Source organism: Candidatus Kosakonia sp. 282A-S69 (assembly GCF_029433855.1).
Classification (GTDB): Bacteria; Pseudomonadota; Gammaproteobacteria; order Enterobacterales; family Enterobacteriaceae; genus Kosakonia; species Kosakonia cowanii_A.
Genome location: NZ_JAROAU010000001.1, coordinates 1,022,239 through 1,078,679 on the forward strand (window position 1 = coordinate 1,022,239; position 56,441 = coordinate 1,078,679).

55 protein-coding genes (1 of these 55 running past the window's edge) are annotated in these 56,441 nt (G+C 56.4%); 25 read left to right on the top strand and 30 right to left on the bottom strand.

All coding sequences use genetic code 11. The features are described from left to right. Nucleotides 1-195 precede the first annotated feature (195 nt). Nucleotides 196-624 (bottom strand): hypothetical protein, encoded by a 429-nt coding sequence (locus tag PU683_RS04480; protein WP_277170333.1) that lies wholly within the window; start codon nt 622-624, stop codon nt 196-198. 205 nt (nt 625-829) lie between these two features. Here PU683_RS04480 and PU683_RS04485 point away from each other — a divergent pair, with 205 nt between their 5' ends. From PU683_RS04485 to PU683_RS04495, 3 genes are read left to right on the top strand one after another with little or no spacing between them, the layout of a single operon-like run. Beyond that, complete coding sequence (locus PU683_RS04485; RefSeq protein WP_277170334.1) at nt 830-1,948, top strand: ABC transporter substrate-binding protein; 1,119 nt, start codon at nt 830-832, stop codon at nt 1,946-1,948. A gap of 32 nt (nt 1,949-1,980) precedes the next feature. Continuing rightward, a complete protein-coding gene (locus PU683_RS04490; protein WP_277170492.1) occupies nt 1,981-3,009 on the top strand; it encodes a FecCD family ABC transporter permease in 1,029 nt (342 codons plus the stop codon). Continuing rightward, nucleotides 3,006-3,785, top strand: a complete 780-nt coding sequence (locus tag PU683_RS04495) for an ABC transporter ATP-binding protein (protein ID WP_277170337.1) — start codon at nt 3,006-3,008, stop codon at nt 3,783-3,785. The genes PU683_RS04490 and PU683_RS04495 overlap by 4 nt, the downstream gene beginning before the upstream one ends. 23 nt (nt 3,786-3,808) lie before the next feature. Here PU683_RS04495 and PU683_RS04500 read toward each other — a convergent pair whose 3' ends face one another. From PU683_RS04500 to PU683_RS04510, 3 genes are read right to left on the bottom strand one after another with little or no spacing between them, the layout of a single operon-like run. Further along, the gene (locus tag PU683_RS04500) at nt 3,809-4,288 is read right to left on the bottom strand and encodes a tetratricopeptide repeat protein (RefSeq protein WP_277170339.1); all 480 of its coding nucleotides are present in this window, start codon (nt 4,286-4,288) and stop codon (nt 3,809-3,811) included. 60 nt (nt 4,289-4,348) lie between these two features. After that, entirely contained in the window at nt 4,349-5,647 is a 1,299-nt protein-coding gene (locus tag PU683_RS04505) for a PQQ-dependent sugar dehydrogenase (protein WP_277170340.1), read from the bottom strand. Continuing rightward, nucleotides 5,644-6,072, bottom strand: a complete 429-nt coding sequence (locus PU683_RS04510) for a DUF2231 domain-containing protein (RefSeq protein ID WP_277170341.1) — start codon at nt 6,070-6,072, stop codon at nt 5,644-5,646. The genes PU683_RS04505 and PU683_RS04510 overlap by 4 nt, the downstream gene beginning before the upstream one ends. A 283-nt stretch (nt 6,073-6,355) precedes the next feature. Here PU683_RS04510 and PU683_RS04515 point away from each other — a divergent pair, with 283 nt between their 5' ends. The 7 genes from PU683_RS04515 (at nt 6,356) to PU683_RS04545 (ending at nt 13,760) form a co-directional block, all read left to right on the top strand. Next, nucleotides 6,356-8,452 carry a TonB-dependent receptor gene (locus PU683_RS04515; protein ID WP_277170342.1) on the top strand — a complete coding sequence of 699 codons (2,097 nt, stop codon included), beginning with the start codon at nt 6,356-6,358 and terminating at the stop codon, nt 8,450-8,452. A gap of 38 nt (nt 8,453-8,490) precedes the next feature. Further along, on the top strand, nt 8,491-9,390 hold the full coding sequence (locus PU683_RS04520) for an ABC transporter substrate-binding protein (RefSeq protein WP_277170343.1): 900 nt from the start codon (nt 8,491-8,493) through the stop codon (nt 9,388-9,390). Continuing rightward, nucleotides 9,387-10,373 carry a FecCD family ABC transporter permease gene (locus tag PU683_RS04525; protein ID WP_277170344.1) on the top strand — a complete coding sequence of 329 codons (987 nt, stop codon included), beginning with the start codon at nt 9,387-9,389 and terminating at the stop codon, nt 10,371-10,373. Before PU683_RS04520 ends, PU683_RS04525 begins: the two co-directional genes overlap by 4 nt. Further along, the gene (locus PU683_RS04530) at nt 10,363-11,394 is read left to right on the top strand and encodes a FecCD family ABC transporter permease (RefSeq protein WP_277170346.1); all 1,032 of its coding nucleotides are present in this window, start codon (nt 10,363-10,365) and stop codon (nt 11,392-11,394) included. The genes PU683_RS04525 and PU683_RS04530 overlap by 11 nt, the downstream gene beginning before the upstream one ends. Before the next feature lie 11 nt (nt 11,395-11,405). Continuing rightward, complete coding sequence (locus tag PU683_RS04535) at nt 11,406-12,203, top strand: ABC transporter ATP-binding protein (RefSeq protein WP_277170493.1); 798 nt, start codon at nt 11,406-11,408, stop codon at nt 12,201-12,203. Then, the gene (locus PU683_RS04540) at nt 12,190-12,936 is read left to right on the top strand and encodes an IucA/IucC family C-terminal-domain containing protein (RefSeq protein ID WP_277170347.1); all 747 of its coding nucleotides are present in this window, start codon (nt 12,190-12,192) and stop codon (nt 12,934-12,936) included. Before PU683_RS04535 ends, PU683_RS04540 begins: the two co-directional genes overlap by 14 nt. A gap of 62 nt (nt 12,937-12,998) precedes the next feature. Then, nucleotides 12,999-13,760, top strand: a complete 762-nt coding sequence (locus PU683_RS04545; RefSeq protein ID WP_277170348.1) for an AraC family transcriptional regulator — start codon at nt 12,999-13,001, stop codon at nt 13,758-13,760. Here PU683_RS04545 and leuA read toward each other — a convergent pair. From leuA to melA, 3 genes are all read right to left on the bottom strand, one after another. Further along, the gene (gene leuA, locus PU683_RS04550) at nt 13,750-15,420 is read right to left on the bottom strand and encodes a 2-isopropylmalate synthase (protein WP_277170349.1); all 1,671 of its coding nucleotides are present in this window, start codon (nt 15,418-15,420) and stop codon (nt 13,750-13,752) included. The genes PU683_RS04545 and leuA overlap by 11 nt on opposite strands. A gap of 411 nt (nt 15,421-15,831) precedes the next feature. Further along, nucleotides 15,832-17,250, bottom strand: coding sequence for a melibiose:sodium transporter MelB (gene melB / locus PU683_RS04555; RefSeq protein WP_277170350.1), 1,419 nt, complete (start codon nt 17,248-17,250; stop codon nt 15,832-15,834). A 70-nt stretch (nt 17,251-17,320) separates the two neighbouring features. After that, nucleotides 17,321-18,673 carry an alpha-glucosidase/alpha-galactosidase gene (gene melA / locus PU683_RS04560; protein WP_277170351.1) on the bottom strand — a complete coding sequence of 451 codons (1,353 nt, stop codon included), beginning with the start codon at nt 18,671-18,673 and terminating at the stop codon, nt 17,321-17,323. Between the two features lie 234 nt (nt 18,674-18,907). Between melA and melR the strand changes: the two genes are divergently transcribed. Next, nucleotides 18,908-19,825 carry a transcriptional regulator MelR gene (melR, locus tag PU683_RS04565; RefSeq protein WP_277170354.1) on the top strand — a complete coding sequence of 306 codons (918 nt, stop codon included), beginning with the start codon at nt 18,908-18,910 and terminating at the stop codon, nt 19,823-19,825. A 316-nt stretch (nt 19,826-20,141) separates the two neighbouring features. On the opposite strand, the gene PU683_RS04570 is transcribed toward melR, so the two are convergent. Continuing rightward, nucleotides 20,142-21,680, bottom strand: a complete 1,539-nt coding sequence (locus PU683_RS04570; RefSeq protein ID WP_277170356.1) for a methyl-accepting chemotaxis protein — start codon at nt 21,678-21,680, stop codon at nt 20,142-20,144. A 391-nt stretch (nt 21,681-22,071) separates the two neighbouring features. Beyond that, nucleotides 22,072-22,326 carry a helix-turn-helix domain-containing protein gene (locus tag PU683_RS04575; protein WP_277170358.1) on the bottom strand — a complete coding sequence of 85 codons (255 nt, stop codon included), beginning with the start codon at nt 22,324-22,326 and terminating at the stop codon, nt 22,072-22,074. Nucleotides 22,327-22,433: 107 nt separating this feature from the next. On the opposite strand from PU683_RS04575, the gene PU683_RS04580 reads away from it, so the two are divergent. After that, nucleotides 22,434-22,661: a helix-turn-helix domain-containing protein gene (locus tag PU683_RS04580; protein ID WP_277170360.1), complete on the top strand. Its 228-nt coding sequence runs from the start codon at nt 22,434-22,436 to the stop codon at nt 22,659-22,661. Between the two features lie 183 nt (nt 22,662-22,844). After that, nucleotides 22,845-24,941, top strand: a complete 2,097-nt coding sequence (locus tag PU683_RS04585; protein WP_277170362.1) for a P-loop ATPase, Sll1717 family — start codon at nt 22,845-22,847, stop codon at nt 24,939-24,941. Nucleotides 24,942-25,031: 90 nt separating this feature from the next. Here the strand turns inward: PU683_RS04585 and PU683_RS04590 are convergent, their stop codons facing one another. The 3 genes from PU683_RS04590 to PU683_RS04600 are packed head-to-tail and all read right to left on the bottom strand — an operon-like array spanning nt 25,032 to nt 26,871. Beyond that, a complete protein-coding gene (locus tag PU683_RS04590; RefSeq protein ID WP_277170363.1) occupies nt 25,032-25,574 on the bottom strand; it encodes a 1,2-dihydroxy-3-keto-5-methylthiopentene dioxygenase in 543 nt (180 codons plus the stop codon). After that, nucleotides 25,571-26,260, bottom strand: a complete 690-nt coding sequence (gene mtnC, locus PU683_RS04595; protein WP_277170364.1) for an acireductone synthase — start codon at nt 26,258-26,260, stop codon at nt 25,571-25,573. Before mtnC ends, PU683_RS04590 begins: the two co-directional genes overlap by 4 nt. Next, nucleotides 26,257-26,871 carry a methylthioribulose 1-phosphate dehydratase gene (locus PU683_RS04600; protein WP_277170366.1) on the bottom strand — a complete coding sequence of 205 codons (615 nt, stop codon included), beginning with the start codon at nt 26,869-26,871 and terminating at the stop codon, nt 26,257-26,259. Before PU683_RS04600 ends, mtnC begins: the two co-directional genes overlap by 4 nt. Before the next feature lie 116 nt (nt 26,872-26,987). Between PU683_RS04600 and PU683_RS04605 the strand changes: the two genes are divergently transcribed. Beyond that, entirely contained in the window at nt 26,988-28,148 is a 1,161-nt protein-coding gene (locus PU683_RS04605; protein ID WP_277170368.1) for a pyridoxal phosphate-dependent aminotransferase, read from the top strand. Between the two features lie 4 nt (nt 28,149-28,152). Here PU683_RS04605 and dsbG read toward each other — a convergent pair whose 3' ends face one another. Then, complete coding sequence (dsbG, locus tag PU683_RS04610; protein WP_277170370.1) at nt 28,153-28,899, bottom strand: thiol:disulfide interchange protein DsbG; 747 nt, start codon at nt 28,897-28,899, stop codon at nt 28,153-28,155. Nucleotides 28,900-29,263: 364 nt separating this feature from the next. On the opposite strand from dsbG, the gene ahpC reads away from it, so the two are divergent. Next, on the top strand, nt 29,264-29,827 hold the full coding sequence (gene ahpC, locus PU683_RS04615) for an alkyl hydroperoxide reductase subunit C (RefSeq protein WP_023479935.1): 564 nt from the start codon (nt 29,264-29,266) through the stop codon (nt 29,825-29,827). Between the two features lie 242 nt (nt 29,828-30,069). Then, on the top strand, nt 30,070-31,632 hold the full coding sequence (gene ahpF / locus PU683_RS04620) for an alkyl hydroperoxide reductase subunit F (RefSeq protein ID WP_277170374.1): 1,563 nt from the start codon (nt 30,070-30,072) through the stop codon (nt 31,630-31,632). A gap of 204 nt (nt 31,633-31,836) precedes the next feature. On the opposite strand, the gene uspG is transcribed toward ahpF, so the two are convergent. From uspG to dcuC, 4 genes are all read right to left on the bottom strand, one after another. Beyond that, entirely contained in the window at nt 31,837-32,265 is a 429-nt protein-coding gene (uspG, locus tag PU683_RS04625) for a universal stress protein UspG (protein WP_277170375.1), read from the bottom strand. A 145-nt stretch (nt 32,266-32,410) separates the two neighbouring features. Then, a complete protein-coding gene (gene rnk / locus PU683_RS04630; protein ID WP_277170377.1) occupies nt 32,411-32,821 on the bottom strand; it encodes a nucleoside diphosphate kinase regulator in 411 nt (136 codons plus the stop codon). 147 nt (nt 32,822-32,968) lie between these two features. Beyond that, nucleotides 32,969-33,772: a ribonuclease I gene (gene rna, locus PU683_RS04635; RefSeq protein ID WP_277170378.1), complete on the bottom strand. Its 804-nt coding sequence runs from the start codon at nt 33,770-33,772 to the stop codon at nt 32,969-32,971. 100 nt (nt 33,773-33,872) lie between these two features. Then, a complete protein-coding gene (gene dcuC / locus PU683_RS04640; RefSeq protein WP_277170494.1) occupies nt 33,873-35,246 on the bottom strand; it encodes an anaerobic C4-dicarboxylate transporter DcuC in 1,374 nt (457 codons plus the stop codon). A 346-nt stretch (nt 35,247-35,592) separates the two neighbouring features. On the opposite strand from dcuC, the gene PU683_RS04645 reads away from it, so the two are divergent. The 7 genes from PU683_RS04645 (at nt 35,593) to cspE (ending at nt 43,320) form a co-directional block, all read left to right on the top strand. After that, on the top strand, nt 35,593-35,997 hold the full coding sequence (locus PU683_RS04645) for a DUF2946 domain-containing protein (RefSeq protein WP_277170380.1): 405 nt from the start codon (nt 35,593-35,595) through the stop codon (nt 35,995-35,997). 55 nt (nt 35,998-36,052) lie between these two features. After that, nucleotides 36,053-36,379, top strand: coding sequence for a copper-binding protein (locus PU683_RS04650; protein ID WP_277170381.1), 327 nt, complete (start codon nt 36,053-36,055; stop codon nt 36,377-36,379). A gap of 12 nt (nt 36,380-36,391) precedes the next feature. Further along, the gene (locus tag PU683_RS04655; protein WP_277170383.1) at nt 36,392-37,645 is read left to right on the top strand and encodes a TolC family protein; all 1,254 of its coding nucleotides are present in this window, start codon (nt 36,392-36,394) and stop codon (nt 37,643-37,645) included. Then, nucleotides 37,645-39,090: an efflux RND transporter periplasmic adaptor subunit gene (locus PU683_RS04660; RefSeq protein ID WP_277170385.1), complete on the top strand. Its 1,446-nt coding sequence runs from the start codon at nt 37,645-37,647 to the stop codon at nt 39,088-39,090. The genes PU683_RS04655 and PU683_RS04660 overlap by 1 nt, the downstream gene beginning before the upstream one ends. Beyond that, nucleotides 39,087-42,206 (top strand): efflux RND transporter permease subunit, encoded by a 3,120-nt coding sequence (locus tag PU683_RS04665; protein ID WP_277170387.1) that lies wholly within the window; start codon nt 39,087-39,089, stop codon nt 42,204-42,206. The genes PU683_RS04660 and PU683_RS04665 overlap by 4 nt, the downstream gene beginning before the upstream one ends. Nucleotides 42,207-42,356: 150 nt before the next feature. Next, the gene (gene pagP / locus PU683_RS04670) at nt 42,357-42,920 is read left to right on the top strand and encodes a lipid IV(A) palmitoyltransferase PagP (RefSeq protein ID WP_277170389.1); all 564 of its coding nucleotides are present in this window, start codon (nt 42,357-42,359) and stop codon (nt 42,918-42,920) included. Nucleotides 42,921-43,110: 190 nt separating this feature from the next. Beyond that, the gene (cspE, locus tag PU683_RS04675) at nt 43,111-43,320 is read left to right on the top strand and encodes a transcription antiterminator/RNA stability regulator CspE (protein ID WP_007373839.1); all 210 of its coding nucleotides are present in this window, start codon (nt 43,111-43,113) and stop codon (nt 43,318-43,320) included. 56 nt (nt 43,321-43,376) lie between these two features. Here the strand turns inward: cspE and crcB are convergent, their stop codons facing one another. Further along, nucleotides 43,377-43,760, bottom strand: a complete 384-nt coding sequence (crcB, locus tag PU683_RS04680; RefSeq protein ID WP_277170393.1) for a fluoride efflux transporter CrcB — start codon at nt 43,758-43,760, stop codon at nt 43,377-43,379. 89 nt (nt 43,761-43,849) lie between these two features. Between crcB and PU683_RS04685 the strand changes: the two genes are divergently transcribed. Further along, nucleotides 43,850-44,638, top strand: coding sequence for a deaminated glutathione amidase (locus PU683_RS04685; protein ID WP_277170495.1), 789 nt, complete (start codon nt 43,850-43,852; stop codon nt 44,636-44,638). 128 nt (nt 44,639-44,766) lie between these two features. Continuing rightward, nucleotides 44,767-44,964, top strand: coding sequence for a twin-arginine translocase subunit TatE (gene tatE, locus PU683_RS04690; protein ID WP_023479962.1), 198 nt, complete (start codon nt 44,767-44,769; stop codon nt 44,962-44,964). 68 nt (nt 44,965-45,032) lie between these two features. Here tatE and lipA read toward each other — a convergent pair whose 3' ends face one another. From lipA to nadD, 12 genes are all read right to left on the bottom strand, one after another. Further along, complete coding sequence (gene lipA / locus PU683_RS04695; RefSeq protein WP_277170397.1) at nt 45,033-45,998, bottom strand: lipoyl synthase; 966 nt, start codon at nt 45,996-45,998, stop codon at nt 45,033-45,035. A gap of 210 nt (nt 45,999-46,208) precedes the next feature. Beyond that, a complete protein-coding gene (locus PU683_RS04700) occupies nt 46,209-47,162 on the bottom strand; it encodes a YbeF family transcriptional regulator (RefSeq protein WP_277170399.1) in 954 nt (317 codons plus the stop codon). Nucleotides 47,163-47,468: 306 nt separating this feature from the next. Continuing rightward, nucleotides 47,469-48,110, bottom strand: a complete 642-nt coding sequence (gene lipB / locus PU683_RS04705; protein WP_277170401.1) for a lipoyl(octanoyl) transferase LipB — start codon at nt 48,108-48,110, stop codon at nt 47,469-47,471. An 87-nt stretch (nt 48,111-48,197) separates the two neighbouring features. Continuing rightward, nucleotides 48,198-48,461 carry a DUF493 family protein YbeD gene (gene ybeD, locus PU683_RS04710; protein WP_017455881.1) on the bottom strand — a complete coding sequence of 88 codons (264 nt, stop codon included), beginning with the start codon at nt 48,459-48,461 and terminating at the stop codon, nt 48,198-48,200. A 103-nt stretch (nt 48,462-48,564) separates the two neighbouring features. Then, nucleotides 48,565-49,776 carry a D-alanyl-D-alanine carboxypeptidase DacA gene (gene dacA, locus PU683_RS04715; protein ID WP_277170404.1) on the bottom strand — a complete coding sequence of 404 codons (1,212 nt, stop codon included), beginning with the start codon at nt 49,774-49,776 and terminating at the stop codon, nt 48,565-48,567. A 138-nt stretch (nt 49,777-49,914) separates the two neighbouring features. Then, nucleotides 49,915-51,156 (bottom strand): endolytic peptidoglycan transglycosylase RlpA, encoded by a 1,242-nt coding sequence (rlpA, locus tag PU683_RS04720; RefSeq protein ID WP_277170405.1) that lies wholly within the window; start codon nt 51,154-51,156, stop codon nt 49,915-49,917. Between the two features lie 10 nt (nt 51,157-51,166). Beyond that, the gene (gene mrdB, locus PU683_RS04725) at nt 51,167-52,279 is read right to left on the bottom strand and encodes a peptidoglycan glycosyltransferase MrdB (protein ID WP_124969163.1); all 1,113 of its coding nucleotides are present in this window, start codon (nt 52,277-52,279) and stop codon (nt 51,167-51,169) included. Nucleotides 52,280-52,281: 2 nt separating this feature from the next. Continuing rightward, entirely contained in the window at nt 52,282-54,183 is a 1,902-nt protein-coding gene (gene mrdA, locus PU683_RS04730; protein ID WP_277170406.1) for a peptidoglycan DD-transpeptidase MrdA, read from the bottom strand. Nucleotides 54,184-54,209: 26 nt separating this feature from the next. Then, nucleotides 54,210-54,677 (bottom strand): 23S rRNA (pseudouridine(1915)-N(3))-methyltransferase RlmH, encoded by a 468-nt coding sequence (rlmH, locus tag PU683_RS04735; protein ID WP_003858701.1) that lies wholly within the window; start codon nt 54,675-54,677, stop codon nt 54,210-54,212. Nucleotides 54,678-54,680: 3 nt separating this feature from the next. Beyond that, on the bottom strand, nt 54,681-54,998 hold the full coding sequence (gene rsfS, locus PU683_RS04740) for a ribosome silencing factor (RefSeq protein WP_023479923.1): 318 nt from the start codon (nt 54,996-54,998) through the stop codon (nt 54,681-54,683). A gap of 244 nt (nt 54,999-55,242) precedes the next feature. After that, a complete protein-coding gene (locus PU683_RS04745; RefSeq protein WP_277170407.1) occupies nt 55,243-55,860 on the bottom strand; it encodes an adenosylcobalamin/alpha-ribazole phosphatase in 618 nt (205 codons plus the stop codon). Nucleotides 55,861-55,885: 25 nt separating this feature from the next. Continuing rightward, nucleotides 55,886-56,441, bottom strand: partial view of a nicotinate-nucleotide adenylyltransferase gene (nadD, locus tag PU683_RS04750; protein ID WP_277170408.1) — the 3' portion only. The gene runs 95 nt beyond the window's last position; 556 of the gene's 651 nt are visible here — the last part of the coding sequence; its start codon lies beyond the right edge, outside the window; it ends in the stop codon at nt 55,886-55,888.

Sequence of the window (56,441 nt, forward strand, 5' to 3'; positions counted from 1 at the left end):
ATCCGGCCTACGGGCGGGGAGCCGCTGAAACCCCATTGCCGGATGGCGGCTACGCCTAATCCGGCCTACGGGCGGGGAGCCGCTGAAACCCCATTGCCGGATGGCGGCTACGCCTTATCCGGCCTACGGGTGAGAAGCCGCTGAAACAGCGTAGGCCGGATAAGCGTTTACGCGCCATCCGGCAAAACCCTCATATCACGCGAACGGGTGCTGCAAAATCACTTCACTCTCTCCTCTGTTAGCCTGCACCTGCGTGGCGACATCATCGTGCCCTTTTTCATACCGCGGCGGGGTGATCGCCGGGTAAACAAAGCTCCCTACCTCGCTGCACTGCTCCGGGTCTTCATCGCCGGCATAAAAGAGGTAGTACTGGTTTGAATCCGGGAAGTAGGCGAGGCTGTCGCCGTTGCGAAAGGTGGTGCTCCAGAAGGGCACGCCCGCTTTGGTATGCGCCCTCTCTTTGCCCGCGGCGATTTGGAAGTGGTCGCCCCACTTCATGGTCGTCAGGCTGTAGGCGAAAAAGGAGACGGTCAGCGCGCCGCGCGTCGGGCAGTTCAGCCTCACCGCATCGTCGGCGCGGGCGGTGGCAATAAACATCAATAGCAGGAAGAGGGTGTATTTCATGGCAGCAGATCCGGCATAACGCAAAGTATGAGGGTAAAGCATCGCCGCGTATAAACCCGTAAGAAAACATTTCAGAAAAAGATAAAGAGAATCAGAATGTTAAGAAAAGGATGTATTTGTTGAAACCGTATAGGTTTTGTTGAGCTAAACATGATAATAATTATCAAAAGTATAAAATTCTCATTACCATCAGGACACCTCTTTCATGCATGGAAAAATCCGCAGTACGCTTCTTCTCGGTGCGCTTCTCGCGCTGCCCGTTCTCGCCCAGGCCACGCAGTATCCCCTGACGGTGACCGATTTTAGCGGCCGCAAAGTGACGCTCGAACATGAACCGCAGCGCGTCATTTTGCAGGATGGTCGCGATATCATGACCCTCGCGTTGCTGGATCGCGACAACCCGTTTAAGCGGCTGGTAGCGTGGAACAATCTGGCGAAAAAGCAGGATATTGAAAGCTGGAAGATGCTGAAAACCCGCTGGCCGGAAGCGGCAACCATTCTCGATATGGGCTTTAGCGACAAAGGGAATGTCGAACTCGAAAGCGTGCTGGCAAAGCAGCCGGATCTGATGATTGCCCAGCTGCGCGCAAAACCGTCGCTGACGGACAGTGGCGTGCTCGACAAGCTGACGGCGCTGAAAATCCCGGTCGTGTTTGTCGATTACAATGTGAACCCGGCTAAAGATACCGCGCCGAGCATCGACCTGCTGGGCAAAGTGCTTAACCGCGAAAGCAACGCTGAAGCCTATACCACCTACTATCGCCAGCATCAGCAGGCGATTACGCAGAAAACTGCCGCCATCACGCCGAAGCCGAAAGTGTTTGTCGAAGCGCTGGCGGGCAGAGCCGACAGCTGCTGCTTTACCCACGGCCACAGCGGCTGGGGCGGCCTGGTGGAAGCGGTTGGCGCAACCAACCTCGGCTCCGAGCTGCTGCCGGGCGCAACCGGTTTTATCTCCCTTGAGAAGCTCATCAGCGCCAACCCGGATGTCTATATCATGACCGGCTCAAAACGCGGCAACGGCCAGGTATTGCCGCTCGGCCTCAATGCCTCGCAGGAGGAGGTGAACAAGCAGGCGCAACTGCTGCTGAGCCGCACCGGCGTCAGCCAGATCCCGGCGGTGGCGCAGAAGCACGTGTATGGTATCTATCACCACTTCTATAACCACCCCTACAACATCGTTGGCATGGAGTATCTGGCGAAGGATATCTATCCGCAGGCGTTTGCCGATCTCGATCCCGATGCAACTTACCACCACATCATCAAAAACTTCACCAAATTGCCGGATGACGGCTTTGTTTATAGCTGGCAACAGGGCAAATAAACAGCATGAGTATCACTCTTGATGCGGGCGCGTTGATGGACAACTACCGCGCGATAGTCCGCCGTCGCGTTGGCCTGCTGGCACTGCTGGCGGGGTTGATTATCGCCTCAATGCTGCTCGATTTTACCCTCGGCCCCTCCGGGCTGTCGCTCAATGTGCTGTGGCAGACTTTGCTTCATCCGCAGAGTATGGATGCCGGGACGCGGGTGATTGTCTGGGATATCCGCATGCCCTACGCGCTGATGGCGATTGTCGTCGGCTTAACGCTGGGGCTTGCGGGTGCCGAGATGCAGACCATCCTCAATAACCCGCTCGCCAGCCCGTTTACACTCGGTGTCTCCTCGGCGGCGGCCTTTGGCGCGGCGCTGGCGATTGTGCTCGGCATCGGCATTCCCGGTATACCCGCCCAGTGGTTTATCTCGGCTAACGCCTTTATCTTCGCGCTGCTGGCGGCGCTGATGCTGGATGGCATTACCCGCTGGACGCAGGTGGCGACCTCCGGCGTGGTGCTGTTTGGTATTGCGCTGGTCTTCACCTTTAATGCGCTGGTGTCGATGCTGCAATTTATCGCCAATGAGGATACGTTGCAGGGGCTGGTGTTCTGGACGATGGGCAGCATTGCCCGCGCCTCGTGGGATAAGCTCGGCATTCTGCTGCTCGCACTGTTGGTGATCATGCCGCTGTCGCTGCTCAGCTCGTGGAAGCTCACCTCGTTGCGTCTGGGTGAAGATCGCGCCATCAGCTTCGGTATCAACGTGCGCCGCCTGCGGCTGACGACGCTGCTGCGCATCAGTATTTTATCGGCGCTGTCGGTGGCGTTTGTCGGGCCGATTGGCTTTATCGGCCTTGTCGCCCCGCACATTGCGCGCATGCTGTTTGGCGAAGATCACCGCTTCTATCTTCCTGGCAGTGCGTTGACTGGCGCGCTGGTGCTGTCGCTGGCGTCGATTGTCTCCAAGAACCTGATTGATGGCGTCATCATCCCGGTTGGCATCGTCACCTCGCTGGTCGGTGTGCCGTTCTTTATCACCATTATTGTGCGTCACCGGGGGAGTGTATGAGCCCGCAGTCCGGCCTATCCCTGCGCGGGTTTAGCGCGGGCTACCATAAACAGCCGATTATTGAGGATCTGGCGATCGACACTCTGCCGCGTGGCAAAGTGACGATTCTGCTCGGGCCTAACGGCAGCGGGAAATCGACGCTGCTGCGCGCAATGGCCGGGCTGAATAAAGCCCAGGGGGAACTGTGCCTGGATGGTGAGGATCTGCTCACGCAGCCCTTCGCCAGACGCGCCGAACAGGTGGTTTACCTGCCACAGTCGCTGCCGGCGGGCGTGCATCTGCATGTGCTGGAGTCGATCATCGTGGCGCAGCGCGCGTCGGGCGGGCTGCACAGCGCCGAGCAGCAGGCGCAGGTGATGGCACTGTTGCGCCAGCTGGGTATTGAGCACCTGGCGCTGCACTATCTCGATCAGCTCTCCGGCGGGCAGAAACAGCTGGTCGGTCTGGCGCAGTCGCTGATCCGCCAGCCCTCACTGCTGCTGCTTGATGAGCCGCTCAGCGCGCTGGATCTTAACTATCAATTTCATGTGATGGATCTGGTGAAGCGCGAAACCGAACGCCGCAATATCGTCACCGTCGTGGTCGTGCACGATATCAATATCGCGCTGCGCCACGGTGACCATGTGCTGATCCTGAAAAAGGGCCAGCTGGTGGCCGAGGGCGATCCGGGCGAGGTGATCACCCCGCACACCCTGGCTGAGGTGTACGGTGTGCGCGGGAGGGTTGAACCCTGCTCGCAGGGGATGAAACAGGTAATTATTGACGGTTTAAGCTGAGCGTAAGCCGCCGCATCGCCAGCTCACCAGCGCTGATGCGGGTTCTGCGCGTAGCGGCGCAGAACGTCAGCGTAGGGGGCTGTGCGGGCGTCGGGATTTTGCACAATGGACTCCAGCAGCAGGGCGAGCGCGGCGTCGTGTTCGCCCAGATTGTGCAGGCAGAGCGCATAAAAGGGCGGCACTTCGGTCGCCTGTGGCCAGCGGGCGATAATCTCCTCAAACTGCGCTTTTGCCTGCGGGTATCTCCCGAGGCAGCGCCAGGTTGAGGCGAGACCAAAGCGCGCTTCAAACTCATCTTCATCATCAAGCCCGGCCTCAATGGCCGCCAGATAATACCCTTCGGCATCGCGTTCGCGGCCTTCGTTATCAAACGACCAGGCGATATTAAGTAACGCCTGCGCGCGCAGCGCCGGTTCATCGGCAAGCGCCTTTAAGGTCTCGCGACTCTTCTCATGCTCGCCCGCTTTACGCAGCGCAATGGCTGCCTGCAACCTGCTTTCCATCGGCCTCTCCTTAAACATGTAGAGGCTATGTTATAAGCGAGGCGGCAGGCAGCCACAAGGTTAGCGCGCGCTGACCCGCCAGATGGTGTTACCGGCATCGTCGGCAATCAGGACGCCGCCCTGCTTATCCATCGCCAGGCCAACCGGAAGGCCACGCACCTGCTTCTCATCGTCGGTAAGAAAACCGCTTACCACCGGCTGCGGTTGCCCGACCGGCTTGCCGTTTTCAAACTTCACCCATACCACCTGATAACCGTTAAGTGGCTTACGGTTCCAGCTGCCGTGCTCGCTGACAAACGCGCCGCCGCGGTATTGCGGCATATTGTCGCCGGTGTAGAAGAGCAGGCCAAGCGGGGCGACGTGGGAGCTGAGCGCGTAATCAGGCTTGATCGCCTGCTTCACCAGATCCGGGCGCGGCGGCTGAACGCGCTCGTCCACATGCTGCCCGAAGTAGCTGTAGGGCCAGCCGTAGAAACCTTTCTCCTGCACCGAGGTCATGTAATCGGGCACCAGATCGGAGCCAATTTCGTCACGTTCGTTGACGATAGCCCACAATGCGCCGCTCTCTGGCTCCCACTGCAACCCTGTCGGGTTACGCAGGCCGCTGGCGAAGATGCGGCTCGCCCCGGTTGCGGCATCCACCTCCAGCACCGCCGCACGGCGGTATTCGGCGCCGATGCCGTTCTCGGTGATGTTGCTGTTGGAGCCAACGCCGACATAGAGTTTGCTGCCATCGGGGCTGGCGAGCAGGGATTTGGTCCAGTGGTGGTTAATCGGCCCGCCCGGCAGTTCCGTTACCACTTCGCCCGGCGCGGTGATGGTCGTTTGTCCTTTCTGATAGGGGAATTTCACCAGGCTGTCGGCATTAGCCACCCACAGGGTTTTGCCGATCAGCTGAATACCGAACGGCGAGTGCAGGTTTTCAATAAAGGTGTGCTTATGCCATTTGCCGTCGACATTACGCAGCAGGGTGATGCGATTCCCACCGGGGCCGCCTTTGCCGGAGGCTTTCTGCACTACGCCCATGATGAGCTGTTTCGGGCGCGTGGTCGGCTTCGCCGGGCCGTTGGCTTCCGCCACCAGCACATCGTTATTCGGCAGAACATAGACCTGACGCGGGTGTTGCAGGCCATCGGCGACTTTCTCTATCTTCAGCCCCTGGGCCACTTTTGGCATCTCTCCCTCTTTCCACGCTACCCCTTCCGGCACCTGCATCGGCGGCATCAGGAAGTTTTGCGCTTTCGGCAGCTCAGGGTTTGGCCCCACTTGCTTCGCGGGATCGAGGCTGGCGCCCTGATCGCAGCCGGCCAGCAGCGCGGTGAGCGTAAAGGCGAGGAGTGTTTTGCGGTGAATTCTCATGCGATCACTCCTTTTCGGGTGCGAAGGGCAAGCTGAACGTTAGCAATCAGTAGTAGTGCCACCACGGCGGTGGAGAGGATCACCCCCAGCGGCACCACGGCGTAGGCGTCCCGGCTGTGAACAAAGGCGTTGAAAATCGCCAGCACAATGGCAACCAGCCAGAGCCAGAAGTGGATCTTCACCGCCGCCGTTGCCAGCGGGCGTTGAGTGATCCACACCTGCATCAGATTGATCAGCCGCGGCACAATTGCCAGCACCAGCCCGATGGCGATAAGCCAGCTTGCCGCGTCGGTCCACATAATCTGAAAGGATTTGAGATAGAGAATATCGAAGATCCACGCGGCGGTGAAAAAGCCGAGCGGCAGGGGGTTTAACAGTTCATAGAGCGCAATGGCGACCCGCGATGGTCCGGAGGTAGTTTGCATTGGTCTTCCTTAGTGAACGGGGGATCGGGACGTGACCCTGACTCAAGCCACAGAACGTGCCTGATAAAGGGTAGACAAAATAATGTGAAACGGCGGTTTGTTAGCAGCCTTGTGCGCCATAACGCATTCTGCACAGTTATAAGTTTCGTCGCGGAAATATTCACTTTACATTGAGTTATTGATAATGATAATCGGTCTCAAATTGTTTCTTATTATTCTTATTTGATGTTGTTACGGATGATCTTCGCCCGTGCGGCGGGATATTACATTGAGGGTTGTTTGCATGCGATTTTCCCCTTTATACGGCGCGCTTACTCTGGTCATCGCGTCGCCGCTTTATGCGCAGGATGCGACAAGCAGTGAAGAAGATGTGGTTGTAACGGCTACGCGCACCGACGGCTCGCGCAATGACTCCCCGCAGGTGATCAAAGTGATCACTGAAAAGGAGATTGCCCAGCAGCGCCAGCTCACCTCTGATACTTCGCAGATCTTAAGCAACCTGCTGCCGTCGTTTTCGCCGTCGCGGCAGAAGATGTCCGGCAGCGGCGAGACGCTGCGCGGGCGCACGCCGCTGGTGATGATTGACGGTATTCCGCAATCCAACCCGCTGCGCCCGACCGGGCGTGAAATGCACACCGTCGATGCCTCAATGATTGAGCGCATTGAGGTGATCAAAGGGGCCAATACCAGTAACGGCGTGGGCGCGACCGGCGGGGTGATTAACATCATCACCAAACGCGCAAAACCGGGCACGGCCAACCAGCACTTCAGCATCGAAACCACCACGCCGACCTCTGAGCTTAATCACGACACGCTGGCCTACAAAACCAACTACAGCATCAATGGCAGCGAGGAGTATCTCGACTACCTCTTCGCCCTCAGCTATGAAGATCAGGGGCTGTTCAAAGATGCGAATAATCACGCCATTGGCGTCGATAACACGCAGGGCGATTTGATGGATTCCCGCGCATGGGATCTGCTGGCGAAAGTGGGGTACTGGCTCGATAACGACCAGCGCGTGCAGTTAAGCCTCAACCGCTACCGGCTGAAAAATAAGGATAACTATCTCAGCGTCACCGGCGATCGCGACGCGGGCAGATTAACCACCTCACGTAAAGGCACGCCGGAAGGCACTGCGCCGCATAACGATGTCTGGACCGTAGGCACCACCTACGATAACTACAACCTCGCCGGCATGAAGCTGACTGCGCTGGCCTACTATCAGCGCTACGAAGCGCTGTTTGGCGCCACCAACTCCGCTTCCTTCCAGGACCCGGCGATTGCGCCGATCGGCACGCTCTACGATCAGAGCCGCGCCTATACCGATAAGTACGGCAGCAAAATCGCCCTGACGAAAGATGATATCTGGGACGATCGCATTAAGGCGACGGTGGGCTTCGACACGCTGTTTGATAACTCGAAACAGGATCTCTGGGGCACCGGGCGCACCTATGTGCCGGAGATCAACTACACCGATCTCTCGCCCTTCCTGCAACTGGAGTACGCGCCGATTGAATCGGTCAAACTGAGCGGCGGGATGCGCTACGAATATGCGCGCCTGAAGATCGACAGTTACCAGACGGTGTGGGCCAACGATCGCGTCACGGTTGAAGGCGGTACGCCGTCGTTTGATGAAACCCTCTACAACGCCGGGATTGTCTGGACGCCGGTGACGCCGCTGAGCCTGTTTGCCAGCTACAGCGAAGGCTTTACCGTGCCGGATGTGGGCCGCGTTCTGCGCGGTATCGACACGCCGGGCGTGAAGCTGAGCGACTACACCAGCCTGCAACCGATCATTACTAAAAACAGCGAAGTGGGTTTCCGCATCCAGCAGGCACCGTTCGATTTTGAGGCCAGCTACTACAAGTCGACCTCCAAACTGGGCAGCCGCGTTGAGTTGCAAAACGACGCTTTTGTCGCGCGGCGTGAAAAGACCGAGATCGATGGCGTTGAAGTGAGCGCGGGCTACGCGCCGAATGCTGACCACAAGCTGAACCTGGCGTGGTCGCACATGCGCGGTCGCTACGACAGTGACGGTAACGGCAGCCTCGATGCCAAACTCGACGGCCTCAATATCGCCCCGGATCGCATCATCGCCAGCTGGTCAGCGAACTGGAACGCTGAACTGAGCACTTTCTTGCAGGCTAACTGGGCGCTGAGTAAAAAATTTGACGACGAGGAGAAGGATTTCTCCGGCTATGCGATTGTCGATGCGGCGGTCGGCTACAAGCTGCCTTACGGTCAGCTAAGTCTTGGCATCTCCAACCTGCTCAACAAGCAGTATGTCACCTACTATTCGCAAAGCGCCTCGGTCGATCCGGATCGCTACTTCGCCGGGCGGGGCCGCACGGCCACACTCGGATACAGCCTCAACTTCTGATGGTCACCGCTCCCCTTGCGGGAGCGGCAGCGTAACGGATGAATAGCCTGAATATCTCACTTTCACGACGGCGCGGCCTGCAAGCGATGCTGCTTTATGGCATCGCCCCCGGCCTGTTTGCCGCACCGTCAGCTTTGCCGCGCGCCGTTTCACTCTTTCAGGGGGCGACGGACAGCCTGGCCGCCCTCGGCGTAACGCCCTGCGGCATGGTTGAATCCTGGGCGGAAAAACCGGTCTACCGCTACCTGCGCCCGCGCTTCTTGCATGTGCCGCAGCTCGGGCTGGAGACGCAGCCGCAACTGGAAAAGATGGTGCTACTGAAGCCCGATATCATCTTCGCCTCGCGTTTTCGCCACCAGGATGTCGCACCGCTGATGATGAAAATCGCCCCGGTGGCGCTGCTCGACGATGTCTTTGAGTTCAAAAAAACCCTCAGCGTGGTTGGCGCCAGGCTCGGCCTTGAACAGCGCGCCAGCGCGCTGCTGCGCCAGTGGCAGAGCCGTGTAACGGCCCTGCGCGTGCGCATTGAGCACCATTTTGCCGTGCCGCCGACGGTGTCGGTTATCGAGGTGCGTCCGGATCATATACGCAGCTACGTCGCCGCCAGTTTTCCCGGCTCGGTAATGAGCGAACTGGGTTTTGGCTGGAACAGCGCGGCGCAACAGGCGCGCAGCTCCTCGCTGCGCTTCTCAGGCTTTGAGAATATTCCGCTGCTCGATGCCGATCTCTTCTTCATTTTACTGCGCACCGAGAGCGCGGCCATCATGCGCCAGTACCAGGCGCTGACCACGCACCCGCTCTGGCAGCAGCTGCGGGCGGTGAAGGCGCAGCGGCTCTGGACGGTGGACAGCGTGCCGTGGAGTTTGTCCGGCGGCATTCTTGGCGCTAATCACATGCTTGATGATGTCGACGCCGCGCTGCGCGAGGAGGGGGCATGAAGGGGCGCTTTCTGCTCTGCTTTTTGCTGCTGCTGGTGATGGCGGCGCTCAGCGTAATGGTCGGCACGCAGTTCTACTCGCCTGGCGAGATTGCCCGCGCGCTGTGGCAGCCGGATGCCACCCACGCACGTGATGTGATTATTCACACCTCGCGCTTACCGCGCACGCTGCTGGCGGCGGGGGTGGGTGCCTTCCTCGCCGTCGCGGGGGCGTTGATGCAGGCGCTGACGCGCAACCCGCTCGCCTCGCCGGGGCTGTTTGGCGTCAATGCGGGCGCGGCGCTACTGATTGTGCTGGCGGGCGCGTTGTTCAGCGTTGGCAACGCGTGGGTAACTCTGCTGCTGGCGTTTACCGGCGCGTGCCTCACCGGTTCACTGGTGTGGTTTGCCAGCCAGAGAAGCAGCGGTCAGCTTAACCCGCTGCGGCTGGTGCTGGCGGGGGTGGCGATCACCGCGCTGTGTAACGCCTTTACCCAGGCGATTCTGGTGATGGATCAGGAGAGCCTCGACACCATGCTCTTCTGGCTGGCGGGAAGCCTGGCGGGCAACGATCTCGCGCATCTCTACCCGATGCTGCTGCCGGGCGGGCTGCTGCTGATTATCGCCATGCTCTGCGGCGGGCAGATGGGGGTACTCAACGCGGGGGAAGAGATTGCCCGCGGGCTGGGGCAGAACATTATGCGCGTGCGCCTGCTGGCCAGCGTGCTGGTGGTCGGGCTGGCGGGCTGCGCGGTGGCGCTGGCGGGCAATATCGGCTTTGTCGGGCTGATTGTGCCGCACATCGCCCGGCAACTTTTCGGCAGTGATGTACGCACCCTGCTTCCTGCCTGCGCGCTGCTGGGCGCGTTGCTGCTGCTGGCGGCGGATCTCGCCGCGCGGGTGGTGATCCTGCCGCAGGAGGTACCGGTCGGGGTGATGACCGCGCTGCTCGGTGCACCCTTTTTTATCCTGCTGGCGCAGCGCCGGGGGCAGCATGCCGGATAGCGCACTCTTTCGCTGCGGCGCGTTTGCCCGGCTCTACTCGCGCCGCCAGGTGCTGATCATGGCGAGTTGCTCGCTGCTTACCGCGTTGCTTGCGCTGGTGGCGCTGAGCGTCGGCGATGTACCGATCCCGCTGCTGCACACCCTTCGCTTACTGGTGCTAACAGATAACAGCGCCGGGCATTTTATTCTGCATGAGTTGCGTCTGCCGCGCGTGGCGCTGGCACTACTGGCGGGCGGCGGGCTGGGGCTTGCCGGGTTGATTTTACAAACCCTCGTGCGCAATCCGCTCGCCTCGCCGGACACCCTTGGCGTCACCTCGGGCGCCAGCGCCGGTGCGCTACTGTGGCTCACCCTCTTTAGCCTGCGTCACGGCAGCGCGGGCATGCCGTATGCCGCGATGGGCGGCGCAGCCTGCGCCGTTGGGCTGATCTTTCTCTTAAGCGCGCGCCGTGGGTTAACGCCGCTGCGCATGATCCTCACCGGTGTCGGCGTTTCGGCACTGGCGGGCGCGGTGGTGACGCTGATCCTCGTCTTCAGCCCGCTGACCACCACCTTTTCCGCGTGGGTGTGGCTGAGCGGCAGCGTCTATGCCGCCAGCTGGCCGAAGGTGCTGCACTTGCTCGCTTTCTATCTGTGGGCGCTGCCGCTGCTGGTCGTTTTGCTGCGCTACCTGAAGGCGCTGCAGCTTGAGGATGCGCTGGCAACCGGGCTGGGCGTCCGGGTAAATGCCATTCGCCTCCTGCTGTTGCTGGCCTGCGTGGCGCTCTCTGGCAGCGCGGTGGCGCAGGTCGGGGCGATGGCCTTTGTCGGGCTGGTGGCCCCCCATCTTGCCCGGCTGGTGGTGGCGCAGGGCATCTTCAGCCAGGCGTATGTCGCGACGTGCAGCGGCGGCAGCATGGTGGTGGTGGCCGATCTGCTGGCGCGCACGCTGTTTCGCCCCGCCGATCTGCCTGCCGGGATCTTTGTCGCGCTGGCCGGCGCGCCGCTCTTTCTTTGGCTGTTAATAAGGCAGCGTTCGTAAGCAATGGGGAAATTGTGTCTCTGATAACGGAAAAACTGAGCGTCAGCTATGCGCAGCGGCAGGTAATCGACGCACTCGATTTAACCCTGCCGGCGGGCAAAGTCTCGGTGCTGATTGGCAGCAACGGCTGCGGGAAAAGCTCGCTACTGAAAGCGATGGCGCGCCTGCTGACGCCGCAATCTGGCGCGGTCACGCTCGACGGGATGGATATTCATGCCAGTTCCAGCACAAAAGTGGCGCGCAAGCTGGCGATTCTGCCGCAAACGCCGGTGGCACCCGAAGGCATCACCGTACGCCAGCTGGTGAGCCTTGGGCGTTTTCCCTATCAAAACTGGCTGCGACAGTGGTCAACTGAGGATGATTTCCATGTTGATGAGGCGCTGCGCTTAACCGCGACGACAACCTTGCAGCATCGCCCGGTCGACGCTCTCTCCGGCGGCCAGCGTCAGCGGGTATGGATTGCGATGACATTAGCGCAGGCCACCGACACCCTGCTGCTCGATGAGCCGACCACCTGGCTCGATCTGGCTCACCAGATCGAGATCCTTGAGCTGCTGCGCGATCTCAACCGGCGGCAGGGCAAAACCATCATTATGGTGCTGCACGATCTCAATCTCGCCTGCCGCTACGCCGATCATCTGGTCGCCATCCGCGCAGGGCAGGTAGTTGCCGAGGGCGCGCCGCAGCAGATCATGACCGAAGCGCTGGTCAGCCACGTCTTTAACCTGCGCTGTCGCATCATTGACAATCCCTTTTTCCATACGCCGATGTGCATTCCCTTTCCCGGTGATCGCCATGCTGAACCCTGATGAACTTGCTTACCTGCGTAAGGCGTTTCGCCTGCGCGCGCTGGAAGAGGCCGATGCGCGCAGCGTGGTGAGTAGCGAGATGCTGGAACCCCGCATCTGCGCCGACCTGCTCGATACGATTATGCCGCTGATGGGTGCGCCGGATCGCGCCATCGCCGCGTCGCTGCTGGCCAAGCGGCTGTCGTTTCTGCTGACCGGAAATGTGCTCTATGCCATGAGCGTGTTTGATAAAGGGCTGCATCTCTCCCTCGACGCCAGCCGTCTGGAGTATGCCCATGACAACGGCCTGTGGACCTCGTCATTGCCTGCGGCGCTCACCATTACCGGCTATGCGCCCGGCGCACGGGAGGCGTGGCGCGAAAAGGTGGTTGGCGGGCTGTTTCGCGACGTTATCGCGCCGCTCTGGCACTCTCTTTCAGCGGTAAGCGGAGTGCCAGCCCACATCCTCTGGGAGAACTGCGCGGTGCGCGTCTACTCGCTCTATGAAGGGCGCATGGAGGGGCTTAACAAAGCGCAGGCCGCGCGTCAGCAGGCGGATTTCGCCTGGCTGATTGCTGAGGCCGACCCGGCGCTGTTCGGCCTGAACGCGAACCCGCTTAAGCGTTTTCGCCGCCCGGCACAGCGCAATGGCGCAGGCGAGGCCGTGCGCTTTCGCCGCACCTGCTGTTTCTATTACAAAGCATCTCAGCCGGTGGAGTATTGCCGCAACTGCCCGCTCTGCCGGGTTAAGTAGGTGACAGCATGTGCATCGGTGATTATGGTAGGGCTTCCTGATACATCGCCGACGGTTATGCCGTGAAACAGACATTCGTACTCGATTTTTCCCACCGCGCATTGATCCCTTACGCCCATGACTACCGGCACGGGGAGCATGAACCGTGGCATACGCATCCCTGCGACCAGTTGATCCACACGCTGAGCGGCGTCATCCGCGTCGAGACGGCGCAGGGGATCTGGATTGTGCCGCCCGGGCGCGGCGTGTGGATCCCGGCGCAGGTCGTGCACACGCTGTTTATTGAGGGCGATGTGCAGGCGCGCGGGGTGTTTGTCGAGCCGCTGGCGAGAGCCGATCTGCCGGTGGTGTGCCAGGTGGTGCGCGTCAACGATCTGCTGCGCGCCCTGATGGTCGAGGCGCTGCGGCTGGATGCGAGCTACCAGCCCGGCAGCCGCGCGGAGCGCATCTATGAGCTGATTCTGGATGAGATCCGGTTGATGAATACGCTGCCGTTTTGCCTGCCGGAGCCCACTTCGGCGCGCTTAAAGCCTTTGTGCGACGCAATACGGCAAATACCGACGCAGGCGTGGACGCTGGAGTACGCTGCGCAGCAGGTGAACATGAGCGGGCGCACGCTCGCGCGCCACTTCTACCAGCAGACCGGATTGCAGTTTAGCGAATGGGTACGCCGCGCGCGGTTGCTGATCGCCCTGACACGGCTGGCGAACGGCGAGCCGGTGACGCAGGTGGCGCTGGAGTGCGGCTATGCCACCCCCAGCGCCTTTAGCGCCATGTTTCGCCGGGTGATGGGGGTGTCCCCCGGCGACTATTTTACGCAGTGATAAAAGGTTGCGCGGCGTTAAGCACTGCCTGTAGTGACGCGCGGGTAATATCGCTGTCAATACTGACGCCCCATGCGCGCTCGCCGCGCGCGTTGGCGCAGCAGACATAGGCCACCGAGCGGCTGTCGCTGTGTTTGCCGAGCGTATGTTCGTGGTAGCTCTCAATATTGATCTCCACGCGCAGGCTGCGGCAGAGCGCGGTTAACGCCGCCGAGAGAAAACCGTTGCCCGTCGCATCCAGCTTCAGCGTCTCGTTATGCCAGCGGATTTCTGCCTGCAGGGTGGTGCGCTGCCCCGGCTGGTTGGTACAGACATACTCAATCAACGTTAGCGGCGGCTGATCCACCAGGCCATAGGTCTGGCGAAACAGGTTCCAGATCGCCATTTGCGACATCTCTTTGCCTGCGCTGTCCGCCGCCTGCTGTACAAGCCCGCTGAACGCTTGCTGAAGTTTACGCGGCAAAGAGAGGCCGTGGTTCTGCTCCAGCAGCCAGGCCGCGCCGCTCTTGCCCGACTGGCTGTTCACGCGGATAACCGCTTCGTAGCTACAGCCGATATCCGCCGGGTCGAGCGGCAGATAGGGCACCTGCCAGATCGCTTCAGGGCGCGTTTGCCGCACGGCGAATCCTTTCTTAATCGCATCCTGATGCGAGCCGGAAAAGGCGGTAAAGACCAGCTCTCCGGCGTAGGGGTGGCGTGGCGCAACCGGCAGCTGGTTACACTCTTCGACCACCTCCACCACCTTTTTCATCTGGCTGAACTCAAGGCCCGGCGCAATGCCCTGGGTGTAGAGATTAAGCGCCAGCGTCACCAGATCGGCATTACCGGTGCGCTCGCCGTTGCCGAACAGGCAGCCTTCAACCCGCTCTGCGCCTGCCAGCAGCGCCAGCTCGGCGCTGGCGATGCCGGTGCCGCGATCGTTATGGGTATGCACGCTGATGCACACCTGCTCACGGCGCGAGAAGTGGCGGCAGAAGTGCTCAATCTGGTCGGCATAGACATTGGGCATGCTCACTTCAACGGTGGCCGGCAGGTTGATAATCATTGGCCTGGTGGCGTCCGGCTGCCAGACATCGGCCACCGCTTCGCAAATCGCCAGCGCGAACTCCGCTTCGGTGAAGCAGAAGGTCTCCGGCGAATACTGGAACACCCACTGCGTTTCTGGTGCGGCTTCGCACTGCGTGCGGATTTGCCGCGCCGCGTTGACCGCCAGCGTGACGATCTCCTCTTTGCTCTGGCGAAAAACCTGCTCGCGGAACACCGGCGCGGTGGCGTTGTAGAGGTGCACGGTCGCGCGGTGCGCGCCCTGCAAGGATTCAAAGGTGCGGCGAATCAGATCTTCCCGCGCCTGGGTTAACACTTGAATGGTGACATCCGCAGGGATGCGCTGCTCTTCGATCAGCTGGCGCACAAAGTTAAAGTCTGTTTGCGAAGCGGAGGGGAAGGCGACCTCAATCTCCTTAAAACCACACTCCAGCAGTAAATCCCAGAATTTCAGTTTGCGCGCCGCATCCATTGGCTCGGCGAGGGCCTGGTTGCCGTCGCGTAAATCCGTCGACAACCAGCGCGGCGCGTGGGTCAAAGTCTTATCCGGCCAGCGGCGATCGCGCAGCGGCAGCGGGGCATGAGGGTGATATTTTTCAGCAGGGTTAGTTAACATTTTTGGCTCTCCGCAGGGTGGGCTTTTAGTTTCCACACCGCAGCAGATGCACGCGCCCGCGCAGCTGACAACCTGTTGCGTAAAAGTGACAACCCGCAGGGAAAGGGATGCCCGATGGCGCTGCGCTTATCGGGCCTACGGGGAGCGTTGGTCGGATAAGGCCTGCGCATTGCCCGATGGCGCTCTGCTTATCGGGCCTACGGGGAGCGTTGGTCGGATAAGGCCTGCACATTGCCCGATGGCGCTCTGCTTATCGGGCCTACGGGAGGCGTTGGTCGGATAAGGCCTGCACATTGCCCGATGGCGCTCTGCTTATCGGGCCTACGGGAGGCGTATGTTGGATAAGTGCGTATGTCGGATAAGTGCGTAGGCCGGATAAGGCGTCAGCCGCCATCCGGCAATAACGCGCACTTACGCCTGCACCCGGCCGCCCACCACAGGCGGTGTCTGCGGCGCATTGACACCGCCGACATGGCGATACTTATCCAGCAGATGGATTTGAATGCGGCGCAGCGTATCGCCATTGAGTTTGTAGAAGCGAAAGTAGACCAGCAGCGAGATAAGGAAGAAGCAGGCGGGAAGCGCCAGCATAATCAGCTGCATGCCCATCAGGGTGCTGGCGGACTGCGCCACGTTCGGCACATAACCTATCACCCCGAGCACCACGGCGATAAACCAGGCCGCAAAGGCCGCGCCCGCTTTCACCACCAGCGTCTGCACCGAGTAGGCAATGCTCTCGCAGCGCACATTGAGCTTGTATTCGCCGTAATCGACGGTGTCGGCCACCATAATCACCTGCAACACCCAGAAGAAGGCTTTGCCGATGCTGAACAGCACGCCCGCCAGCAAAATTATCCACGCGTAGGTCTGCCCCAGCAGCGCCATCCACAGCAGCACGCCGCCGCTGACAATGGGCAGCACCGACGCCCCCGCCCAGAGTACGCGGCGTGAGAAGCGTTTTACCAGCTTCGGGAAAAGCATCAGGATCAGCAGGTTCGCGACGCCCGCATAGGACATGTAGTAGGGGAAAAGATCAATATCGCCAATCACATAGGTGAAGTAGTAGATCGCAAAGCCTTCGATGACGTTGGCGGCGGTGTTGTAGGCCAGCGCCATCACCAGCAGGCAGGCGAGCTGATCGTTTTTAATGATCAGTTGCAGCATCGCTTTCAGGTTCATCGGCGCGCTCTGTTCGCCGCCCTGCTTATCCGAGGAGTAAACCTCATGAACATTGCGCAGGGTGATGAGGGTCGAGAGGATAAAGAAGGCGATCAGCACCAGCGTCAGCATCTGAAAGCCAAACCCGCGATCGGCCCCGCCGACAGCGTTAACAAACGGCAGTGCGATCCCTGCGGTGACGAACCCGGCGAGGCTGGCGAAGAAGCGCGGGTAGGGCACCAGCTGTTCACGCTCGCGTTTATCCAGCGTGATGGTCGGCACCAGCGACCAGAAGGGCACATCCATAATTGTGTAGGTGAAGCCCCACAGCAGATAAGTCGCCCACACCCACAGCAGCTGGGTGGTGCCGGTAAAGTGGTGGGCGCTGAAGAGCATATAGAGTACCAGTGAGTTGGTCAGCGTGCCGATTAAGATCCACGGCTTGAACTTGCCCCAGCGTGTGCGGGTGCAGTCGACTATCCAGCCCATGATCGGGTCGGCTAGCGCATCGAGAATGCGCGCCACCAGAAAGAGCGTGCCGACCATGCCGACCGACAGGCCGACAATATCGGTGTAGTAATACATCAAATACATGTAGACGATACCGATCGCAAAATCCTTTCCAAACGCGCCAAATCCGTAGCTGAGCTTTGTTGTCATTGAAATACTCATAGGGTACCGATTGCCTCTTTCAGTGTCGGAAGGGGGGCAAAACCGCCGGGCGTGCGGCCCGGCTTATGCGTTAGCGATGCAGCCAGCCGGGCAGCCAGTCGCCGTGGCTGGCGATCAGGTCATCCACCAGGGCATAGATTTCGTCGATACCGAGCACCGCTGCGGTGTGCGGGTCCATCAGCGCGGCGTAGTAGACATAATCCCGGTTCTCGGTCAGCACCGCTTCGGTGAGCAGCGTCTGCACATTGATGTTGGTCTGCATCATCGCCGCTAAATGGGCGGGCAGCTTACCGGCTTTGGTCGGCTGAATGCCGTTGGCATCGACCAGGCAGGGCACTTCGACGCAGCACCCTTCCGGCAGGTTGTCGATCAGGCCATCGTTGCGCACATTGCCATAGATAACGCTCGGCTCACCGGTCCAGATGGCGTTCATGATGGTGCTGGCATATTCCCGCGAGGCTTTCACCTCAATGCGATCGGCGGTTTTATACTCCGCCAGCTCCTTCTGCCAGGTTTCGAGTTGCTCGACGCAGCGTTTCGGGTACTCATCCAGCGGCACCTGGTAGCGTTCAAGTAGATCCTCGCGCCCCGGCTTGATAAACCACGGCGTATATTCGGCGAAGTGCTCCGAGGATTCGGTGACGAAGTAGCCGAGCTTTTTGAACATCTCATAACGCACAATGTTCTGGCAGCGCGGGTTGCCGTGCATGTTCGGCTTTGGCGCGCGCTTGTCGGCCCAGGCCTGTAACAGTTCGGGGTAGAGGCTGACATAGCTGCCGTCCGGCTGCTTTTTCTCCAGCGACAGGTAAAAGGCCATATGGTTGATCCCGGCGCAGCGGTAGCGCAACAAGGCCGGGTCGAGATCGAGATCGCGCGCCAGCTCCTCCGCCGTGCCCTGCACCGAGTGGCAGAGCCCAACCTGCTTGATATGGGGGAAACGGGCATAGATCGCCCAGGTGTTCATCGCCATCGGGTTGACGTAGTTCAGCAGCGTAGCGTTCGGGCAAACCTCGGTCATATCCTCACAAATCTGCCACAGGTGAGGAATGGTGCGCAGGGCGCGCATAATGCCGCCGGGGCCGAGGGTGTCGGCGATGGTCTGCTCAAGACCGTGGCGTTTACACACCTCAAAATCGGTGACGGTGCAGGGTTCGTAACCGCCAATCTGGAAGGCGACGACCACAAAGTCGGCCTCTTTTAACGCCGTTTTTTGATCCGTATGGCAACTGATGTTCCCGCAAGCGCCGACTGAATCCATCAGTTTGCGCACCACGATGTGCGACTCCTCAAGGCGCGTGGCGTCAATATCCATCAGCGCTACCTGCGCGTTTTTCAACGCCGGGCGCTGGAACACATCGCCGAGAATGTTTTTAACAAACACCGTGGAACCGGCGCCGATAAAGGTGATTTTTGGTGCAGACATGAGCCTTTCTCCCTGATGTGGTTGTACCTTCTGAGCGTGGCACGCCAGGCCTGTGCCATCTGCCTTCTTCCCGGCGGGAGATTCCCGAAAACTCAGATCGCGTAATGCGCCGCGCGCGATCTGAGTTTCCGGGAGAAAATGGGCGCTTAAGCAGAGTTAATGGCAACGCCTTTCACTAAACTAAAGCAGGTGAGGGCGCGGTGAAGCGCGAAAGTGATAATGCGGGAAGGATCGATGGCAAAAGAACTTATCAGAGCAGATATGTGCAGCGGGGATGAGAAAACCACGCGCGGCCCGCTGTCGCTCTACTCCGAATATCAGCGTATGGAGATTGAGCTGCGCGCGCCGCTGGCGATGCCTGCCAGCCACTGGCACGGCCAGGTGGAAGTGAACGTGCCGTTTGATGGTGACGTCGAGTATCTGATCAATAACGAAGTGGTGCGTATCAAACAAGGCTATATCACCCTGTTCTGGGCCTGTACCCCGCACCAGTTGACCCGCCCCGGCGACTGTACGCAGATGGCGATTTTTAACCTGCCGATGCACCTGTTTCTCTCCTGGCCGCTGGATCGTGAACTGATCAACCACGTCACCCACGGCATGGTGATTAAATCCCTCGCCGCCCAGCAATTGAGCGCGTTTGAAGTGCAGCGCTGGCAGAATGAACTCAACAGCGACAACGAGCAGCTACGTCAGCTGGCGATTGACGAAATAGCCCTGATGCTCAAACGCTTTAGCCTCTCCGGCTGGCAGCCAATACTCGTGAATAAAACCTCGCGCACCCATAAAAACAGCGTTTCGCGCCATGCGCAGTTTTACGTCAGCCAGATGCTGGAGTTTATTGCCGTCAATTACGACCAGGTGCTGACGATTAACGCTATCGCCGAGCATGTGAAGCTCAATCCCAACTATGCGATGGGTATTTTTCAGCGCGTGATGCAGCTGACCATGAAGCAGTACATCACCGCCATGCGTATCAACCATGTCCGCGCTCTGTTGAGCGATACCGATAAAACGATTCTTGATATCGCGCTCACCGCCGGGTTCGGCTCCAGCAGCCGCTTTTACAGCACTTTTCAGAAGTATGTCGGCATGCCGCCGCAGAGATACCGCAAGCTCAGCCAGCTACGACGCCAGCAGCATGCGGGGTAAAAAGGTGTTTATCCCCACCAGGGGATATTGAAGGGAATATCCCCCGGTGGGGATAAAGTGGCGGGTCTGCCATATATGCGCATTGCCCGATGGCGCTGCGCTTATCGGGCCTACAACCAGGCCGGAATTATGTTGGGCATCATCCGGCGGGGAATTACGTAGGCCGGATAAGGCGCGAGCCGCCATCCGGCGCATTGCCCGATGGCGCTGCGCTTATCGGGCCTACAACCAGGCCGGAATTATGTTGGGCGCCATCCGGTGGGGAATTACGTAGGCCGGATAAGGCGTTAGCCGCCATCCGGCAATGGCTTTCAGGTTACAGCTTAAAGGCGTTCACATCATTCAACAGCTTGCCCGCCTGGTGGCTGAGGGAGTTGGCGGCGGTGGCCATCTCTTCCACCATCGCGGCGTTCTGCTGCAGGTTGCCTTCCATCTGGCTGACTGCGACATTGACCTGTTCAATGCCGTAGCTCTGCTCGGTGGAGGAGTGATTCACCTGGTTTATCAGCACCGTGGTTTCATCCACCGCGCCGAGGGCATCGTTCATGCGCGTGGTAACATTGGCCGCGTAATTCACCCCCTGGCTGACATTCTTAATCGCTTCATCAATCAGACCACGAATATCGCGCGCCGCAACGGATGAGCGCTGGGAGAGTGAACGCACTTCGCCTGCCACCACCGCAAACCCTTTCCCCTGCTCACCCGCGCGGGCGGCTTCAACCGCGGCGTTCAGTGCCAGGATGTTGGTCTGGAAGGCGATGCCGTCAATGATGTCTGTAATTTCCGAAATCTTTGCAGAAGAGGCCGAAATATCATCGATCGATTTTTGCAGCGAACTTAGCTCACGGTGGCTCTCATTGACCATTGTCTGCACGCGGCCAATGTAGGTATTCGCCTCTTTGGCGTTATCCATATTGTGTTTCACCGTGACAGACAGCTCATTCATGCTGGCTGCGGTCTGCTCGAGCGACGACGCCTGCGATTCTGTGCGCGAAGAGAGGTCATCATTGCTTTTGGCGATCTCGCTGGCGGCGGTGTCCACTTCGTTACTGGCATCTTTTACGCTGGCTAACACATGGCGGATTTTATCCATCAGCGCGTTAAAACTGGTCGCCGTCGCGCCAAGCTCATCGTTATTATTCAGCGCCACTTTATGGGTTAAATCGAGGGAGTGGCTGATTAATCCCATGCTCTCCTGCAAACTTTTTAAGCCTTTACTTAAGTAGCGCAGAATAGCCGAGGCGAAGACCGCAACCAGAGCAACCAGAAAAACAATTGTGCCAATCAGCAGCCAGAAGGTATTGATATATTGCGTATGGTTATTTTCAGCATACTCTTTCGCAATGCTGTAATTATGCGCCAGCATCTCTTTTAAACTGGCACTTAATGCCACCGAAGCATTAGCGGTTACGCCGCCGTCAGAGACCATTTGTCGTGCCGCTTCAATCCCCTGGGTATGATAAGCGTTTGCCATGGCTTCAGTTTTTTGCACGTAATCATCAAAAATATCACGGGTCTTTTTCAGTAGCTGACCGTCAACCTTATCGCTGACTAAATTAGTCTGGTAATTTTCCAGTATCTGGCGGGTTTTATCTAACTGCACCCTTGCCTGTGCCATATGGTTATTAAATACGGCTTCATCACGCACCAGCAGCGACATCAGGATCTGCCGTCTTGCCTCTTCGCGATACTGCACAGCTTCGCTCAGCCTGCTAATGCTGGGCAGGCTATTTTTTACTACATAATCAAAGCGCGTTTGCGCATTATCTAATGCCCTAATGCTTAATCCACCCAGCACAAGCATGGCAATAAAGGTGATGGCAAAAACAATAATTAATTTTCTTAAAATAGTCATAACGGCCTCAGGTGCGATCCATATCCAACGTGGATGCTATTTTTATCGGCGACTAAAGTGAAACCTTCAGCCAGAACATTATAAAAAGAGAGGTCTTTTAAACCTTTTTTGATCTGGACACGGATTGTGGGGAAATAGTGATGAAATACAAAGGCTAATAAGGGTAGGTGAGCGGACTGCTAATGCTTTATATAATATATTTCGTCTGTTTTAATGATAATCTCTGAATATATTGTACATTCTTGTTCTTTATTAGCTTAAGAGTTTAGTATGCGTAAACACTTATTGATGAATAGTTAATAATAAAGCTGATAAATCACAATAGCGCCTGAATAGACTACCGCCCAAAGAATTGGGCAGTAGGAAAAAACTTCTGTTTTATATCCAACGCTTAGCAAGGAACCTGACGCAAACGACGCCTGATTTTGTTTCCTTGAGCATCTTTGTAGCGCTCCGGCCAAATGGCATCGGGAGCAAGATCGAGAGCATGAGCGATGATGTATTCTCCCTTCGGCCAGGGGCGGTACAACGTGTTCGCTAGCGTTGATGAGGACAGCCCTGCCGCGCGAGACAACGCCGCCAGGCTCATCCCGCGCTTCTTAAGCGCGGCGAGAATGTCAGCATGGTGCCAGTTTTGATGTTCCATAGTGTTCTCCTTACACGTGGTTGTTATGTACTCAATTATCCTATTTTGGGATAAAATGGCAATGGGTAGATATTCGATTTCAGGATATTTTTTAAGGGATCGAATTTATGGCATCTGTCTACTCAGACGAGTACCAACGCGTTATCACGGCACTTAAGCAAGCGCGTAAAGCGCGGGGCATCACGCAAGTGCAGCTTGCTGAGGCGCTCGGGCGACCACAATCCTTTATCGCCAAGATCGAAAGCGGCGAGAGGAGGCTGGATGTGGTGGAGTTTGTGCATCTGGCGAGGTTGGTGGGCGTTGCCCTCGAAGATATAGTGAAAATATTAAATTAGTATAAACCACACTTGAAGATTCTTTTTACAATAAAATCCAAAAACAGTGACCTTTGTTTAAAATATGAAAAATAAAAAATGCTAAATTAGATTGGTCTTATATAATTTTAATATTGTTAGAAAGCGCAATTAATAGTACCTAAGGGTAGGAGCTTTTTTACGTTGGGGCTAAGGTGATTACTGATGAATAACTTAGTTAATAATAAATCAAACCCATTTGGCGACACTACAGCAGAAAATGACACGGTCATGCTAAATTCTGCATTTGTAGAAACTGCTGATTTTAGAACACTCATTGAATCAGATGATCGTACTGTTGTAGTCGGTAGGCGAGGAACGGGAAAAAGTGCTCTTTTTATACACTTGCAAGAACATTGGAGAAAAGATAAAAAAATATTAGTGTTAACCTTTTCTCCAGATGATACTCAAATAATTGGTTTTCGCTCAGTACTTAAACCCTTTACATCATCATTTAACCTGGCTAGAGCCGCTACGAAATTACTTTGGCGGTATGCTATGCTAGTCGAAGTGGCGAATTATATATCATCTCACTATAAATTATCATCGCAGTTATCTCATGATCCATTAATTAAAATTCATTTGGATAGATGGAATTCAGTAAAAGGTGATATTTTAAGAAAGTGTAGAGTTATTGCAAAGGAATTTCTATCTGAAAGTGATCCTGAAGAATCAATTGGAGATCTACAGTTCAATCTAAATATTTCTGAAATTGAAAGCAAAGTATTGAGTGTTTTAGAAAAGGCCGATAGGAGTGTGGTTATTTTATTGGATAAGCTTGATGAAGCTTATGAGCCTGATAATATAGGAGTAGGAATTATTGCAGGTCTTGCATATGCGTCTATCGAACTTAATCAAAAATCAAAATATATCAGACCTATTATATTTCTTAGGGATAATATTTTTAGAGCATTAGCAAAAGAAGATCCCGATTACTCTAGAAATATAGAAGGGCAAGTTATCCGACTTCATTGGGACTGGGCTCAATTGCTCATGCTTACAGCTAAAAGAATGAAAGTGGCTTTCGCGCTCGACATTGAAAAAGATCAGCGCGTTTGGGATCGATGTACAGCAGATGATTTGAAAGGACGTAACGGCTTTAAAAAATGTTTGCAATTTACGCTTTATAGACCAAGAGACTTATTGTCTTTATTGAATGAATCATTTTTTTCGGCATTTAGAGAAAATCGTTCAACAATAATTAATAATGATTTGGAATATGCGGCAAAATCTATTTCTATGGCTAGGCTAGATGATTTGTGGAAAGAGTACCAAAAAATATATCCCTCAATCCAACTCATTTCAGGTCTTTTTAGAAATATTGAGCCTGAGTTAACTGTCTATTCATGCTTAAGGAAAATTGAGGGCGCTAAAGAACAAATAGAGGATGGTGATGACCCCAAAATATTATCGGAATATAATCTTTTGAAGCCTACGGGGCTTTTACAAAGTCTATACAGTATTGGCTTTATAGGAATATATGATAAGAATTCAGCTTCGTTTTCATTTTGCCATGATGGACGAACCCCAGATAAAGGATTTGAAAATGCAGATCGTTTACTAATCCATCCTTGCTATTGGTTAGGCTTAAATTTGAATCGAAATGCATTGACTCCTGAAGAGGCTGAAGAAATAAATGATGAGTATGATATTAATGTAATATCAGAAAACTCAGCGATCAGAAATCAAAAGATTGGTCAGATAGTATCTCATTTAGACCAAATCCCCATAGGGAATGAAGGGGCAAATGAATTTGAGCAATGGTGTTTAGATGCTTTGAGGATCGTGTTTGCGTCACATTTAACTGATCTGAAAATTCATCCAAATGGTAATGCTGTTCAACGAAGGGATATAGTAGGCACGAATGGAGCTAAAACGGATTTTTGGAAAAGAGTGCTTGAAGATTATAAATCTCGGCAAGTAGTATTCGACGCTAAAAATTTTTACGAATTGGGACCTAGTGAATACAGACAGGTTCAATCTTATCTGACCGGACCATACGGTAAACTTGGATTCATCGTTAATAGAGAGGACGATGAAACTCTTAAACAAGGGAAGGATTTAGATTGGACGAGAGAGATGCATCAATCTCATGGCGCTTTGATAATTAAACTACCCGCAAAATTTATATCTAAGTTGTTGCAAAAACTTAGAAGTCCGGAAAAACATGATGCAATAGACGTTCAAATGGGAAAACTTTTAACCGTCTATGAAACGTCCTATATGTCTATAAAGACAACCACAAAACGACGAAAAAAATAATTTATATTTTTATAATTTCAAAAAATATATTTTCTAAAGTGTGGATAGTGCCACTTCCTATCATCGATGCGTTTAGGAAGTGGCTTTTATCTATGCCAATCTCGGATACCCATCCGCAATCGCGTCACCGGTAAACTGCGCGATCCACCCCTCGGGGTTATCAAAAATCCTGATCGCCGTGAAGTTGGGTTCTGAACCCATATCAAACCAGTGCGCTGTGCCGGCGGGCACGGAGATAAGGTCGTTCTTCTCGCACAGCACCTGGTAGACCTCGCTGCCGATATGCAGGCAGAAGAGCCCGGCACCTTCCACGAAGAAACGCACTTCATCTTCACCATGGGTGTGTTCGCTGAGGAATTTGCTGCGCAGCGCCTCTTTCTGTGGGTTGTCGGCGCGCAGACTGATCACATCCCAGCTCTGGTAGCCTTTCTCTTCTACCAGTTTGTCGATGGCATGCTGATAGGCGTTGATCACCGTTTCCGGTGTCGGGTTAGCGCCCAGATCGCGGTCGGCCTGCCAGCGCTCAAAGCGCACGCCTTTCGCATTCAGCTTCTGCTGAATATCGTCGGCGTCGGTGCTGTGCCATACCGGTGTGCTGGCATCGGTGTCGGTGTAAATCGTCAGTGCGCTCATGAGGGGATCTGCTCCGGCTTGATGGTGCTGAATGAGTTAACCTGGTGATGATGGCTGGCTGCGTCATCATCATCGCGAATCAGTTGCGTGGTGCGAAAACCGGCCTCTTCGGCAGCGTCCAGCTCCTGATGAATGTCGGAGAGGAAGAGAATAGAAGAGGGCGGTAGCGCAAGCTGTGCGGCGATATTGCGATAGGACTGCACTTCGCGCTTCGCTCCTACCAGCGTATCGAAATAGCCGCTGAAGAGATGAGTAATATCACCTTCATCGCTGTAGCCAAATAACAGTTTTTGCGCAGCAACGGAGCCAGAGGAATATACATAGAGATCAATGCCCTGCGCCTTCCAGTTCTCCAGCGCGGGCAGCACGTCCGGGTAGAGATGGCCGGTAAAATCGCCGTTGGCGTAGCCATCGCGCCAGATAATGCCCTGAAGTGCTTTCAACGCCGTCGATTTGCGGTCTTCATCCATAAAAGCGAACAGCACCTCGATAAGCTCGGCGCTGGTGGCGTTCGGCTGCGCAATCTCATCACGCAGATTATCGAGAATGGTGCTGACCGGCTCCTGATACTGCTGCGCGGTGACAAACCCCGCCAGCCGCTCGCGGGCGTAGGGAAACAGAACGTTATGTACAAAGCGAATATCGCTGGTGGTGCCTTCTATATCGGTGACAATCGCGCGGATCATAATCTCTCCAGCAGTCGGCGCTGCAATTCGCATTCAAATAAAAACTCCAGCCCTTCGAGGTGGCGGCGCGCTTCGGCGACGTCGCGCCCCCAGCAGGTTAACCCGTGGCCGCGCAGCAGAAAACCATAACGTAACGTGTTCGAGTCTGCATAAGCGGCAATGCGCCCGGCGAGCGCGTCGATATCCTGATCGTTATCAAAAATGGCAATCGGCACGCTATCGAGATGCGAATGCTGCCCGCTAAGGGATTTTTGCATCTCATACCCGCTCAGTTGCAGCGCGGCGCTTTTCTCCACCCGCGACAGCACCGTGGCGTTAACAGTGTGCACATGCAGCACCGCGTTGGCGTCAGGGTAGAGGCGGTAAATCAGGGTATGCAGACCGGTTTCGGCAGAGGGTTTACGCCCGGATGGCGCATGATTATCGGCGATGGAGACCTGCAAAAAATCCTCCGGCGTCAGGCTGCCTTTATCTTTGCCGGACTCGCTCAGCCAGCACCATTCGGCACTTTGGCGCAGGGACATATTGCCGCCCGTCGCGGGCGCCCACCCTTTGGCGCCGATCCAGTGGCAGGCAGAAACAAGTTGCTGGAGTTGCAGGTTGTTGGTCATCGCGTTTCCTTATCAGGAATATCGTTGTGATATAGACGTCTAAGCGTCTTGATTGCCAAATACTAGCATCGTGTTATAGTGGCGGCAACTTGAGTCTCGACAACAGGCACGAAAAGATGCGCAATAACCCTTTGATTCCTGAGAGTAAACTCCCCGCTTTAGGCACCACCATCTTCACGCAAATGAGCGCGCTGGCCCAGCAGCATCAGGCGATTAATCTTTCCCAGGGCTTCCCCGATTTTGACGGCCCGCGCTATTTGCAGGAGCGGCTGGCGTATCACGTCGCGCAGGGTGCAAATCAATATGCGCCGATGACCGGCGTGCAGCCATTGCGCGAAGCGATTGCCGAGAAAACGGCGGCGCTTTATGGCCATCAGCCAGACGTGAACAGCGACATTACCGTCACCGCCGGGGCGACGGAAGCGCTCTATGCGGCGATCACCGCGCTGGTGCGCGAGGGCGATGAGGTGATCTGTTTCGATCCGAGTTACGACAGCTACGCGCCTGCGGTTGAGCTCTCCGGCGGGGTGCTTAAACGCATTGCCCTGCAACCGCCGCACTTTCGCGTTGACTGGCAGGCTTTCGCCGCGCAGCTCAGCGATCGCACCCGGCTGGTAATTGTTAATACGCCGCACAACCCGTCGGCGACGGTGTGGCAGGAGGCCGATTTTGCCGCCCTGTGGCAGGCAATTGCCGAGCGGGAAATTTATGTGTTGAGCGATGAGGTTTACGAGCACATCTGCTTTGCCGAGGGTGGGCATGCCAGCGTGCTGAAGCATCCGCAGCTGCGGGAACGTGCCGTCGCCGTGTCGTCGTTTGGCAAAACCTACCATATGACCGGCTGGAAAGTGGGGTACTGCATTGCGCCCGCCGCCATCAGCGCGGAGCTGCGTAAAGTGCACCAGTACTTAACCTTTTCGGTGAACACCCCGGCACAGCTGGCGCTGGCCGATATGCTGCGCGCCGAGCCTCAGCACTACCGGGAACTGCCAGATTTTTACCGCGCGCGCCGCGACGTGCTGGTCAATGCACTGCGCGAGAGCAAGCTGGAGTTTTTGCCCTGCGAAGGAACCTACTTTTTGCTGGCGGATTACAGCGCCATCTCCGATCTCGATGATGTCGCGTTTTGCCAGTGGCTGACGAAAGAGGTGGGTGTGGCGGCCATTCCGCTGTCAGTGTTCTGCGCCGATCCCTTCCCGCATAAGTTGATTCGCCTCTGCTTTGCGAAACAGGAATCGACGCTGCTGGCGGCAGCAGAGCGTCTCTGCACCCTGTAGCGGCTTACTTTTCACCCATGATTGTTTTGAGCTTTTCCGCATCCGGCAGGCCGACCGCCTGCTGGAGCACACTCTCTTCATTCATATAGTAGATAGCGGGTGTGGCATTAGCCCCGAGATCGTCCATGATTTTCTGGTTGAGGTTGAGCGAGCGCATGATCGTCGGCGGGATAGTTTTCGGCAGCGCCAGCGTCATTTTGCCGTTCGACTGCTCATACTCATGCCAGCTTTTGGCCGGATCTTTCGCGCTGAGGATCGCCGCCGCTGCGGCCGGGCTTTCCGGTTTGATTACGCCGACCATTAAGGTGCGGATCTGCACCTTGCCGGACTCTACCCACGGGCGCGCCTGCTGCCAGAACTGTTTGCAGTAGGGGCAGTAGGGATCGGCAAAGACGTACACCACGCGCGGCGCGGTTTTTTGACCGTCGAGGATCCACTCCGCTTTCTCCATCCGCTGCCAGAGTTTGCGCCCGGCAGGGCCATAGAGCTCCTGATTGAACAGCTTTTCGCTAAGATTGGTGCCCGCTTCGTCATACATATAGCCAGAGATGGCGTGTTTGCCGTCCGGCGTGACATAAATCGTGACGCCCATCTCCTGATATTTACCCAGATAACCCTTCATGCCGCCCGGTGCGTTAAAGGATTTAATGATGGTAATGCCTTGCTTTTCAATGGCTTTGACCGGCGCGGGCAGTTCTTCAGCGTGCAGGGTCAGCGGCAGTAGGGTCAGCATTAACAGGCGTTTGAGCATAAAAATCCTTATCAATTCAGAGGGTAAGGTTAACAAAGGCTAAACCTATCACAGTCATAGACAACAGACAGGGAATAAAGATTGTCGTGGTGCTTAGGGAGTGGTGTAATCAACGCTGTTTGTCATCGACAGATGGCAAGCGTATCGCACAGCCAGCGTGCTGGCACTGAAGTCACCCGCGGGTATTTCAGATATTGAGGCCACCCGCACCGGTGGCCTTTTTACTTTTGGCTAATGTCTGTTCACAGAGTTGTTCGTTGGTGTTTGTTAGCTAACGCTTATTGATTTGATAATGCAAACGCATTAGCCGTCGTAAGCAAAGTTCGTTAACTTATGCCCCAACGAAAACACGGAGGAAGTATAGATGTCCTTAATTAACACCAAGATCAAACCTTTCAAAAACCAGGCGTTCAAAAACGGTGAATTCATCGAAGTAACCGAGAAAGATACCGAAGGCCGCTGGAGCGTCTTCTTCTTCTACCCGGCTGACTTCACCTTCGTATGCCCGACCGAACTGGGCGACGTGGCTGACCACTACGAAGAACTGCAGAAACTGGGCGTTGACGTTTACTCTGTTTCCACCGACACCCACTTCACGCACAAAGCATGGCACAGCAGCTCTGACACCATCGCGAAAATCAAATACGCGATGATCGGCGACCCGACTGGTGCCCTGACCCGTAACTTCGAAATCATGCGTGAAGACGAAGGTCTGGCAGACCGCGGTACCTTCATCGTTGACCCGCAGGGCATCATCCAGGCTATCGAAGTGACCGCTGAAGGCATCGGCCGTGACGCATCTGACCTGCTGCGTAAAATCAAAGCGGCTCAGTATGTTGCTTCTCACCCAGGCGAAGTGTGCCCGGCTAAGTGGAAAGAAGGCGAAGCGACCCTGGCTCCGTCCCTGGACCTGGTTGGCAAAATCTAAATTTCCGTCGTATTTCGCGCCATAGCTTTGTTGGCGTCGCGCGTTCACCCCGGTCACTTACTTTTGTAAGCTCCCGGGGATTCACGAGCTAGCCGCCTCGCTCTGACGCAAAATACTTAGGAAATTATCTACGATACGGGTGCTTTTTGGGCGCCCGTTTTATTCAGCACCATGATGCAAGTTGCATTAGTGCAGTCGCAAAATCGGCTTGCATGATGATGTTTTAAGAGAAGGATACCGACATGCTCGACACCACAATGAAAACCCAGCTCAAGGCTTATCTTGAGAAACTGACCAAGCCTGTTGAGTTGATCGCGACGCTGGATGACAGCGCGAAATCTACCGAAATTAAAGAGCTGCTGGGCGAAATCGCCGAACTCTCTGACAAAGTGACCTTTAAAGAGGACAACACGCTTGCGGTGCGTAAGCCCTCATTCCTGATCACCAACCCAGGCTCGCACACTGGCCCGCGCTTTGCTGGCTCCCCGCTGGGGCATGAGTTTACCTCGCTGGTGCTGGCGCTGCTGTGGACCGGCGGTCATCCGTCGAAAGAAGCGCAGGCGCTGCTGGAGCAGATCCGCGACATCGACGGCGACTTCGAGTTTGAGACCTACTACTCACTCTCCTGCCACAACTGCCCGGACGTGGTGCAGGCGCTGAACCTGATGTCGGTGCTGAACCCGCGTATCAAGCACACGGCAATTGACGGTGGGGCTTTCCAGAACGAAATCACCGATCGTAACGTGATGGGTGTTCCGGCGGTCTACGTGAATGGTCAGGAGTTTGGGCAGGGTCGTATGACGCTGACTGAGATCGTGGCAAAAATTGATACCGGCGCGGAAAAACGTGCGGCGGAAGAGCTGAACAAACGCGACGCTTACGATGTGCTGATTGTCGGCTCCGGCCCGGCGGGCGCAGCGGCTTCCGTTTACTCTGCCCGTAAAGGCATCCGGACCGGCCTGATGGGCGAACGCTTCGGCGGCCAGGTGCTGGATACTGTAGATATTGAAAACTACATCTCCGTGCCGAAAACCGAAGGGCAGCAGTTTGCAGGTGCCCTGAAAGCACACGTTGCGGACTATGACGTCGACGTGATCGACAGCCAGAGCGCCAGCAAGCTGGTTCCGGCTGCGGTCGAAGGCGGCCTGCATCAGATTGAAACCGCGTCTGGCGCGGTGCTGAAAGCGCGTACCGTCATCATTGCCACCGGCGCGAAATGGCGCAACATGAACGTGCCGGGTGAAGATCAGTATCGCACCAAGGGCGTGACCTACTGCCCGCACTGTGACGGCCCGCTGTTTAAAGGCAAGCGCGTGGCGGTGATCGGCGGTGGTAACTCCGGCGTGGAAGCGGCTATCGATCTCGCCGGGATTGTTGAACACGTGACGCTGCTGGAGTTCGCTCCGGAGATGAAGGCGGATCAGGTGTTGCAGGATAAAGTTCGCAGCCTGAAGAATGTCGACATCGTTCTGAATGCGCAGACCACCGAAGTGAAAGGCGACGGCACTAAAGTGACCGGCCTTGAGTACCGCGACCGCATCAGCGGCGATGTGCATCAGGTTGCGCTGGCGGGGATCTTTGTTCAGATCGGTCTGCTGCCGAACACCACCTGGCTGGAGGGCGCGATTGAGCGCAACCGCATGGGCGAAATCATTATCGATGCCAAGTGCGAAACCAGCGTGAAAGGCGTGTTCGCGGCGGGCGACTGCACCACGGTGCCGTACAAACAGATCATCATCGCCACCGGCGAAGGTGCCAAAGCCTCCCTGAGCGCGTTTGATTACCTGATCCGCACCAAAGCGTAAGCAGAATTAAGAAAGTAAGAGTCACCTGCATATAAAAAGCTGCCGCAAGGCAGCTTTTTTTTTACCCGGATGGATCGGTGCGCTCATTTTGCCGGATGGCGGCTGCGCCTTATCCGGCCTACAAAAGCACGCGATCCCCGTAATAACAACGCGCACAGTCTCGTAGGCCGGATAAGCGTTAGCGCCATCTGGCAATAAGCCCCTCTAGCGCACCACCAGCACCGGAATATGCGCGTGGCGCACCACGCTGGAGGCATTGGAGCCGAGCAGATGGGTGGTGATTGTCGGGTTGCGCGAGGCGATCACCACCATATCCGCATGCAACTCTTCGCCAAGCTCATTAACCATATCGCGCACGCTGCCGAAGCGAACGTGGGTATGAATGCGCGAGGGATCGATTGAGAAGTGGCTCTTCATACTCTCGAGGCGGGTTTGCGCCTCCTGGTGCAGATGCTCTTCGAAGCGGCGTAAATCGGCGGCAAAACGGTGCAGGCTCAGGCTGGCGGAAGCGGGTAACACATGCAGCAGGTGAATAACACCTTCACTCTGGGCGAGGAACTCTGCGTGACGGATCGCTTTGTCGCTTAACTCCATTTCGAAAATATCGACCGGCATAATGATTGTCTGGTACATAAACGCGTCTCCCTATGGGTTATGTCCCGGGAATTGAAGCACAAAGAGAGGGGGGATTTTGCTGCATGAGTGGCAAATCTGAACAATGGCGGGAGCCGGAAAGAGGATGCGGGCGCATCCTCTGCAAAACAAAGCAGGGCGGGGATCAGAGCATGAAATCGCCAGCGGCTTCGGGCTGGTAGAGCAGCTCCAGCACTTCAAGGTCGGTGGTGGTTCCCCCCGGCAACGTCCAGTGAATGGAATCACCAACACGTAAACCTAACAGCGCCGCGCCCACCGGGGCCAGAACTGACAGCTGCGTGGCGCTGTCTGTCATTTGCGCCGGGTAGACCAGCGTCCGCACGCGGGTTTCGCCGCTCTTCAGCTCGCGGAATTTTACTCTGCTGTTCATCGTCACCACATCATGCGGCATCGCGTCTGGCGCGCACATATTGGCGCGATCCAACTCCTCATTCAGCGCATCGGCAATCGCAAGGCTGGCATGTGCAGGCTGCTCCAGCAAGCGGTCGAGGCGCTCAGCGTCTCGCTCATTAATGATAATGGCAGGTCTGGACATCTCTTACTCCGTGTCAGGTGATTGATCCAAAGAAAAACCCTCGCCGACGGGCAGCGAGGGTTTGTCTAAAGCTGATGATACTAACCCGGCCCCATGCTGTGAAGTGACCCGGCGCACATTTGCCTCAATTATGATGACTCCGGGCGATCAGTAACCCGCGCTGTCGAGAATAAAGTGATCCCCACAGTTGCCGGGGTGCGGCTGTGGCAGCAGCGAGCGGCCAGAGAGCGGCGCATTAATCGCGTCGGCTTTTATAGCAACCTGCATCTCGGTCAGGTAGGCCGGGTTGCCGCTGCAGGTGAGTTTCACCGCTTTCACGCTCTGATTTCCGTAAGCCCTGGCGACGGCAGAATCAAAGGCGGCGCGGGTAATCGCTTTGCCGTAGTTATTGGCAAGAAATACCCCAAGCGGGCTGGTTTTGATCTCATGATTCAGACGCACCATCGCACCAAAATAGTCATCAGGATCGAAGCCGAAACAGACGCCGTGCTTGGCATATTCGTAGCGCTCAAGGCAGGAGTTACCACCGGAGCCGGGCATAGCAGCGTTGAGTTTATCCGCCATCTCCAGCGATAAACCGGTCTCTGCTGCCGCGCACTTCTGGCTGGCTTTCGCTTCCGGCATATTGGGAATCGGGCGCGTGGCGCAGCCAAAACGCATCCAGCGGCGGTTATCGACGCCGCGCGCGGCGATCGATTTCGGCAGCCCCGGCCATAAACCGTGCACGGTCAAATTATCGGCTTTGTCGTCGGGGGATTTTTGCAGGCGGCACTCTTCAGGCTCGTCGCGCCCGTTGTCGTGCATGCTCTGGCAAAACCCGGTCTGCCAGGAGAGCGCCAGCACGTAGCGGTCAAAATCGCCGTACTGCTTTGGTTGCAGCGGTGCGGCATAAGCAGAATTGAAGAGTAGCGCGGCAATGCCTGTGCTGATGAAGAGTCCCTTTTTAAACATTTCAGTTCCTGATAAATGGGTCCAGATAATTGCCATAGGTTATTAAACCATAAAAAAAGCGCCGGGCAGGCGCTTTTTCAATTTCTGACCCCCGGCCGGGTTAGTGAACCGCTGCGCCAGGCACCAGGATTTCGGTGGCGACAATCACCACCACCAGACCAACCAGAATCGGTACGGAGGTGCGTTTGACCACTTCAAACGGCGAAATGTTTGCCATCCCGGCAACGGCGACCACCACGCCGGAGACCGGTGAAATGGTGCGGCCGAGGTTGGAGGCCTGCAACATCGGAATCGATAAATAGGCCGGGTTGATGCCCGCTTCGCGCGCCAGTTTTGGGATCATCTCCACAAACGCATAAAACGGTGCGTTACCGGAACCGGTAGTCATCGCCGCCAGCATGGTGAGGATCACCAGCACCAGCATCAAAATAATGCTCGCGGAACCGAACGAGGTGGCAATTGAGATCAGGCTCTGGATAAAGCCGATGGTGCTCAGCCCCTGGGCGAAGACGCCTGCGGCAACCAGCAGCATCACGACACCGGCAAAGGCATCAGCCATGCCGCGCCAGGCCACCTCCAGCCCGCTGAAGACATTCTGGGTATTAAAGCCGCGCAAAAACTCCAGTACCGCAGCAATCAGCATACAGATCACGAGGATGGTAATAATGTGCAGCTCCGGTCCCCACTTGCCGTCGAAAATCAGCACGCCGATGATCGGCGTAAAGGGCAGGATGGCGTAAAACGCGGGCGCGCGGGTGGTGATCTCTTTCACATCCAGCATTTCGCTAACAATGTTCTCCTTCTTATCGAGGTAGCGCTGCCAGAAGAAGTGGGCGATAGCCATGGCGACAATCGCGGCGATAGAGATAGGCAGAGTGGTTTTAAACGCGAAATCTACCAGCGGCATCTCTGCGGCTTTCGCTGCCAGCACCACATCGCCGGAGGTGGGCGAGAGAATAATCGCCGCCGGGGAGGCGCAAATTGCCGCCGCCGCGCCGCGGCTGATACCGACATTGACCATCACCGGGAAGAGGGTCGCCATTAACAGCACACCGAGTCCCGTGGCGGAAGAGACCGCCAGCGACATCAGGCAGGCGACAAAATAGGCGGCAATCATCAGGATATAGGGCGAATTGATAAAACGTAGCGGGCGTGAGGCCAGCTTAACGACCATATCATTGGCACCAATATGCGTCATGTAGGCAGCAAAACCGCACAGCATCATGATCATCATGCCGAGATCGCCGCCGCGGCTCATCAGCAGAATTTTTATATATTCGACGATGTCGGTGGCGCGATAACCGGTGCTGGTGGCGCTTGAGGGTAATATTGCGTGGCCCATCAGCGCGCTGACGATCAATAAGGCCAGTCCGCCGACAAACAGAACGCCGGTGGCAGAGTAGCCTTTAATGATGTAGCGGGCGACGCCGACAATTACCACGGCGCCGATCAATAGCTCAATCAGGGTTGAAATCATATTGGGTCCCGGAGGTTGGACAAAAAAAAGTAAAGTAAGCAAAAAACTGCACCGCAATGTGCCGAATAACGGTGGCGTGATAGCTGATTAAAATCAACAAAGCGCTGCATTGCGCGCAATATTACGTGAATTGTTATAAATCAGAAAAATAAATGCGGGCGAAACTATAATTCAGGCTAATGAATTTCGGCAGTTGTGTTTTATTTGTGATAACGAGTGGTTAATTGTTTTGGCGTTTTTAGTTTCAGTTTGATTTGACAGCAAAATTCACTAAAAAAGCCTTTAAAAATAGAAAGCGCGCTGCTTATACTCGCCGTTACCTTCACTTATCCAAGGCGTTGTTATGCACGCAGCCTGGCTCTACCGATTGCGCTTTCTTAAGCGGCATTTATTAATGCTGCTTATCGCATTGGGTTGGCTATTGATTCAGAGTCAGGTGGCGATTGCCTCTCATGCCTGTACGCTTCCCGTGCCGGGTGAAGCGATGATGCAGCAGCATATGCACCATCTGGCAATGGGGGATGACGCGCCGCCCCATGGGATGAAAGGGGCGCTCTGCGAGAAGCACTGCGTACCCGATCTGGTGCAACAAGAGGGGCATCACCCTTCGCTGGCGGCGCTGCCCGCCACCTTAACGCTGGCGATTGCCGAACCCGTTTTCACCGCTATCACTTCGTCCGGCTGGACATTAACGCCGCCCGCCGCCGGTCCGCCGGCAACCCTCCGCTTCTGCCGTTTTCGCGAATAGAGACCTGTTAACACGTTGAATTTTTTTCGATTAATGTTTAACAGGAGTTTTTACAATGCGTACTTATTTCCTCTGCCTGCTCTCAGGCATCCTGCTTTTCCCGCACCTCAGCGCTTATGCGCAAGCGCACGACATGTCGCACCATCACGCGCTGTCAGCCCAGGTTTATCAAAGCCAGGGCACCATCAAAAAGATCACCCCGCAGGCTATCACTATCGCCCACCAGGCTATTCCTGCGTTGAGCTGGCCACCGATGACCATGCAGTTTACGGTTGCGCCTGAGCATCCGCTGCCGCAGGTGAAGGTGGGCGATAAGGTCAGCTTCAGCTTTAGCCAGAGTGAGCAGGGGTACACCCTTCTCGCCGTCACGCCGTTACCGTAAGCGGAGGCGACAATGAGACGATACTCGCTGAGCCTGCGGCTCGGCGGGGTTTGTCTTGCGCTCATCTGCTCCGCTGCGCAGGCGGAGTCGCTGACGCTGACGCAAACCCTTGCCGCTGCAGAGCGCTACTCTGCTGAGCTCTCTGCCAACCGTAACGAAGCCCGCGCGCTGGATGCGATGGCGGATTCTGCTCGTCAGTTGCCCGACCCCAAACTCAAATTCGGCATTGAGAATGTGCCGGTGCAGGGCAATAACGACCGCCGTTTGACCCGCGAAGGCATGACCATGCAGCGTATTGGCGTGATGCAGCAATATGTCAGCGCGGAAAAACGCAATCGCAAGGCCGACACGTTGCTGGCTGAATCGCGCAGCGTCGAGGCCAAATCCCACGTGGTGCGCGCCGCGCTTCAGCGAGATAGCGCGCAGGCGTGGCTTGAACTGGCGCTCTCGCAGCGGGCGCTACATACCGCCCGGGAATTAGTGGCGGAAACCGTGCGTCAGCAGGGGGCGCAGCGCGCCAGCGTCGGCGCGGGGAACGCCATGCCGGATAGCGTGCTCGCCTTGCAAATTAGCCTCAGCGCGCTGCGCGATAAGGTCACCCTCGCCGGGCGGGATGTGCAGCTGGCACAAACCCGGTTAATGCAACTGACCGGGCAGTCTGTTACCGCCGTAAGCGGCGAGCTTCCCCGCTACCAGCGCCTGCCGGGAGATGAGAAAACGCTGGAAGAGGCGATTCGCCAGCACCCCGACATCCTTGCTGCCGCAAGCCTTGCTAACAGCGCCAAAGCGCGATCGGCAGAATCGGCGATTGCCGCACTGCCTGACGTCGAGGTGGAGGTGTGGTATGGCCGCCGTGCAGAGGGGTATGAAGATATGGCCGGGGTGATGTTTACCGTCGATCTGCCTCTCTTTCAGTCCCATCGCCAGGATAAAGATCACGCCGCCGACGTCTCCCGCACCTTGCAGGCCAACGACCAACTGGCGCTCGCCGAGCGTGAGCATCTCGCCGAACTGCACACGCTGATTGCCCAGTACAACGCCGCGCAAACCCTCTGGCAGCGCCAGCGGGACGAGGTATTGCCGCTTTTGCGCAGCCGTAGCGCGTTGTTAGCGGCGCAGTACCGCGCCGGTCAGTCCGATCTCCCGACACTGCTTGAGGCGCGCCGTAATGTGCTCGACGGTGAACTGGCACTCATTCAGGTCGAAAAAACGATGGCGCAGCAGTGGGCAGCGATCCGCTGGCTTATCCCGCAGGAGGTGAAGTGATGAAAAGAACCCTGTTAGCCGTGGCAGTGGCGGCCTGCATGGCGGCCAGCGCCGGTTACTTGACCGGTCGACATCAGGCTGTGCCCGCTGAAAGCAGCCCGCCGCCGCAGGCGCGTAAAGTGCTCTACTGGTATGACCCGATGGTGCCGGATCAGCGCTTCGATAAACCGGGCAAATCGCCCTTTATGGATATGCCGCTGGTGGCGAAATATGCTGATGATGCGCCTGCTGACGGCGGTGTACGTATCAGTGCCCAACAGCAACAGAATCTGGGTATGACCACCGCTAAGGTGGAGAAACGGCCGCTCGGTAGCTCTTTTTCTGCGTTTGCTACGGTGACCACCGATGAGCGGGCGATGCAGATTGTGCCGTCACCTGCGGCGGGCGTGGTGGAAAAACTTTTTGTCCGCGCGCCGCAGCAGTGGGTGAAAAAGGGGGAGGCGCTGGCACAGCTCTGGATCCCGCAATGGACCAGCGCACAGCAGGAGTATCTGGCGGTGCGCCAACTCGGTGACAGAGAGCTGACGCGTGCCGCCCGCGAACGGCTGGCACTGCAGTTTATGCCGCAAGAGGTGATCCGCGCAGTCGAGCGCAGTGCAAAAGCGCAAACCCGGCTAGTGATTCGCGCTGCGCGCGACGGCTATGTCACCAAACTCGACACCCGCGAAGGGGCGCAGGTGGCCGCCACGCAAACGCTGTTTGAACTGGCGAGTCTCGATCCGGTCTGGCTGGTGGTCGATTATCCGCAAAGCCAGGCGCAGGCGCTGAGGGTTGGCAGCGAGGTGGAAGCCAGCAGCGAAAGCTGGCCAGGCGAACGATTCCACGGTCGCGTCAGCGAACTGTTGCCGCAGCTCGCGGGCGCCACGCGCACGCTGCAAGCGCGCATTGTGCTGGATAACCCACAGCAGAAGCTCAAACCCGGCATGTTTCTTACCGTGACGCAATCTGAAGCGGCGCAGCAGCCGGCGGTGCTTCAGATCCCGGAGGAGGCGTTGATTGAAAGCGGGCGCGCCAGCCGCGTGTTGCTGGCAACCGGGGAGGGGCATTTCCGCGCGGTGAATGTGACCGCCGGACGGCGGGCGCAAGGCTGGCGAGAGATCCTCTCCGGTGTACAGGAGGGGGATGTAGTGGTCACCTCCGGCCAGTTCCTCATCGACTCCGAAGCAAGCCTGCGCAGCGCCTTGCCGCAGCAGCCGGCGGCTGTCAAAAAAACGGCGGAATACCGTGCCAGCGGCGTAGTGCAGGCAGTGGACAACGGCACCATTACTCTTAGCCATCAACCGATTCCTGCGCTGAACTGGGGGGCGATGACGATGGACTTTGCGCTTAAAGAACCCGATTCAAAGGTGAAGGTGGGCGATAAAGTGATGTTCAGCTTTACGCTGGATGATGAAGCGGGCGCAACGATCACCCATCTGATGCCGCAGCAGGAGGCGACAAAATGATTGCTGCTATCATTCGCGCCTCATTACGCAACCGCCTGCTGGTTCTCATGGCATCGCTTCTTCTCACCGGCTGGGGCATCTGGTCGCTACAGCGCGCGCCGCTCGATGCGCTGCCCGATCTCTCGGATGTGCAGGTCATCATTCGTGCCAGCTATGCGGGCAAAGCACCACAGCTGATTGAGGATCAGGTGACCTATCCGCTGACTACCGCCATGCTCTCGGTGCCGGGGGCGAAAACCGTGCGTGGCTTCTCGATGTTTGGCGATGCCTATGTCTATGTGCTGTTTGACGATGAGACCGACCTCTACTGGGCGCGCTCGCGGGTACTGGAGAGCCTGAGCCAGATTCAGGCATCGTTACCCGCTGGTGTTGAAGTGGGGCTTGGGCCGGATGCCACCGGCGTCGGCTGGATCTATGAGTATGCGCTGGTGGATCGCAGCGGTAAGCATAATCTCGCCGATTTGCGCGCCTTACAGGACTGGACACTGAAGTTTGAGCTGAAAACCGTGCCTGATGTTGCAGAGGTCGCCAGCGTCGGCGGGATGGTGCGCCAGTACCAGATTGTGCCGGATCCGCAAAAGATGCGCGCGCTCAATATTACCCATCAGCAACTGGTAAGCGCGGTGCAGGCGGCGAATCAGGAGAGCGGCGGCGCGCTGCTGGAGATGGGCGAAGCGGAGTTTATGCTGCGTACCAGCGGCTACTTACGCCAGCCGGAAGATTTTCGCCAGACGGTGATCGCCAGCCGCGACGGCGTGCCGGTGATGCTCTCTGATGTGGCGAGCGTGCGCCTCGGGCCGGAGCTGCGCCGGGGCGTGGCGGAGTATAACGGTGAAGGCGAGGTGGCGGGCGGCGTGATTGTGATGCGCTACGGCAAGAATGCGCTGGAGACCATTCATGTGGTCAAAGCGAAGCTTGCTGAGATACAAAAAACGCTGCCCACCGGCGTGGAGATTGTGCCGGTTTACGACCGCTCGACGCTGATTGAGAGCGCCGTCGGTACGCTGACCCATAAGCTAATTGAAGAGTTTATGGTTGTCGCGCTGGTCTGCACACTGTTCCTGTTTCACTTTCGCTCGGCGTTGGTAGCCATTGTCTCGCTGCCGCTGGGTATTCTCGGTGCGTTTATCGTCATGCACTATCAGGGGATCAACGCCAATATCATGTCGCTTGGCGGCATCGCCATTGCCATCGGCGCGATGGTCGACGCGGCGATTGTGATGATTGAGAACATGCACAAAGTGATAGAGCAGTGGCGGCACGATAACCCTGGCCGCCTGCCGGAGCGGGCCGATTACTGGCGCTTCTCCGAGCAGGCGGCGGTGGAAGTTGGCCCGGCGCTCTTTTGCAGCCTGCTTATCATCACCCTGTCGTTTATTCCGGTCTTCTCGCTAGAGGCGCAGGAGGGGCGCATGTTCTCGCCGCTGGCGTTCACCAAAAGCTGGGCGATGGCCGTTGCGGCCGGGCTGGGCATTACGCTGGTGCCGGTGCTAATGGCTCTCTTTATTCGCGGCACGATCCCCGATGAAAAGGCCAACCCAATTAACCGCGTGTTGATCCGCCTGTATGAACCGCTGCTGGATAATGTGCTGGCGTGGCCGAAAGCGACGCTTGCCATCGCACTGCTGCTGTTACTGGCGACCGCCTGGCCGCTCAGCCGCCTCGGCAGTGAATTTATGCCGCCGCTGGATGAGGGCGATCTGCTCTATATGCCCTCGACGCTGCCGGGTATTTCTGCCCGTGAGGCGGGACGCTTACTGCAGCAAACGGACCGCTTGATCAAAAGCGTGCCGGAGGTGGAGAGCGTGTTTGGCAAAGCGGGCAGGGCGGAGAGCGCGACCGATCCTGCGCCGTTGACCATGCTGGAGACCACCATCCGCTTTAAGCCACGTGCGCAGTGGCGGCCCGGCATGACGCCGGAAAAACTGATCGACGAGCTGGATAAAACCGTCAGCGTACCGGGCATCGCCAACGTCTGGGTGCCACCAATCCGTAATCGACTCGATATGCTGGCAACCGGCATTAAGAGCCCGGTGGGCATTAAGGTGAACGGCAATAACATTGCTGATATTGAGCGCGTGGCGCAGCAGGTTGAGCAGGTGGTCAAAACCGTGCCGGGCGTCACCTCCGCGCTGGCGGAGCGGCTGGCAGGCGGGCGCTATGTTGATATCAATATTAATCGCCAGCAGGCCGCGCGCTATGGCGTCTCGGTGCAGGAGTTGCAGGCGCTGGTCTCAACCCTGGTTGGGGGCGAGAAGATTGGCGAGGTGCTGCAGGGGCGTGAGCGTTTTCCCATCAATGTACGTTATCCGCGGGATCTTCGGGCGAACGTCGACGATCTGCGCGCACTACCGATGATCACCGCTAACGGCAGCCAGATTGCCCTGGGTGACCTGGCGGAGGTTGTGATTAGCGAGGGGCCGCCGATGTTGAAAAGCGAAAACGCGCGCCTGTCAAACTGGATCTATGTTGATCTGCGCGGGCGCGATTTGAAATCGGCGGTGGAGGAGATGCAGCAGCAGGTGGCGCAGCAGGTGACGCTGCCGCAGGGCGTGTCGCTCAGCTGGTCCGGGCAGTTTGAGTATCTCGAACGCGCGACGGCAAAGTTGAAAATCGTCCTGCCAGTGACGCTGATAATTATCTTTGTCCTGCTGTTTATTACCTTCAAACGCATCTCTGATGTCTTATTAATTATGGGGACATTACCCTTTGCATTAATAGGCGGCGTCTGGTTGCTGTGGTTGCTGGGATATAACTTGTCGGTGGCTGGTGCCGTCGGCTTTATTGCGCTGGCCGGCGTGGCGGCGGAGTTCGGCGTTATTATGGTGCTCTATCTTAATCATGCGCTTGAGAAATATCGCATCTCTGAATCAGACGCGCCTAATAAGCAACTGCGTCTCGCAATACATGAGGGAGCGGTATTACGCGTGCGGCCGAAAGTGATGACGGTGGCGACCATTATGGCCGGGCTGCTACCGATCATGTGGGGCGGCGGCAGCGGCGCAGAGGTGATGAGCCGTATCGCAGCACCGATGATTGGGGGAATGGTTACTGCGCCACTGCTCTCAATGCTGGTTATTCCGGCGCTCTATTATTTACTGCATCGTAAACGCTGACCTTATTATGCGCCCGGCGATCGGGCGCATATTGCCGGGTAAAAATGGGACTCTTCCTGGCCTGTTTAGGATGAACACTAATTTCGTTAAGGAACTATTAAGGTATAGTGTCGGAAAATAGAAGTTGATTAGTTATATGGAAAAATTGTTGTGGCTGTTTATAAAAAATTTAAATGTTTCGCTCTCCTTTTGTGTTTGCAGTTTTCACTGATTTCGACACTTAACGCAGCAGATAAACCCTGGTACACCGTTTTCGCTGACAACGTTAAGCAAACGTGGCAGCAGCCGGATAACTACGATCTTTATGTGCCTGCCATCACATGGCATGCGCGTTTTGCCTATGACAAGGACAAAACCGATCGCTATAACGAACGTCCGTGGGGCGCAGGTTTTGGTCAGGACCGCTGGGATGAGAAGGGGAACTGGCATGGACTCTACCTGATGGCGTTTAAAGACTCCTTCAACAAGTGGGAGCCGATTGGCGGCTATGGCTGGGAAAAGACCTGGCGCCCGCTGGCGGATGAGAACTTCCATCTTGGTCTCGGTTACACCGCAGGCGTTACCGCGCGTGATAACTGGAAGTACATCCCCATTCCGGTGCTGCTCCCGCTGGCTTCTATTGGTTACGGACCGGCGACGTTCCAGATGACCTACATCCCCGGCACTTATAACAATGGTAACGTTTACTTTGCCTGGATGCGGTTTCAGTTTTGATTGCCGCGTCGGCGGTGGTAGTGAACAAAGAGTAAACAGCACTAAAAACGCGGAATAAAGCGTCATTGGAAAAAAAGTTCGCGACATTTATCACTTTTTCGCGAATAACGACTGGACAAAACTCGCGACAATTGTTGTACTGATACCCGACACAGCATTTGTGTCGTTTTTTCATGTAAAGGTAATTTTGATGTCTAAGATTAAAGGTAACGTTAAGTGGTTTAATGAATCCAAAGGATTCGGTTTCATTACTCCGGAAGATGGCAGCAAAGATGTGTTCGTACACTTCTCTGCAATCCAGAGCAATGGTTTCAAAACCCTGGCTGAAGGCCAGCGCGTTGAGTTTGAAATCACTAACGGTGCCAAAGGCCCATCTGCTGCTAACGTAATGCCTGTTTAATCAGCGCGTACAGCAAGAATTCCAAAACCCGCCGCAAGGCGGGTTTTTTATTGTCTTCAGCTCGCGTTAGCGGTTGAGAAGAGCCAGAACGCCAGCGCGGTCATGGCAAACGAACCCAGCAGGTTAACGGCGACATTCAGCAGCGCCCAGCCCGCGCGCCCTTCCTGCAGTAAAAACACCACTTCCGCCGAAAAGGTGGAAAAGGTCGTCAACCCGCCGCAAAACCCGGTCGTTATCAGCACCTTCCACACCGGATCGATATGCGTCATACGGTTAAACCACGCCAGCCCGGCGCCAATAATAAACGCCCCAATTAAGTTCGCCGTCAGCGTGCCAAGCGGAATGAGTTGATGAACCGGGTTGAGTTTCATACTCACTAACCAGCGCGCCACGCTTCCCGTGCCCCCGCCGATAAATACCGCTAAAAAGAGTTGTAACACTGCGCTATCCTGCTATCTGATAAATGAATGTGGCGAGTTTACCGTCGTGGCCGAAAACTGGCTACGGCAATACTGTAAGGAGAAACGTGATGATTGTTGCTGCCGGACAATTTGCTGTCACATCCGTGTGGCAAACTAACGCTCGCACGTGTGTAGATTTGATGGCAGAGGCTGCGCGTCAGCAGGCCTCCCTGTTGGTGCTGCCAGAAGCGTTGCTGGCGCGGGATGATAATGACCCGCATATGTCGGTGAAATCCGCGCAGCGGCTTGATGAGGGCTTTATAAGCCTGCTTTGCGAAGAGAGTCGCCGTAACACGATGACCACTGTACTTACTGTGCATGTTCCGTCGACGGCGGGCAGGGCGGTTAATACGCTGGTGGTATTGCGCGGCGGGGAGGTCATCGCGCAGTATGCCAAGCTGCATCTTTATGATGCGTTTAGCATGCAGGAATCCGCGCGGGTCGATGCCGGACATGCCTTGCCGCCGTTGATTGAGGTGCATGGCATGCAGGTAGGTCTGATGACCTGTTACGATCTGCGTTTCCCTGAGCTGGCGTTATCGCAGGCGTTACAGGGTGCCGAACTGCTGGTGCTGCCCGCTGCGTGGGTACGCGGGCCGCTAAAAGAGATGCACTGGGCAACGCTGCTTGCTGCGCGGGCGCTGGACACTACCTGCTATCTGGTGGCTGCCGGCGAGTGCGGCAACAAGAATATTGGCCAAAGCCGGATCGTCGATCCACAAGGGGTAACTCTTGCGGCGGCGGCCGAGGAGGCGCAGTTAATTTTTGCCGAGGTGACGGCGGAGCGCGTGGCGCAAACGCGGGAGAAACTCCCCGTTTTGCGTAATCGCCGTTTTGCCGCTCCGCAATTGCTGTGATGTTTTTTTAATCAGTGCTTGATTCATCTCGTTACAGATTGGTATTGTGTGCGCGCACTGAATGACCGTTAATGGTGTCAGGTTATCAACGGTGCTTTTTACAGCCTGTTTTATGAAAGAAGGTATCTATGGGTGAGATTAGTATTACTAAACTGCTGGTCGTGGCCGCATTAGTGGTTCTGCTGTTTGGAACCAAGAAACTGCGTACACTGGGCGGCGATCTTGGTGCAGCGATCAAGGGCTTCAAAAAAGCCATGAACGATGATGACGCAGCGAAGAAAGACGCCGACGTCGTCACAGCAGAGAAACTCTCTCACAAAGAGTAATCGCGCCACGACAGGCGAAAAAAAACCGGCTCTCAGGCCGGTTTTTCTGTTTTGAGTGTAAGTAAGTGTTACTTCACTTCCATCCCTTTAGCCTGCAGATCGGCATGGTAGGACGAGCGGACGAACGGACCGCACGCGGCATGGGTAAAGCCCATCGCCAGCGCTTCCTCTTTCATCTCTTCAAACTCATCCGGGCTGACGTAGCGCTGCACCGGCAGGTGATGACGGCTCGGTTGCAGATACTGACCCAGCGTCAGCATGGTGACGCCATGACGACGCAGATCGCGCATTACTTCAATGATTTCTGCATTGGTTTCGCCTAAACCGACCATCAAGCCCGATTTGGTCGGGATCTCCGGGTGCGCTTCTTTAAAACGCTCCAGCAGTTTCAGCGACCAGTTGTAATCCGCGCCCGGACGCACCTGGCGATAGATACGCGGTACGTTCTCAAGGTTGTGGTTGAAAACATCCGGCGGCGTGGCGGTGATAATATCAAGCGCGCGATCCATACGGCCACGGAAATCCGGCACCAGCGTTTCGATTTTGATCGTCGGGCTCTTCTCACGAATCGCCGTAATGCAGTCCGCAAAGTGTTGAGCGCCGCCGTCGCGCAGATCGTCGCGGTCAACAGAGGTGATCACTACATAACGCAGCGCCATATCGGCGATGGTCTGCGCCAGTTTAAGCGGTTCGTTCGCATCCGGCGCCACAGGACGACCATGTGCCACATCGCAGAAGGGGCAGCGACGCGTACAGATCGCGCCAAGGATCATAAACGTGGCGGTACCGTGGTTGAAACACTCAGCGAGGTTCGGGCAGGAGGCCTCTTCGCAAACAGAGTGCAGCCCGTTTTTGCGCATGGCAGCTTTGATACCCTGGATACGGGAGGAGTCGGCCGGGAGTTTGATTTTCATCCATTCCGGTTTTCTTAACAGAGCTTCACGCTCTGTTGCCACGTTTTTTACCGGGATAAGCGCCATTTTATCGGCGTCGCGATACTTTACACCGCGTTCCATCACAATGGGTTTACTCATAGCGTGCGTGTTCCAGTTGCGGGTGACGAAGAAGGCATTTCAATTCAAGGAGAAGTTGTATTTATCAACTATTTTTGAATTAACGTAGGCGCAGTATACCATCTATGGCGGGGATAAAGCAGCCTGACGCGCTGCCAAATTGTGAAATAGTTGTTGTTTTGTGCTAAAGCTCCGCAGACCGGTTATCACCTTTCCTGGTACCAACGAGCGTTAAAACGCCCGTCTGATCACCTCCACCACACTCTCCAGCACCGGGTCGCGCAGGCTCAACTTATTGTAGTAAAGCGAAATATCCAGGCGCTCATTGTTGACTGGCGGGAAGGGGATCTCGACCAGGGGCCAGCAGTGGCGGAAAAGTTCGTATAAACGGTAGGGCATCAATCCAAGCAGATCGCTGTTACCAATCAGTGCCGCGATTGTGAACATATTGTAACTGCTAAACGAGACCTGGCGTTCAGGGAAAAGATCCTGCATCCGCTGGCGCAGCGCGCTCAGGTTTTGCCCCTCCAGCATCAACAGCGTGTGCTCATACTTCTGCAATGCCAGTTCGTTAACCGGTTCATTCAGGCAAGGGTGGTCCTTGCGGCATACCAGCATCAGCCGGTCGGAAAAGAGGACGTGGTGGTTGATGGTGCGCGAACCGGCGATATGGGTATCAATAATCAGATCGGTCTGGAACTGGCTGAGCTGACTCTCAGCATCGCTTATCGGGATATTGCGCATCATCAGATGCGGGGCGCTCTCTTTGATCGCCTGAAAGACCACCGGGATCACCAGCGCGCCGATAGAGGGCGTGGTGCCCACCGTAATCGTGCGCTGCTTATCATAGCTGCCGGTTAAATCGAGCGCGCCGAGAATAGATTCCAGCCCCTGGCTGATATATTCATGCAGATGGGCTGCATAAGCGGTCGGCGTGACGCCCTGGCCTTTGCGAATGAAAAGCGGATCGGGAAATATTGAGCGCAGTTTTTGGATGGACTGGCTAATAGCGGACGGCGTCAGGTTCAGCACTTTCGCAGCGTTAACGATCCCTTTATGGACATATACCGCCTCAAAAATGGTCAATAAATTGAGATCAATATTGCGCAGGGTTCGGAAGACTTGCGGCTTATCATCCTGGGGACGCACTGTTATTCGCTTTTCCGGCAGGCTCTTATTATCCACGCTTGTGCTCCGTTTTCATTCGCAATATGAATGATAGTTGAATTTGTTTTTTTTGTTCATCAGCAAACTGAGTTAACGTCCTGTCTCGTCTCATCATTACGTAGATTTTTCATCGCGATGCCGGGCAATGCAGTCGGGAAACAATTGGCCTGAAGCATATGTACGAAGTCTGGCGAAGCATGATAACGCATATTAGCCAGAGCGGGCAGGCAGGTTGAAAATAGAGAATATGGCTTCTATTGTAAAGTGTTAACAGGGCAAATAAATAACGACCCGCACAAATTGCGGGCCGTGATACATCATACATTAAGTGTTCATATATTGATGAGGCGGATTGTTTAGTAACGCTAAAAAGTGCTGGATAAGAATCGTCCTTATTTTATCCATGCTCGCGTTTTCCACCAGTTTGCTGACCTGCGTCATTTCCATCCCGGCGTAACCGCACGGGTTGATGCGCATAAATGGCGCCAGATCCATATCAATATTCAGCGCCAGGCCATGGAATGAGCAGCCTTTACGGATGCGCAAACCGAGCGAGCAGATCTTCTTCCCCTCTACATAAACGCCCGGCGCATCCGGCCGCGCATTCGCCACAATATCGAGCTGCGCCAGCGTATTGATCACCGTATTTTCCAGCAGGGTGACCAGTTCACGGACGCCAATTTTTCGGCGCTTAAGGTTGATTAATACATACATCACCTGCTGACCCGGCCCGTGGTAGGTTACCTGGCCGCCGCGATCGCTCTGAATGACCGGAATATCACCTGCGGCAAGCACATGTTCGGCTTTGCCGGCCTGGCCCTGGGTAAAAACGGGGGGGTGTTCCACCAGCCAGATCTCGTCAGGCGTCTCGTCATCGCGACGATCGGTGAAGTCGTGCATCTCCTGCGAGACAGGCGCGTAGGGCTGTAAACCAAGATTGCGGATAAGAATGGTGTCCTGAGACAAAACGGCATCTCCGGCGGAGAAAAGAGTGCGGGGAGTATATCACAGCGAAAACGTTACCCGAATGGCTCCGGGTAACGTCATTAATTATTACAGCACCATGCGAACAATTTCGATATTGCCAAGCTCTTCGTAAAGCGTTTCAACTTGTTCAATATGCGTCGCGTTGATGGTAATCGAGACCGAGTGGTAATTGCCTTTGCTGCTCGGTTTTACCTGCGGAGAGTAATCACCTGGCGCATGGCGCTGTACCACTTCAACCACCAGATCAACCAGCTCAGGCTTCGCCAGACCCATCACTTTGTAAGTAAAAGGTGTCGGGAATTCAAGCAGTTCTTTAAGATTGGTTTTCATGTCAGCTCCGGCGTAAAAAATAATAACTCCTGCCACAGGGGCAGGAGTTTTTTGAGATGTTCAGTATATGGGGACAAAGATCACACTTTCAAGTGCGCACTCTTTAGCCAAACCAGTGGTGGAACATCAATTTAATGTAATCAATGATTTTGCCGAAGAAGTTACCTTCCGGGATCTCCTGCAACACGACCAGCGGACGCTGTTCGATGGTTTTGCCATCCAGCTGGAAGTTGATGCTGCCCACCACCTGGTTTTTCTGCAGCGGCGCGTGCAGCTCGCTGGTGTTAAGCACATAGCTCGCTTTCAGATCTTTCATACGACCGCGCGGAATGGTCAGGTAGACATCTTTATCCACGCCCAACGAGGCGCGATCGCTGTCGCCGAACCAGGCGGGCTCAGAGGCGAACTCTTTCCCGGCTTTCAGCGGACTGACGGTTTCAAAGAAGCGGAAGCCCCAGGTGAGCAGTTTTTTGCTCTCGGTTTCACGTCCTTTAAAGGTACGTCCGCCCATCACGGCAGAGATCAAACGCATCTGGCCTTCGGTTGCTGAAGCGACCAGGTTATACCCGGCGCGATCGGTGTGACCGGTTTTGATGCCGTCAACATTCAGGCTGTTATCCCACAGCAGGCCGTTACGGTTGGTCTGGCGGATGCCGTTGAAGGTGAACTCTTTCTCTTTGTAGATGGAGTATTCGTTCGGCACATCGCGGATCAGCGCCTGCCCAATCAGCGCCATATCACGGGCAGAGCTGTACTGACCATCCGCGTCCAGGCCGTGCACGGTCTGGAAGTGGCTGTTCTTCAGGCCGAGCGCGTTGACGTAGCTGTTCATCAGGCCAACAAATGCGTCCTGGCTGCCGGCGACGTAGTCGGCCATCGCCACGCAAGCGTCATTGCCCGACTGCAGGTTAATACCACGAATAAGCTGGGAAACCGGCACCTGCATGCCCGGTTTCAGGAACATCAGCGAAGAGCCGCGGAATACCGGGTTGCCGGTTGCCCAGGCGTCATTACCGATGGTCACCAGGTCGCTCTCTTTAAACTTGCCCGCTTTCATCGCCTGGCCGATAACGTAGCTGGTCATCATTTTGGTCAGGCTTGCCGGATCGCGACGCGCATCGGCGTTCTGTTCTGCCAGCACTTTGCCGGAGTTGTAATCGATCAGGATATAGGACTCCGCATCAATCTGCGGAACGCCCGGGATCATGGTTTTAATGTTCAGGTCATCGGCATGCGCAGCGGAGAGAGCTGCTGCGGTCAGCGCCGTGGTGAGCGCCAGGCGCTGCACAAAACGAGCGGAAAAAGTGGTCTTCATGGTCGAACAACGACATCCGTGATGGAGTTAAAAAAAGTGCCTTACTATAGCAAAAGCTATATCGGCAGGCATCCGACTTTGCGCGTGAGAGTGTGAATCACACTTACACAAATTGACAAAATCAGACACCTTTCCTGACTACTGAGCGCGTGTCACAAAGGATTGCAACTGCGCTTCGCTCTGCAGACGCTGCTGCAGTGCGCTGGCTTCAGACTTATTGCTGAACGGCCCTAACTGGATACGCCACACCGCGCCATTCTGCGTTACGCGGCCCGGCACGGAAAACTGCTGCGCCAGGCGCTGCTGATACTGCTGCGCGCGGGTCTGATCGCTTACCGCACCCACCTGCACCACATAGCTTCCGCTGGTCGCAGCAGTGGCGGCAGCGGCACTGGCCGCTGGTGCCGTGTTGTGAACCGTCCCCTGCACTGAGCCAGGTGCAGTCACCGGGGAGTTACGCGTCGCAGGCGCGGCCGTCTGCGTAACCGGCTCGCTCTGGTTAACCGGCGTGGCGGCAGCGGGCTGGGTGTTGGCGTTCATCGCGGGCTGCGCGGCCTCGCTGCTCTCCAGCACGCCAGAGGCGAGCGGCGTTTGCGCGCCGAGGAAACCGCCGCTGCGCACCGGGGCACCGGTCGGATCATCGCTTTTCAGCGTATCGTTACTGATCGGTTGCACGTTAGCCTGCGCTTGCGCTGGCTGATCCTCGTTCGGCTGTGAGGCAATCGGCTGCATCGGCTGGGCTGCGTTCGGCTGCGGCGTGGCGCTCATGCTCCCCCCGCTCAAATCCGGGCGCGCAGGCAGAGCATACGTCTGCTGCGCCACTTTGGTACAGGCCATCCCCGGACCAGAGAGCGATCCGTCCTGCGCGACGATAATCGGATCGATGCGCACTTTGGTGTTATTCGAGGTGTTCAGACGATCGGCAGAGGCGCGCGACAGCGAGATAACGCGGTCATTGCCGTAAGGGCCACGATCGTTGATACGCACCACAATCATGCGCCCGTTCGCCAGGTTGGTGATACGCGCGTAGCTTGGGATCGGCAGCGTTGGGTGTGCGGCAGTGAGCTGCATCGGATCGAACGCTTCACCGGAGGCGGTCAGGTTGCTGCCCGGCTCAGCGTCATAAATGGCGGCAAAGCCCGCCTGGCTGAAGCGGGAAGGATCCTGCACGATGGTGTAGCGTTTACCGTCGCGCTCATAATCCTGATTCGCCGTGGCGTTGGGTGTTTCATAGCGCGGCTCCGCGCCGCTGATCTCCACCACCGGGCCGTTGCAGACCGCAGGCTGTGGCGCAACCATCGTCTGCTGCTGATTATCATTACTCGTACAGGCCGCCAGTAACCCTGCTGCTATACAGATCCCAGGCCAAAGCTTATGCATTGCGCACCTCTTATACGTTCTTGGACAACATTTTTCTGTGGGTATGGATCGACATCACGATACCAAACCCGGCCATGAGTACGATGAGGGCGGAACCCCCGTAACTGATCAGCGGCAGTGGAACGCCTACCACCGGCAAGATACCGCTTACCATACCAATATTTACGAACACATATACGAACAGAATGAGCATTAAACCGCCGGCCATTACCCGGCCAAAGGTGGTTTGCGCCCGCGCGGCGATCCACAGCCCGCGCATAATCAACAGCAGGTAGAGCGCCAGCAGGATCAGAATCCCCACCAGGCCCAGCTCCTCCGCCAGCACGGCGAAGATAAAGTCCGTATGGCGCTCCGGCAGAAACTCCAGCTGCGACTGGGTGCCATGCAGCCAGCCTTTGCCGCTGAGGCCACCGGAACCAATCGCGATTTTCGACTGAATAATATGGTAGCCCGCGCCGAGCGGATCGGTTTCCGGATCGAGCAGCATCATTACGCGCTGGCGCTGATAATCATGCATCAGGAAGAACCACATTATCGGAATAAAGGCTGCGACAAGCAGCGCGGCGATACCGATCAGCCGCCAGCTCAGGCCGGAAAGAAACAGCACAAACAGCCCGGAGAGCACCACCAGAATCGAGGTGCCAAGATCCGGCTGTGCCGCCACCAGCAGGGTAGGGACGAAGATCAGCACCAATGCAATGCCGGTATTTTTCAGCGACGGCGGGCAGACATCGCGGTTGATAAAGCGCGCCACCATCAGCGGTACGGCGATTTTGGCAATTTCCGAGGGCTGAAAGCGTACCACGCCGAGATCGAGCCAGCGCTGCGCACCTTTGGAGATGGCACCGAAGGCGTCAACGGCAATCAGCAGAATCACGCAGAAGACATAGAGATAGGGTGCCCAGCCTTCATAGACACGCGGCGGCACCTGCGCCAGCACCACCATCACCACCAGCCCCATGGTGATCTGACCGATTTTACGCTCGGTCATGCCAATATCCTGGCCGCTGGCGCTCCAGATAACGATCGCACTGTAAAACAGCAGCGCGAGGATGATCAGCAGCAGCGCTGGGTCGAGATGGATCTTATCCCAGAACGATTTTTTGTTCGGATTATCCGTCATGATTATTGGTCCTCTGCCGCGGCCGTGGAGGGGTTTTCCGTCGGCAATTCGGTGTTGTTGTCGCCAAGCATAATGTGGTCGAGGATCTGCCGCATGATGGTACCAACGGCCGGACCTGCGCCGCCATTCTCCAGAATCATGGCGACGGCGACCTGCGGATTGTCGTACGGGGCGAAAGCGGTCATCAATTTATGGTCACGCAGACGCTCGGCAATGCGGTGGGCGTTATAGGTTTCGTTCGCCTTCAGGCCAAAGACCTGCGCGGTACCCGATTTCGCCGCCGCTTTGTAAGGCGCATTGGCGAAGTATTTATGACCAGTACCGTTAGGGCGGTTCGCTACGCCATACATGCCATCTTTGGCAATCTCCCAGTAGCCGGAGTGAATATCACCCACCGGCGGCTGCGTGGGCTGCTTCCACGGCACTTTTTTGCCGTTCTCAACGGTGCTCATCAACAGATGCGGCACTTTAACGATGCCGTCATTAATCAGCGTCATCATCGCTTTGTTCATCTGGATCGGCGTGGCGGTCCAGTACCCCTGGCCGATGCCGACCGGGATGGTATCGCCCTGATACCAGGGCTTCTTAAAGCGTTTCAGTTTCCATTCGCGGGTCGGCATGTTGCCCGAGCGCTCTTCCGACAGATCGATGCCGGTGTAGTGGCCATAACCAAACTTGCCCATCCACTCGGAAAGCCTGTCGATGCCCATGTCATACGCGACCTGATAGAAGAAGGTATCGGCAGACTCTTCCAGCGATTTGGTGACATTCAGATGGCCATGACCCCATTTTTTCCAGTCGCGGTACCGTTTTTCGGAGCCCGGAAGCTGCCACCAGCCGGGATCGAACAGGCTGGTATTACGGTTGATCACCCCGGCGCTGAGCGCCGAGACCGCGACATAGGGTTTAACCGTGGAGGCCGGCGGGTAGACGCCCTGGGTGGCGCGGTTAATCAGCGGCGTGTTCGGGTCATTGAGCAGCCCGGAGTAATCCTTGCTGGAGATACCGTCAACAAACAGGTTAGGGTCGTAACTTGGCGTTGAAACCAGCGCCAGAATGCTGCCGGTACGCGGATCGGTCACGACGACCGCGGCGCGGCTACCGGCAAGCAGGGTTTCAATATACTGCTGCAGCTTGAGATCGAGCGTCAGGTAGATATCGTGTCCCGCCTGTGGCGGCACCTCTTTCAGCTGGCGGATCACGCGGCCCCGGTTGTTCACTTCCACTTCTTCATAACCGGTCTGGCCGTGTAGCACATCTTCGTAGTAGCGCTCAATGCCGAGCTTGCCGATATCGTGGGTCGCGGCATAGTTGGCGAGTTTGCCATCTTTATCCAGCCGCTCGACGTCTTTATCGTTGATTTTCGACACATAGCCGATCACATGGGTCAATGCAGAGCCGTAGGGGTAGTAGCGGCGTTTATAGCCTTTCACTTCCACGCCAGGAAAGCGGTACTGGTTGACGGCGAAGCGCGCCACCTGCACTTCGGTGAGGTTGGTTTTCACCGGAATCGAGGTAAAGCGGTGCGAGCGTGCGCGCTCCTTTTTGAAGTTGGCGATATCATCATCGTTCAGATCGACCACATCGCGCAGCGCGTCGAGGGTCTGCTGCACGTTATCGACCTTCTCCGGCATCATCTCCACCTGGTAGATGGTGCGGTTCAGGGCCAGTGGTGTGCCGTTACGATCGTAAATAATGCCGCGACTGGGCGCGATGGGCACCAGTTTGATGCGGTTTTCGTTGGAGCGGGTCTGGTAGTCCGCATAACGGACGATTTGCAGGTTATAAAGGTTGGCGATCAGCACGCCGGAAAGCAGCAATATCCCCGTAAAAGCGACCACCGCCCGGCGCACAAACAGCGCGGACTCAGCCGTATAGTCGCGAAAAGAGTTCTGTAATTTCATCCGCTGCTAAATCCGCCTAAAACTCGTTACTCACGGTGATAAGGATGGTTGGTCGTGATACTCCATGCGCGATACAGGCTTTCGGCAACCAGCACACGCACCAGCGGGTGAGGAAGAGTCAACGCAGAGAGCGACCAACTTTGTTCGGCTGCCGCTTTGCAGGCGGGAGACAACCCCTCAGGGCCGCCGATCAGCAGGCTGACGTCGCGTCCGTCCTGCTTCCAGCGCTCCAGCTCATGTGCCAGCTGCGGCGTATCCCACGGTTTGCCGGGGATATCAAGGGTGACGATGCGGTTTTTGCCGGCGGCGGCCAGCATCAGTTCACCCTCTTTATCGAGGATGCGCTTGATATCCGCGTTCTTGCCGCGCTTGCCGGCGGGAATTTCCACCAGCTCAAACGGCATATCTTTCGGAAAACGGCGCAGATACTCGGTAAAACCTGTCTGTACCCAGTCCGGCATTTTCGTGCCGACAGCGACGAGTTGCAGCTTCACGCATCAACCCCAGAGTTTTTCCAGCTCGTACAGACGACGGCTCTCTTCCTGCATCACATGGACCATCACGTCGCCCAGATCAACCACCACCCAATCGGCGGCGCTTTCGCCCTCTACGCCCAGCGGCAGCATGCCCGCTGCGCGGGACTCCTGAACGACGTGATCCGCAATAGAAGCGACATGGCGGCTTGACGTGCCGGTACAGACGATCATGCAATCGGTGATGCTTGATTTGCCCTGAACGTCAATGGCGACGATGTCCTGACCTTTCAGGTCATCAATTTTGTCGATAACAAAATCCTGGAGTGCTTTACCCTGCAAGTGTTCCCCCTGGGTGAGTAAAAAATGTACTGGTCATAAACAGCCTGACATTATACCTGAAAGACGGCGAATGTCGGGACAAAAGTCCAGGCTTCGCGACATGAAAAGCGGGCTATCATCCCATCCTGGCCGCGCGATTGCATCGCCAATTTTGTAAAACAATTTCTGCGCGCGGAGAATAGCAGCCTGCGGGGTCCTGTCAATCACCGAATCACTACAGCTCAAAAGATGGATAAAAATGCGGCTACTTCTCATCAGGATGCCAGACTGCGCGGCTGTTTAGCACCCGCAGCGTGGCAAAATTATCGCGCATATCCACCCGGCTCCAGCAACCCTGGTCAATATGGAAATGCCACAGCGATGAGGCGGGCATACTCAATAAACGGGCAATCAGCAGGCTGATAACCCCTTGATGGCTGGCGATGAGCACATTTTTTTGCGTCTGTTTCAGATCCTGCAGTAGCGTCACTACACGCTCAATCCTGGCCGAGAAATCCTGAAAACCTTCGCCATTGGTCGGAACCGCGTGCTGCCAGTCCGTACACCAGGCGGCGTAGCGCTCGGGATCTTCATGCGTTAAATCGCGGTGGTGGCGCATCTCCCAGTCGCCAAAAAACATCTCATTGAGCAGCGGCGTGGTGTGAGTGTCGATATCCCGCGATGCCAGCACGCGCGCCGCGGTCTGCCGGGCGCGATCCAGCTCGCTGCAAAGCACATAATCGAACGGCACGGCGTGAAGCAGGTCGTGGAGGGTTTGCGCCTGCGCTAACCCCTTTGGCGTTAAGGACGTCGGGGCGTGTCCGCTGTAGAGTCCGGCCACGTTCGCTTCGGTCTCACCGTGGCGTATTAACCAGAGTCGCATGCACCTCTCCTGTCGATCGCGCGCTTTAGCGGTAGAGCCCCTGCTGCTGGATGTAATCAAGCACGGGGGCGGGTAGCAGGTCGTCGCACGGCTCACCGTGCGCCAGCCGCTGGCGAATACGCGTAGCAGAGATATCAAACCACGGCGTTTCGGCGAGATAGATTTTGCCGGCGGGCAGAGTGTGCAGATCCTCCACGCGGGTGGTCAGATGGGCGTCCAGCCAGCGCTGATGCGCCTCTTCGCTCATCGTCAGGGCATAACCCGGGCGGCGGCAGACTATCAGGTGGCAGTTATCAAGAATGGTGTCGTAATGATGCCAGCTATGGAAAGTGAGCAGCGAATCCTGGCCAATAATAAATGCCAGCGGTGCCAGGTTACCAGACTCCTGCCGCCACGCCTGCAGCGTATCCGCGCTGTAGGAGGGCTCATCGCGCATCAGTTCGCGCTCATCAAGGGTAAAAAGCGGTTTATCTGCAATCGCCAGCTCGACCATGGTTTTGCGCTGCTGGCTGTTCGCTTCAGGCTGCGGGCGATGGGGTGGCACATTATTGGGCATAATCGTCACCTTCGACAGGCCAATA

Excerpts from the sequence above, each read along its gene's own strand:
- lipA (WP_277170397.1), bottom strand. The coding sequence starts at position 45,998 with ATGAGTAAACCCATTGTGATGGAACGCGGTGTAAAGTATCGCGACGCC.
- PU683_RS04510 (WP_277170341.1), bottom strand. The coding sequence starts at position 6,072 with ATGCAAACTACCTCCGGACCATCGCGGGTCGCCATTGCGCTCTATGAA.
- PU683_RS04500 (WP_277170339.1), bottom strand. The coding sequence starts at position 4,288 with ATGGAAAGCAGGTTGCAGGCAGCCATTGCGCTGCGTAAAGCGGGCGAG.
- dacA (WP_277170404.1), bottom strand. The coding sequence starts at position 49,776 with ATGAAGACCACTTTTTCCGCTCGTTTTGTGCAGCGCCTGGCGCTCACC.
- PU683_RS04600 (WP_277170366.1), bottom strand. The coding sequence starts at position 26,871 with ATGACCAACAACCTGCAACTCCAGCAACTTGTTTCTGCCTGCCACTGG.
- PU683_RS04525 (WP_277170344.1), top strand. The coding sequence starts at position 9,387 with ATGAAGGGGCGCTTTCTGCTCTGCTTTTTGCTGCTGCTGGTGATGGCG.
- PU683_RS04580 (WP_277170360.1), top strand. The coding sequence starts at position 22,434 with ATGGCATCTGTCTACTCAGACGAGTACCAACGCGTTATCACGGCACTT.
- mtnC (WP_277170364.1), bottom strand. The coding sequence starts at position 26,260 with ATGATCCGCGCGATTGTCACCGATATAGAAGGCACCACCAGCGATATT.
- PU683_RS04515 (WP_277170342.1), top strand. The coding sequence starts at position 6,356 with ATGCGATTTTCCCCTTTATACGGCGCGCTTACTCTGGTCATCGCGTCG.
- PU683_RS04585 (WP_277170362.1), top strand. The coding sequence starts at position 22,845 with ATGAATAACTTAGTTAATAATAAATCAAACCCATTTGGCGACACTACA.
- mrdB (WP_124969163.1), bottom strand. The coding sequence starts at position 52,279 with ATGACGGATAATCCGAACAAAAAATCGTTCTGGGATAAGATCCATCTC.
- PU683_RS04605 (WP_277170368.1), top strand. The coding sequence starts at position 26,988 with ATGCGCAATAACCCTTTGATTCCTGAGAGTAAACTCCCCGCTTTAGGC.
- leuA (WP_277170349.1), bottom strand. The coding sequence starts at position 15,420 with ATGTTAACTAACCCTGCTGAAAAATATCACCCTCATGCCCCGCTGCCG.
- cspE (WP_007373839.1), top strand. The coding sequence starts at position 43,111 with ATGTCTAAGATTAAAGGTAACGTTAAGTGGTTTAATGAATCCAAAGGA.
- PU683_RS04650 (WP_277170381.1), top strand. The coding sequence starts at position 36,053 with ATGCGTACTTATTTCCTCTGCCTGCTCTCAGGCATCCTGCTTTTCCCG.
- PU683_RS04575 (WP_277170358.1), bottom strand. The coding sequence starts at position 22,326 with ATGGAACATCAAAACTGGCACCATGCTGACATTCTCGCCGCGCTTAAG.
- mrdA (WP_277170406.1), bottom strand. The coding sequence starts at position 54,183 with ATGAAATTACAGAACTCTTTTCGCGACTATACGGCTGAGTCCGCGCTG.
- uspG (WP_277170375.1), bottom strand. The coding sequence starts at position 32,265 with ATGTACCAGACAATCATTATGCCGGTCGATATTTTCGAAATGGAGTTA.
- melB (WP_277170350.1), bottom strand. The coding sequence starts at position 17,250 with ATGAGTATTTCAATGACAACAAAGCTCAGCTACGGATTTGGCGCGTTT.
- PU683_RS04495 (WP_277170337.1), top strand. The coding sequence starts at position 3,006 with ATGAGCCCGCAGTCCGGCCTATCCCTGCGCGGGTTTAGCGCGGGCTAC.
- PU683_RS04530 (WP_277170346.1), top strand. The coding sequence starts at position 10,363 with ATGCCGGATAGCGCACTCTTTCGCTGCGGCGCGTTTGCCCGGCTCTAC.
- PU683_RS04660 (WP_277170385.1), top strand. The coding sequence starts at position 37,645 with ATGAAAAGAACCCTGTTAGCCGTGGCAGTGGCGGCCTGCATGGCGGCC.
- PU683_RS04590 (WP_277170363.1), bottom strand. The coding sequence starts at position 25,574 with ATGAGCGCACTGACGATTTACACCGACACCGATGCCAGCACACCGGTA.
- PU683_RS04540 (WP_277170347.1), top strand. The coding sequence starts at position 12,190 with ATGCTGAACCCTGATGAACTTGCTTACCTGCGTAAGGCGTTTCGCCTG.
- PU683_RS04655 (WP_277170383.1), top strand. The coding sequence starts at position 36,392 with ATGAGACGATACTCGCTGAGCCTGCGGCTCGGCGGGGTTTGTCTTGCG.
- PU683_RS04645 (WP_277170380.1), top strand. The coding sequence starts at position 35,593 with ATGCACGCAGCCTGGCTCTACCGATTGCGCTTTCTTAAGCGGCATTTA.
- PU683_RS04505 (WP_277170340.1), bottom strand. The coding sequence starts at position 5,647 with ATGAGAATTCACCGCAAAACACTCCTCGCCTTTACGCTCACCGCGCTG.
- PU683_RS04745 (WP_277170407.1), bottom strand. The coding sequence starts at position 55,860 with ATGCGACTCTGGTTAATACGCCACGGTGAGACCGAAGCGAACGTGGCC.
- PU683_RS04570 (WP_277170356.1), bottom strand. The coding sequence starts at position 21,680 with ATGACTATTTTAAGAAAATTAATTATTGTTTTTGCCATCACCTTTATT.
- PU683_RS04480 (WP_277170333.1), bottom strand. The coding sequence starts at position 624 with ATGAAATACACCCTCTTCCTGCTATTGATGTTTATTGCCACCGCCCGC.
- rna (WP_277170378.1), bottom strand. The coding sequence starts at position 33,772 with ATGTTTAAAAAGGGACTCTTCATCAGCACAGGCATTGCCGCGCTACTC.
- dsbG (WP_277170370.1), bottom strand. The coding sequence starts at position 28,899 with ATGCTCAAACGCCTGTTAATGCTGACCCTACTGCCGCTGACCCTGCAC.
- ybeD (WP_017455881.1), bottom strand. The coding sequence starts at position 48,461 with ATGAAAACCAATCTTAAAGAACTGCTTGAATTCCCGACACCTTTTACT.
- tatE (WP_023479962.1), top strand. The coding sequence starts at position 44,767 with ATGGGTGAGATTAGTATTACTAAACTGCTGGTCGTGGCCGCATTAGTG.
- melA (WP_277170351.1), bottom strand. The coding sequence starts at position 18,673 with ATGTCTGCACCAAAAATCACCTTTATCGGCGCCGGTTCCACGGTGTTT.
- PU683_RS04665 (WP_277170387.1), top strand. The coding sequence starts at position 39,087 with ATGATTGCTGCTATCATTCGCGCCTCATTACGCAACCGCCTGCTGGTT.
- PU683_RS04520 (WP_277170343.1), top strand. The coding sequence starts at position 8,491 with ATGAATAGCCTGAATATCTCACTTTCACGACGGCGCGGCCTGCAAGCG.
- melR (WP_277170354.1), top strand. The coding sequence starts at position 18,908 with ATGGCAAAAGAACTTATCAGAGCAGATATGTGCAGCGGGGATGAGAAA.
- rlpA (WP_277170405.1), bottom strand. The coding sequence starts at position 51,156 with ATGCATAAGCTTTGGCCTGGGATCTGTATAGCAGCAGGGTTACTGGCG.
- PU683_RS04685 (WP_277170495.1), top strand. The coding sequence starts at position 43,850 with ATGATTGTTGCTGCCGGACAATTTGCTGTCACATCCGTGTGGCAAACT.
- rnk (WP_277170377.1), bottom strand. The coding sequence starts at position 32,821 with ATGTCCAGACCTGCCATTATCATTAATGAGCGAGACGCTGAGCGCCTC.
- ahpF (WP_277170374.1), top strand. The coding sequence starts at position 30,070 with ATGCTCGACACCACAATGAAAACCCAGCTCAAGGCTTATCTTGAGAAA.
- PU683_RS04485 (WP_277170334.1), top strand. The coding sequence starts at position 830 with ATGCATGGAAAAATCCGCAGTACGCTTCTTCTCGGTGCGCTTCTCGCG.
- ahpC (WP_023479935.1), top strand. The coding sequence starts at position 29,264 with ATGTCCTTAATTAACACCAAGATCAAACCTTTCAAAAACCAGGCGTTC.